General features: G+C 71.7%; 54 protein-coding genes and 1 other RNA gene (2 of these 55 cut by a window edge). 17 read left to right on the top strand and 38 right to left on the bottom strand.

Annotated elements, in window-relative coordinates:
- Window positions 1–929: the 3' portion of an alpha-L-fucosidase gene (locus AB0I28_RS27815; protein ID WP_357498157.1), read on the top strand. 322 nt of this gene lie to the left of the window's left edge; 929 of the gene's 1,251 nt are visible here — the last part of the coding sequence; its start codon lies off the left edge, out of view; the stop codon is at window positions 927–929.
- Between the two features lie 8 nt (window positions 930–937).
- On the opposite strand, the gene AB0I28_RS27810 is transcribed toward AB0I28_RS27815, so the two are convergent.
- The 6 genes from AB0I28_RS27810 to AB0I28_RS27785 form a co-directional block, all read right to left on the bottom strand.
- Window positions 938–1,600, bottom strand: a complete 663-nt coding sequence (locus AB0I28_RS27810; protein WP_357498155.1) for a hypothetical protein — start codon at window positions 1,598–1,600, stop codon at window positions 938–940.
- A 16-nt stretch (window positions 1,601–1,616) separates the two neighbouring features.
- Window positions 1,617–2,129, bottom strand: a complete 513-nt coding sequence (locus AB0I28_RS27805; RefSeq protein WP_357498153.1) for a DUF6286 domain-containing protein — start codon at window positions 2,127–2,129, stop codon at window positions 1,617–1,619.
- A gap of 4 nt (window positions 2,130–2,133) precedes the next feature.
- Window positions 2,134–2,457 (bottom strand): hypothetical protein, encoded by a 324-nt coding sequence (locus tag AB0I28_RS27800; RefSeq protein ID WP_357498151.1) that lies wholly within the window; start codon window positions 2,455–2,457, stop codon window positions 2,134–2,136.
- Window positions 2,454–2,960: an Asp23/Gls24 family envelope stress response protein gene (locus tag AB0I28_RS27795; protein ID WP_357498149.1), complete on the bottom strand. Its 507-nt coding sequence runs from the start codon at window positions 2,958–2,960 to the stop codon at window positions 2,454–2,456. Before AB0I28_RS27795 ends, AB0I28_RS27800 begins: the two co-directional genes overlap by 4 nt.
- A 26-nt stretch (window positions 2,961–2,986) precedes the next feature.
- Window positions 2,987–3,181, bottom strand: a complete 195-nt coding sequence (locus AB0I28_RS27790; RefSeq protein WP_357498148.1) for a hypothetical protein — start codon at window positions 3,179–3,181, stop codon at window positions 2,987–2,989.
- Between the two features lie 87 nt (window positions 3,182–3,268).
- Window positions 3,269–4,726, bottom strand: a complete 1,458-nt coding sequence (locus tag AB0I28_RS27785; RefSeq protein WP_357498146.1) for an SDR family oxidoreductase — start codon at window positions 4,724–4,726, stop codon at window positions 3,269–3,271.
- A gap of 103 nt (window positions 4,727–4,829) precedes the next feature.
- Here AB0I28_RS27785 and AB0I28_RS27780 point away from each other — a divergent pair, with 103 nt between their 5' ends.
- On the top strand, window positions 4,830–6,791 hold the full coding sequence (locus AB0I28_RS27780) for a prolyl oligopeptidase family serine peptidase (protein ID WP_357498144.1): 1,962 nt from the start codon (window positions 4,830–4,832) through the stop codon (window positions 6,789–6,791).
- Window positions 6,792–6,834: 43 nt separating this feature from the next.
- On the opposite strand, the gene AB0I28_RS27775 is transcribed toward AB0I28_RS27780, so the two are convergent.
- Window positions 6,835–9,969 (bottom strand): PDZ domain-containing protein, encoded by a 3,135-nt coding sequence (locus tag AB0I28_RS27775; RefSeq protein ID WP_357498142.1) that lies wholly within the window; start codon window positions 9,967–9,969, stop codon window positions 6,835–6,837.
- Between the two features lie 128 nt (window positions 9,970–10,097).
- On the opposite strand from AB0I28_RS27775, the gene AB0I28_RS27770 reads away from it, so the two are divergent.
- Complete coding sequence (locus AB0I28_RS27770) at window positions 10,098–10,907, top strand: DNA-formamidopyrimidine glycosylase family protein (protein WP_357498140.1); 810 nt, start codon at window positions 10,098–10,100, stop codon at window positions 10,905–10,907.
- Between the two features lies 1 nt (window position 10,908).
- On the opposite strand, the gene AB0I28_RS27765 is transcribed toward AB0I28_RS27770, so the two are convergent.
- Entirely contained in the window at window positions 10,909–11,559 is a 651-nt protein-coding gene (locus tag AB0I28_RS27765; RefSeq protein WP_357498139.1) for a ThuA domain-containing protein, read from the bottom strand.
- Between the two features lie 77 nt (window positions 11,560–11,636).
- On the opposite strand from AB0I28_RS27765, the gene AB0I28_RS27760 reads away from it, so the two are divergent.
- Window positions 11,637–12,632, top strand: coding sequence for a hypothetical protein (locus AB0I28_RS27760; RefSeq protein ID WP_357498137.1), 996 nt, complete (start codon window positions 11,637–11,639; stop codon window positions 12,630–12,632).
- Between the two features lie 42 nt (window positions 12,633–12,674).
- On the opposite strand, the gene AB0I28_RS27755 is transcribed toward AB0I28_RS27760, so the two are convergent.
- From AB0I28_RS27755 to AB0I28_RS27725, 7 genes are all read right to left on the bottom strand, one after another.
- On the bottom strand, window positions 12,675–12,896 hold the full coding sequence (locus tag AB0I28_RS27755; protein ID WP_357498135.1) for a hypothetical protein: 222 nt from the start codon (window positions 12,894–12,896) through the stop codon (window positions 12,675–12,677).
- A 364-nt stretch (window positions 12,897–13,260) separates the two neighbouring features.
- Window positions 13,261–14,115: a sugar phosphate isomerase/epimerase family protein gene (locus AB0I28_RS27750; RefSeq protein ID WP_357498133.1), complete on the bottom strand. Its 855-nt coding sequence runs from the start codon at window positions 14,113–14,115 to the stop codon at window positions 13,261–13,263.
- 1 nt (window position 14,116) lies between these two features.
- Window positions 14,117–15,316, bottom strand: coding sequence for a substrate-binding domain-containing protein (locus AB0I28_RS27745; RefSeq protein WP_357498131.1), 1,200 nt, complete (start codon window positions 15,314–15,316; stop codon window positions 14,117–14,119).
- A 10-nt stretch (window positions 15,317–15,326) separates the two neighbouring features.
- Window positions 15,327–16,364, bottom strand: coding sequence for an ABC transporter permease (locus AB0I28_RS27740; RefSeq protein WP_357498129.1), 1,038 nt, complete (start codon window positions 16,362–16,364; stop codon window positions 15,327–15,329).
- Window positions 16,361–17,407, bottom strand: coding sequence for an ABC transporter permease (locus AB0I28_RS27735; RefSeq protein WP_357498127.1), 1,047 nt, complete (start codon window positions 17,405–17,407; stop codon window positions 16,361–16,363). The genes AB0I28_RS27740 and AB0I28_RS27735 overlap by 4 nt, the downstream gene beginning before the upstream one ends.
- Window positions 17,404–18,936, bottom strand: coding sequence for a sugar ABC transporter ATP-binding protein (locus AB0I28_RS27730; RefSeq protein ID WP_357498125.1), 1,533 nt, complete (start codon window positions 18,934–18,936; stop codon window positions 17,404–17,406). The genes AB0I28_RS27735 and AB0I28_RS27730 overlap by 4 nt, the downstream gene beginning before the upstream one ends.
- Window positions 18,929–20,056: a Gfo/Idh/MocA family oxidoreductase gene (locus tag AB0I28_RS27725; RefSeq protein WP_357498123.1), complete on the bottom strand. Its 1,128-nt coding sequence runs from the start codon at window positions 20,054–20,056 to the stop codon at window positions 18,929–18,931. The genes AB0I28_RS27730 and AB0I28_RS27725 overlap by 8 nt, the downstream gene beginning before the upstream one ends.
- Window positions 20,057–20,163: 107 nt before the next feature.
- On the opposite strand from AB0I28_RS27725, the gene AB0I28_RS27720 reads away from it, so the two are divergent.
- Together AB0I28_RS27720 and mgrA are read left to right on the top strand one after the other, a co-directional pair.
- On the top strand, window positions 20,164–21,345 hold the full coding sequence (locus tag AB0I28_RS27720; RefSeq protein WP_357498121.1) for an ROK family transcriptional regulator: 1,182 nt from the start codon (window positions 20,164–20,166) through the stop codon (window positions 21,343–21,345).
- 322 nt (window positions 21,346–21,667) lie between these two features.
- Entirely contained in the window at window positions 21,668–22,666 is a 999-nt protein-coding gene (gene mgrA, locus AB0I28_RS27715; RefSeq protein ID WP_357498119.1) for an L-glyceraldehyde 3-phosphate reductase, read from the top strand.
- A 210-nt stretch (window positions 22,667–22,876) separates the two neighbouring features.
- On the opposite strand, the gene AB0I28_RS27710 is transcribed toward mgrA, so the two are convergent.
- Together AB0I28_RS27710 and AB0I28_RS27705 are read right to left on the bottom strand one after the other, a co-directional pair.
- Window positions 22,877–23,086 (bottom strand): hypothetical protein, encoded by a 210-nt coding sequence (locus AB0I28_RS27710; RefSeq protein WP_357498117.1) that lies wholly within the window; start codon window positions 23,084–23,086, stop codon window positions 22,877–22,879.
- Window positions 23,087–23,091: 5 nt separating this feature from the next.
- Window positions 23,092–24,162: a LacI family DNA-binding transcriptional regulator gene (locus tag AB0I28_RS27705; protein ID WP_357498115.1), complete on the bottom strand. Its 1,071-nt coding sequence runs from the start codon at window positions 24,160–24,162 to the stop codon at window positions 23,092–23,094.
- Between the two features lie 305 nt (window positions 24,163–24,467).
- Between AB0I28_RS27705 and AB0I28_RS27700 the strand changes: the two genes are divergently transcribed.
- Entirely contained in the window at window positions 24,468–24,956 is a 489-nt protein-coding gene (locus AB0I28_RS27700; protein ID WP_357498113.1) for a DUF4395 domain-containing protein, read from the top strand.
- Window positions 24,957–25,015: 59 nt separating this feature from the next.
- On the opposite strand, the gene AB0I28_RS27695 is transcribed toward AB0I28_RS27700, so the two are convergent.
- Window positions 25,016–25,879, bottom strand: a complete 864-nt coding sequence (locus tag AB0I28_RS27695; protein ID WP_357498111.1) for an SGNH/GDSL hydrolase family protein — start codon at window positions 25,877–25,879, stop codon at window positions 25,016–25,018.
- Between the two features lie 205 nt (window positions 25,880–26,084).
- On the opposite strand from AB0I28_RS27695, the gene AB0I28_RS27690 reads away from it, so the two are divergent.
- On the top strand, window positions 26,085–26,393 hold the full coding sequence (locus tag AB0I28_RS27690) for a hypothetical protein (protein ID WP_357498109.1): 309 nt from the start codon (window positions 26,085–26,087) through the stop codon (window positions 26,391–26,393).
- Here the strand turns inward: AB0I28_RS27690 and AB0I28_RS27685 are convergent.
- Complete coding sequence (locus AB0I28_RS27685; protein ID WP_357498107.1) at window positions 26,390–26,797, bottom strand: helix-turn-helix domain-containing protein; 408 nt, start codon at window positions 26,795–26,797, stop codon at window positions 26,390–26,392. The two genes, AB0I28_RS27690 and AB0I28_RS27685, sit on opposite strands and share 4 nt — an antisense overlap.
- 93 nt (window positions 26,798–26,890) lie before the next feature.
- On the opposite strand from AB0I28_RS27685, the gene AB0I28_RS27680 reads away from it, so the two are divergent.
- Complete coding sequence (locus AB0I28_RS27680; RefSeq protein WP_357498105.1) at window positions 26,891–27,739, top strand: SDR family oxidoreductase; 849 nt, start codon at window positions 26,891–26,893, stop codon at window positions 27,737–27,739.
- Between the two features lie 47 nt (window positions 27,740–27,786).
- Here AB0I28_RS27680 and AB0I28_RS27675 read toward each other — a convergent pair whose 3' ends face one another.
- The gene (locus AB0I28_RS27675; protein ID WP_357498103.1) at window positions 27,787–30,126 is read right to left on the bottom strand and encodes an HAD-IC family P-type ATPase; all 2,340 of its coding nucleotides are present in this window, start codon (window positions 30,124–30,126) and stop codon (window positions 27,787–27,789) included.
- 162 nt (window positions 30,127–30,288) lie between these two features.
- Here AB0I28_RS27675 and AB0I28_RS27670 point away from each other — a divergent pair, with 162 nt between their 5' ends.
- Window positions 30,289–30,873: a sigma-70 family RNA polymerase sigma factor gene (locus AB0I28_RS27670; protein ID WP_357498102.1), complete on the top strand. Its 585-nt coding sequence runs from the start codon at window positions 30,289–30,291 to the stop codon at window positions 30,871–30,873.
- 1,049 nt (window positions 30,874–31,922) lie between these two features.
- Here the strand turns inward: AB0I28_RS27670 and AB0I28_RS27665 are convergent.
- The 4 genes from AB0I28_RS27665 to AB0I28_RS27650 all read right to left on the bottom strand — a co-directional run bounded on the left by AB0I28_RS27665 (window position 31,923) and on the right by AB0I28_RS27650 (window position 36,173).
- A complete protein-coding gene (locus tag AB0I28_RS27665) occupies window positions 31,923–32,891 on the bottom strand; it encodes a penicillin-insensitive murein endopeptidase (RefSeq protein ID WP_357498100.1) in 969 nt (322 codons plus the stop codon).
- A complete protein-coding gene (locus AB0I28_RS27660; RefSeq protein ID WP_357498099.1) occupies window positions 32,891–34,000 on the bottom strand; it encodes a phosphodiester glycosidase family protein in 1,110 nt (369 codons plus the stop codon). The genes AB0I28_RS27665 and AB0I28_RS27660 overlap by 1 nt, the downstream gene beginning before the upstream one ends.
- Before the next feature lie 103 nt (window positions 34,001–34,103).
- On the bottom strand, window positions 34,104–35,564 hold the full coding sequence (locus AB0I28_RS27655; RefSeq protein ID WP_357498097.1) for a methyltransferase: 1,461 nt from the start codon (window positions 35,562–35,564) through the stop codon (window positions 34,104–34,106).
- Between the two features lie 9 nt (window positions 35,565–35,573).
- On the bottom strand, window positions 35,574–36,173 hold the full coding sequence (locus tag AB0I28_RS27650; protein WP_357498095.1) for a VTT domain-containing protein: 600 nt from the start codon (window positions 36,171–36,173) through the stop codon (window positions 35,574–35,576).
- A 196-nt stretch (window positions 36,174–36,369) separates the two neighbouring features.
- Between AB0I28_RS27650 and AB0I28_RS27645 the strand changes: the two genes are divergently transcribed.
- The 3 genes from AB0I28_RS27645 (at window position 36,370) to AB0I28_RS27635 (ending at window position 39,194) form a co-directional block, all read left to right on the top strand.
- The gene (locus tag AB0I28_RS27645) at window positions 36,370–37,044 is read left to right on the top strand and encodes a (2Fe-2S)-binding protein (RefSeq protein WP_357498094.1); all 675 of its coding nucleotides are present in this window, start codon (window positions 36,370–36,372) and stop codon (window positions 37,042–37,044) included.
- A 9-nt stretch (window positions 37,045–37,053) separates the two neighbouring features.
- Window positions 37,054–37,500 (top strand): NUDIX domain-containing protein, encoded by a 447-nt coding sequence (locus AB0I28_RS27640; protein ID WP_357498093.1) that lies wholly within the window; start codon window positions 37,054–37,056, stop codon window positions 37,498–37,500.
- Window positions 37,501–37,727: 227 nt separating this feature from the next.
- Entirely contained in the window at window positions 37,728–39,194 is a 1,467-nt protein-coding gene (locus AB0I28_RS27635) for an MFS transporter (RefSeq protein ID WP_357498092.1), read from the top strand.
- On the opposite strand, the gene AB0I28_RS27630 is transcribed toward AB0I28_RS27635, so the two are convergent.
- Together AB0I28_RS27630 and AB0I28_RS27625 are read right to left on the bottom strand one after the other, a co-directional pair.
- Complete coding sequence (locus AB0I28_RS27630) at window positions 39,167–39,781, bottom strand: TetR/AcrR family transcriptional regulator (RefSeq protein WP_357498090.1); 615 nt, start codon at window positions 39,779–39,781, stop codon at window positions 39,167–39,169. The genes AB0I28_RS27635 and AB0I28_RS27630 overlap by 28 nt on opposite strands.
- Window positions 39,782–39,831: 50 nt before the next feature.
- Window positions 39,832–40,812 (bottom strand): helix-turn-helix domain-containing protein, encoded by a 981-nt coding sequence (locus tag AB0I28_RS27625; protein ID WP_357498088.1) that lies wholly within the window; start codon window positions 40,810–40,812, stop codon window positions 39,832–39,834.
- A 71-nt stretch (window positions 40,813–40,883) separates the two neighbouring features.
- On the opposite strand from AB0I28_RS27625, the gene AB0I28_RS27620 reads away from it, so the two are divergent.
- Window positions 40,884–41,327 carry a rhodanese-like domain-containing protein gene (locus AB0I28_RS27620; RefSeq protein WP_357498086.1) on the top strand — a complete coding sequence of 148 codons (444 nt, stop codon included), beginning with the start codon at window positions 40,884–40,886 and terminating at the stop codon, window positions 41,325–41,327.
- A gap of 59 nt (window positions 41,328–41,386) precedes the next feature.
- On the opposite strand, the gene AB0I28_RS27615 is transcribed toward AB0I28_RS27620, so the two are convergent.
- The 7 genes from AB0I28_RS27615 to AB0I28_RS27585 form a co-directional block, all read right to left on the bottom strand.
- Window positions 41,387–42,175: a trypsin-like serine protease gene (locus AB0I28_RS27615; protein ID WP_357498084.1), complete on the bottom strand. Its 789-nt coding sequence runs from the start codon at window positions 42,173–42,175 to the stop codon at window positions 41,387–41,389.
- A gap of 144 nt (window positions 42,176–42,319) precedes the next feature.
- Window positions 42,320–43,096, bottom strand: coding sequence for a serine protease (locus AB0I28_RS27610; RefSeq protein ID WP_357498083.1), 777 nt, complete (start codon window positions 43,094–43,096; stop codon window positions 42,320–42,322).
- 104 nt (window positions 43,097–43,200) lie between these two features.
- A complete protein-coding gene (locus AB0I28_RS27605; protein WP_357498081.1) occupies window positions 43,201–44,976 on the bottom strand; it encodes a heparinase II/III family protein in 1,776 nt (591 codons plus the stop codon).
- 79 nt (window positions 44,977–45,055) lie between these two features.
- Window positions 45,056–45,628: a YqgE/AlgH family protein gene (locus tag AB0I28_RS27600; protein WP_357498079.1), complete on the bottom strand. Its 573-nt coding sequence runs from the start codon at window positions 45,626–45,628 to the stop codon at window positions 45,056–45,058.
- A gap of 118 nt (window positions 45,629–45,746) precedes the next feature.
- The gene (locus tag AB0I28_RS27595) at window positions 45,747–46,760 is read right to left on the bottom strand and encodes a HAMP domain-containing sensor histidine kinase (protein ID WP_357498078.1); all 1,014 of its coding nucleotides are present in this window, start codon (window positions 46,758–46,760) and stop codon (window positions 45,747–45,749) included.
- On the bottom strand, window positions 46,753–47,463 hold the full coding sequence (locus AB0I28_RS27590) for a response regulator transcription factor (protein ID WP_357498076.1): 711 nt from the start codon (window positions 47,461–47,463) through the stop codon (window positions 46,753–46,755). The genes AB0I28_RS27595 and AB0I28_RS27590 overlap by 8 nt, the downstream gene beginning before the upstream one ends.
- A gap of 169 nt (window positions 47,464–47,632) precedes the next feature.
- Window positions 47,633–48,067, bottom strand: a complete 435-nt coding sequence (locus AB0I28_RS27585; protein WP_357498074.1) for a hypothetical protein — start codon at window positions 48,065–48,067, stop codon at window positions 47,633–47,635.
- A 375-nt stretch (window positions 48,068–48,442) separates the two neighbouring features.
- Here AB0I28_RS27585 and ssrA point away from each other — a divergent pair.
- Window positions 48,443–48,816, top strand: a transfer-messenger RNA (tmRNA) gene (gene ssrA / locus AB0I28_RS27580).
- A 147-nt stretch (window positions 48,817–48,963) separates the two neighbouring features.
- Here ssrA and AB0I28_RS27575 read toward each other — a convergent pair.
- The gene (locus AB0I28_RS27575) at window positions 48,964–49,815 is read right to left on the bottom strand and encodes an NmrA/HSCARG family protein (RefSeq protein ID WP_357498072.1); all 852 of its coding nucleotides are present in this window, start codon (window positions 49,813–49,815) and stop codon (window positions 48,964–48,966) included.
- 92 nt (window positions 49,816–49,907) lie between these two features.
- Here AB0I28_RS27575 and AB0I28_RS27570 point away from each other — a divergent pair, with 92 nt between their 5' ends.
- Window positions 49,908–50,462 carry a helix-turn-helix domain-containing protein gene (locus AB0I28_RS27570; protein WP_357498070.1) on the top strand — a complete coding sequence of 185 codons (555 nt, stop codon included), beginning with the start codon at window positions 49,908–49,910 and terminating at the stop codon, window positions 50,460–50,462.
- Between the two features lie 15 nt (window positions 50,463–50,477).
- Window positions 50,478–50,948: an NUDIX domain-containing protein gene (locus tag AB0I28_RS27565; protein ID WP_357498068.1), complete on the top strand. Its 471-nt coding sequence runs from the start codon at window positions 50,478–50,480 to the stop codon at window positions 50,946–50,948.
- A 9-nt stretch (window positions 50,949–50,957) separates the two neighbouring features.
- On the opposite strand, the gene AB0I28_RS27560 is transcribed toward AB0I28_RS27565, so the two are convergent.
- The 4 genes from AB0I28_RS27560 to AB0I28_RS27545 all read right to left on the bottom strand — a co-directional run.
- Window positions 50,958–52,268 (bottom strand): glycosyltransferase, encoded by a 1,311-nt coding sequence (locus tag AB0I28_RS27560; RefSeq protein WP_357498066.1) that lies wholly within the window; start codon window positions 52,266–52,268, stop codon window positions 50,958–50,960.
- Between the two features lie 113 nt (window positions 52,269–52,381).
- A complete protein-coding gene (locus AB0I28_RS27555; protein ID WP_357498065.1) occupies window positions 52,382–53,185 on the bottom strand; it encodes an HAD family hydrolase in 804 nt (267 codons plus the stop codon).
- Complete coding sequence (locus AB0I28_RS27550) at window positions 53,175–54,500, bottom strand: glycosyltransferase 87 family protein (protein ID WP_357498063.1); 1,326 nt, start codon at window positions 54,498–54,500, stop codon at window positions 53,175–53,177. Before AB0I28_RS27550 ends, AB0I28_RS27555 begins: the two co-directional genes overlap by 11 nt.
- Window positions 54,497–55,016: the 3' portion of a methyltransferase domain-containing protein gene (locus AB0I28_RS27545; RefSeq protein ID WP_357498061.1), read on the bottom strand. It continues 137 nt past the right edge of the window; 520 of the gene's 657 nt are visible here — the last part of the coding sequence; the start codon falls outside the window, past its right edge — the gene reads right to left on this strand; it ends in the stop codon at window positions 54,497–54,499. The genes AB0I28_RS27550 and AB0I28_RS27545 overlap by 4 nt, the downstream gene beginning before the upstream one ends.

Raw genomic sequence — 55,016 nt, 5'->3', positions numbered from 1 at the left:
GCGCGGCCGGCATCGGCTTCGGCGTCTACCTGTCCCCCTGGGACCGCAACGCCGACTGCTACGCCGACCCCGCCGCCTACGACGACTTCTACGTCCGGCAGCTCACCGAGCTGTGCACCGGCTACGGCGAGCTCTTCGAGATCTGGTTCGACGGCGCCGGCTCGGAGGGCCGCACCTACGACTGGGACCGGTTCATGGACGTCGTGGCGACCCATCAGCCGGGCGCGATGGTGTTCAACATGGGCCGGCCGACGATCCGCTGGGTCGGCAACGAGGACGGGCTGGCCGCCGACCCGTGCGTGTACGCCGTGGCGCACACCGAGAAGTCGATGTTCACCGGCGAGGTGGACACCCTCGGCGCGACGGCCTACCTGCCGCCGGAGTGCGACGTCCCGATCCGGCAGAACTGGTTCTGGCAGCCCGACGACGCCCACACCCTCAAGAGCCTGCGGCACCTGATGGCGATCCACTACCGCTCGGTCGGGCTCGGCGCGGGGCTGCTGCTGAACGTGGCGCCGGACCGGCGAGGGCTGTTCGACGACGCCGACGCCGCTCGTCTCGCCGAGTTCGGGGCCGAACTCGGCCGCCGTTTCGGGGCGCCGGCCGAGGCCGTGCTCGACGTCGCCGACGGCGAGGTCGTCGCCCGCTTCGGCCGTGAGCTCGTCTTCGACCACGTCGAGCTGCGCGAAGACCTGGCCGAGGGGCAGGCGATCACCTCGCACGCGGTCCTCGCCGACGGAACCGAGCTCGCGGCCGGCGGGACGGTCGGTGTGCGCCGGATGCACGCGGTCGGACCGGCCCGTGCGAGCGAGCTGCGGATCCGCCTCGGCGGCGGGCGGCTGGAGTCGGTCGCGGTGCACCTGACCGGTGTCGAGCGGGCCGAGGAGCCGGAGGAGCAGCCGGAGAGGCTGGACGGAAAGCTGATGTGAGCGCCGGGTCAGTGGACCCGGCGGTCGGGTCCGCCGGCGGGCCGCACGGTCACGTCGAGGCGGGCGGGCCGAAAGCCGGTGGTCTCGCCGAAGCGGTCGAGAACCTCGCCGACCTGCTCGCGCGCGTCGGCGACGGTGGCCTGGGGCTTGAGGTCGAGCCTGATCCAGGCGACGGGGTCCGGCGCGTCGCCGGTGAGCGCGACGGCCGCCTTGGTCACGGCGGCACCGGTGGCGAGGTCGCGTTGCAGCGCGTGCGTCATGCCGCCCGAGCGGACCCGTGTGCGGCCGACGCGCGGGGAGGCCACGGCGGTGGCGGTGCCGCCGCCTTTGACGTCGAGGGCGACGTAGTCGGTGGGTTCGATCGGCACGATCGCGGTCTCGGGGGTCCGCTCGAACTCCAGGTCGCCCATGCCCGACTCGCCGCGCTTGCGCAGCTGGCCGCGCAGGAGCAGCAGGCCGATCAGGGCGACGATCACGCCGGCGGCGATGACGACCGGCAGGCTCCAGGAGCCGCCGCGCCGCCACAGGTCGAGGACCTCGGGGCCCAGGACCGGCGTGTCGGCCGAGAAGTTCGGGAACACGCCGAAGTGGACGAGCACGCCGCCCACTCCCACGGCGGTCAGAACGACTCCCACGATCGTCCACAGGACCCTGTTCCCGGTGTCGGTCACCGCTGCCCCTCCTTGTTCACGAGACCCGCCTCGGGCGTGTCATGCGGACCTTCACCCGGCCGGCGGGCGCCGACATCCGCTCCAGTTCGGCGCGGACGGTCTCCTCGACGTCGCCGCGCGTTGCGGGGTCGCCCGAGGCGCGCAGGTCGACGCGCCAGCCCTTGCCGAGCCTGGCGCGCGCTCCGCTGACGCCCGGCAGGCCGTCGACGGCTCCGGCGACGCCGAGTTCGGCCGAGCGCCGGCGCACGAACCAGCCCTCGGCGCCTTCGACCGGCAGCCGCTCGGGCCGCCACGGGCGCAGCTGGGAGACGAGTACCAGCAGGCCGAGAACGCCGACCGCGATCGCGATGGCGAGCACCATGCGGTCGGCGAAGGTGATCGAGGTGAGCGTGTCGTACCAGCTGTTCAACGGGACCAGCAGCGGTTCGCGCCCGGCGGCCACCATGATTCCCTCGACGGTGACGAGCAGTCCGCCGGCCATGAGCGCCAGAGCGAGCAGGATGGCCACCAGCCGGTTCGTCACGCGCATCGGGTCACCTCCTCTTGGGCAGCGGCAGGTTCGCCAGGTCCAGGTCGGCGACGGTGACCGTGACCGGCCGGTCGTCGTTCTCGGCCGCCAGGCGACCGGCGACGACCTCACGGACCTTCTCGGCGACAGGTTCGACCGGGACGCGGTCGACGGCGACGTGTACTTCGACGACGTCCCCGGCGAGGCGCAGTCCGGCGACGCGGCCGCCCGCGAAGTGCGTGGCGACCTCGACGGCCGAGGTGGACACCAGCCTGGTGACGCCCGGGACTTTCACGACTGCGTCGTGGAGTTCCTTGGCGAAGGCTCCACGGTCATGGGCGTGCGTCACTGGACCCGCGGCTCCTTGTCCTTGTCCTCGTCGTCGCCTTCGACGAACACGTCATCGACGTTGATGTTGACCTCGACGACCTTGAGGCCGGTCATCTCCTCGACGCGGTCGATGACGTTGCCGCGCACGGCGTCGGTGACGTCGACGATGCTCTGCCCGTACCAGGTGACGATGTCGAGGTCGACGGCCGCTTCGAGTTCACCCACCTCGACGGCGACGCCCTGGCCGAGCGACTCACCGGTGCTGCCGGGGACCATGGAGCGCAGCTGGCCCATGCGGCGCGACATGCCCGCGCCCATGGAGTGCACGCCGGGGATCTCGCGGGCGGCGAGCCCGGCGATCTTCTCGACGACTCCGTCGGCGATGCGGGTCTTGCCGTGCTCGGTCTCCATCTGGGTACGTGCCAGGCCGGTCGACGGCGGGCGCTTCGGGCCGGGTTTCGGCGGCGAGATATCGCGCTTGGCGTCTTCGCGGGTGGGCGTGTTCGTAGCGGTGTCCGCCATGGTCTGCCTCCTTGCGTAGTGGATCGTCAGCGCGACTTGGTGCCGCTGGGAGTGAACCTGCCGACCAGGTCGGCGACGTCGACGTTCCCGTCGAGGACCCGGCCGATGAAGAACCCGATGGCCCCGACGATGAGGGCGCCGATCGCGGGCCCGATGCCCGCCACGGCCCACAGGCCGACGAACAGGAAGCCCGCCAAGAAGCCGAACTGCTGCTGAGACATCGAAAGCCTCCCTTTGTCTTGCGTCGGAACCGGCGGGTCGATCCCGGACAGATTATCCATATCAACCCGACCTTTCACGCACAACGGTCATTTCGCCCGCTCGGCGGCCCGGCCGATGTTGCGGGCCATGCCGCCGAAGACGACCGCGTGGAAAGGAACCACCGAGGCCCAGTACGCGTGCCCGGCGAGGCCTTTGGGCAGGAACACCGCGCGCTGCTCGTAGAGGCTGCCGTCGCGATGCGGCCGCACGCGCATCTCCAGCCACGCGCGGCCGGGCAGGCGCATCTCGGCGCGCAGCCGGAGCAGTTCGCCGGGCACGATCTCCTCGACCCGCCAGAAGTCGAGCGCCTCCCCCAGGCGCAGGCGGCGGGGGTCCCTGCGGCCCCTGCGCAGCCCGACACCGCCGACGGCCCGGTCAAGCCAGCCCCGCACGGCCCAGGCCAGCGGGAAGGAGTACCAGCCGCGTTCGCCGCCGACGGACTCGATGACGTCCCACAGGGCCTCCGGCGAGGCGTTCACCGCACGCCTGCGGACATCGGTGTACACCGAGCGGCCCGACCAGGAGGGGTCGGTGGGCAGCGGCTCGGCGGGAGCACCGAGGACGGAGGCGTTGGCCCAGCTGGTCTCCACGGTCGACTCGGCGATCCGGCGCAATGCCAGGCGCACGGCGGTGTCGAAGCCGGTGAGACCGCCGGGAGGGTCGGGGACGTAATCGGCGATGTCGTGCTCGGAGGCGACCGCCTCGTGGACGAGACTGCCGACCAGTGGCCGGGCGATCGCGTTCGGGACCGGTGTCACCAGCCCCACCCAGTGCGAGGACAGCCAGGGTGACAGGGCGCGAACCGGGAGCAGGACGCGCGGCGGCAGGCCGGCGACACGCGCGTAGCGCTGCATCATCTGGGCGTAGGTGAGCACGTCGGGCCCGGCGATGTCGAAGCCCCGGTTCACCTCGGCCGGGAACGCCCCGGGCGCGGCGGCCAGATAGTGCAGGACGTCGCGGATGGCGATCGGCTGGACCCTGTTGCTGACCCATCGCGGTGTCACCATGACCGGCAGGCGCTCGGTGAGGTGCCGCAGCATCTCGAAGGAGGCCGAGCCCGAGCCGATGATCACCGCCGCCCGCAGGACGGTGGCGGGCACCTCCGCGTTCAGGAAGATCTCGGCGACCTCGCCGCGCGAACGCAGGTGCGCCGAGACGTCCGGGCCGTGCACGACGGGACCGCCGAGGTAGACCACGCGGGTCACGCCGGCCTTTTCGGCCGCCTCGGCGAGGTTGCGCGCCGAGCGGCGGTCGACCCGGGCGAAGTCGCGCCTGCCGAGGGCGTGGACGAGGTAGTAGACCACCTCGATCCCGTCCAGGGCCTCGGCGATGCCCTTACCGGTGGCGACGTCGCCGACGGCGACCTCGACCCGCGGCGACCACGGGATGTCGCGCAGGCGGTCGGGTGAACGAGTGAGGCACCGGACGTCGTGGCCCTGGTCGAGCAGGAGCGGCACGAGCCGTCCGCCCACGTAGCCGGTGGCGCCCGTGACGAGGATCCGCATGACCCATGATCACTCGCGGGGGCGACCTTCGCGGCCACTTCGCCTTGTCCGGGGCAGGCTCGACGTGCGCCGCGGCTCCCCGTTGCTCGCTAGAGTCTGGATGATGCGCTACCCCGATGCACGCCGCGGCGACGCGGTGGAGGAACGCCACGGCCAGGTCGTGCCCGACCCGTACCGCTGGCTGGAGGACGAGTCCCCCGAGACCGCCGCCTGGACGAAGGCGCAGGACACGCTGGCCGGTGAGTTCTTCGGCGCCCTCGCGCAGCGGCACGAGACGTGGCGGCACCGCCTGGCCGCGCTGGAACGACCGTCGATCGGCGTGCCGAAGGCGGCCGGCGAGCGAACCTTCCTGACCGTGGCGGTTCCGGGCGCCGAACATCCCGTGCTCGTCCTCGTCGAAGCCGACGGCACCGAACGGGTGATCCTCGACCCCGCGCAGCTCTCGGCGAGGGCAACGGTCACCCTCGACGCCTACGACCCCTCCCCCGACGGACTGTTGCTGGCCTACCAGGTCTCCGACGAGGGCGACGACCGCTCCTCGCTGCACGTCCTCGACATCGAGAGCGGCACGACCTTCGGTCCGCCGATGGAGACCGGCTGGGCCGGCGACGTGGCGTGGCTGCCCGACTCGGCCTCCTTCATCTATCAGCGGCCCACCTCGGGCCCCCGCCTCTACGACCTGTGGCACCACGACGTCGGCACCGACTGGGAGGCCGACACCCTGGTGCTGGCCAGTTCGGGAGCCGACGCGGCCGAGTACGAGCTGTCGGTCGACCCGTCGGGGCGGCGCCTGGCGGTGACCGCCGAGCACAGCTCCTACCTGCGCACCGACGTGCACGTCATCGACCTGGAATCCGGTGCGGCCGAGACGGTCCAGACCGGCCGCGACGTGCTCACCTACGCGCGCTTCGGCCCCGACGGCCGCCTGTACCTGCTCACCGCCGAAGACGCGCCACGCTGGCGCCTGGTCGTCGTCGAGGACGGGACGTGGCACGACGTCATCGCCGAGGACGCCGACATCCTCTACGCCTACACCTTCACCGACAACGGAATCCTGGCCGCCCACCGCCACGACGTCGTCAGCGAGCTCAGCCTCCACGACCCGGCCGGCGAGGATGAGCCCCGGCCGGTTCCCCTGCCGGGCAGGGGAAAAGTCGAGATCGGCGGCGGGCTGGTCTACACCGACCACATCACCCCGCCGGCGCTGCTGCGGCTTCCGCCCGGGCCGGACACGCCCCTCGCGGTGGGCGAGTTCGACCCGGTCGAGGGCGTGCGGGTCGACCAGCTCTTCGCCACGTCGGCCGACGGGACGAGGGTTCCGCTGTTCCTGCTGTCCCCTTCGGACATGCCGCTCGACCGTCCACTCCCGACGATCGTGGAGGGTTACGGCGGCTGGAACGTGTCCTGGCCGCCGGAGTACCGGCCGCTTCGACTGGCGTGGGTGCTGGCCGGTGGGCGCTACGCGATGACGAACCTGCGCGGCGGCGGCGAGTACGGCGCCGAGTGGTTCGCCGGAGGGATGCGCGCCCACCAGCAGAACCCGGTCGACGACTTCATCGCCTGCGCCCGGCTGCTGGTGGAGTCGGGTGCGACCGACTCGTCGATGATGGGCGCCAGCGGCGGCAGCAAGGGCGGGATCACCGTCGGGGCCTCGATCACGCAGGAGCCGGAGCTGTTCGCCGCGGCGGTGATGTCGGCGCCGATGCTCGACATGGTCCGTTTCGAGCGGCACGGCGAAGGCTCTCAGTGGATCAACGGCTTCGGCAGCGCCGAGGACCCCGAGCAGTTCGGTTGGCTGCGCGACATCTCACCGCTGGCGCGGGTGCGCGAGGGCGTGGTCTACGCCGACTCGCTGTTCACGATCTTCGACAACGACAGCCGGGTCCATCCCGCTCACGCCCGCAAGATGTGCGCCGCACTCCAGTACCGGCGGCCGGAGTCGGCCGGCCCTGTCCTGCTGCGGCGCAAGGCGGAGGCCGGACACGGCGCCCGCTCGGCGAGCCGGACCCGCGACCTGCAGGCCGACCACCTGGTCTTCCTCGCCGACCGGCTCGGGCTGGAGTGAGGGCCCGGCGACCATCCCTCATGGACGGTCGCCGGGCATCGGGTCACGGTCGCGGCGGGAGCGCCGGCCGCGCCAGGTTCGGCTTCGGCGCCGCCCGGTGCTCGTGCGCCGGACGCTTGTCCAGCTCGGTCAGCGCCAGCTCGATCGCGGTGTCCAGCTGCGGATCACGCCCGGCGGCGTAGTCCTGCGGGGACCGCTCGACGTGGACGTCGGGGTCGACGCCGTAGTTCTCCACGCCCCACGAGACGTCGTCGAAGGAGATGGCCATCATCGGCTGGAAAGTGTTGGAGTTGTCGGCGAACAACTGTTTGCGAAGCCCGCCGATGACCCCTCCCCAGGTCCGCGTGCCGACGAGCGGCCCGAGCCCGAACATCCGAAACCCCTGGGCGAACATGTCGCCGTCGGAGCCGCAGTACTCGTTGACCAGACCGACCAGCGGCCCGCGCGGCGACTCCAGCGGGTAGGGCTGCGTCCGGCCGGGACGCCAGTGGACCTGACCGATGCGGCGGCGCACGAGCTTCTCCAGCACCAGCGGCGAGAGATGGCCGCCGGAGTTGTTGCGGGCGTCGACGATCAGCGCCTCCCGGCCGTACTCGGCCAGGTAGGAGCGCATGAACTCGCCGTACCCGGCGGTCATCATGCCCGGCGAGTGCACGTAGCCGACACGGCCTCCGGTGGCCTCGTGGACCTTCGCCCGGTTGAGCGCGACCCAGTCGCGGTAGCGGCCGGCGTACTCGTCGCCGATCGGGGTGACCGTCACCGTGCGGACCTGCCCGCCGGAGCCGCGGACGGTCAGCTCGACCGGGGATCCGGCCTGGTTGACCAGCTCCGGGCCCGGCCCGGTGCGCGGGTCGACCTCGCGCCCGTTGACGGCGAGGATCTCCTCGTCCTCGGCGATCCCGGCGAGGTGCAGCGGCGAGGTGGCCTCCGGGTTCCAGCGGTCGCCCTCGATCAGCGCCGTGACACGCCAGGTCCCGGTGCCCTCGTCGAGGACGAGGTCGGCACCGAGCAGGCCCGTCGATCGGCGGTCGGAGGGCACCGGCGGGACGAACTCGTGGTAGGTGTGGGAGGTGCCCAGTTCGCCCTGCAGGTCGAGGAGCAGGTCGGCGAGTTCACGTCGGCTGGCCACAGTGGACAGCAGCGGCTCGTATCGCGCCCAGGCGTCATCCCAGTCGATGCCGGACATGTCGGCGGTCCAGAAATGGTCGCGCTGCGCCCGCCAGGCCTCGCGCAGGATCTGGCGCCACTCCTCGGCCGGACGCACGCGGACCTTGACGCGGTCGAGGTCGAGGCGGCCCTCGTCGCCGTCGGGCGCCCGCCCGGCAGGAAGCACCCGCCAGCTGTCACCGCTGCGGTAGATCATGGTCGACAGGTCGGCCGACAGCCACACGTCGGCGACGTCGCCGGCGATCCGGGTCGTCTGCGCCGTGGAGAAGTCGAAGACCTCCAGGGTGTCGGTGACCTTCCCCAGCGGCTGCCGCCGGTCGAGCTGCCCGCTGGACACGCCCGACAGCAGCAATGCCCGGCGTCCGGGAAGCCCCACAACGCGCTTGTAGCGGCCGTCGGGGACATCGAAGCGATGGATGCGACGGGTGATCCCGTCGAGCACCACACCCTCGCCTTCGCGCTCACCGTCCTCGAAGGGGGAGCCGAGACCGGGCCGCAGCTCGACGGCGTAGGGCCGCGATCCCTTCAGGAAGGCCAGATCCAGGTGCGTCGCGTCGTAGACGCCGTCGAAGTCGCGGAAGCCGACGAAGTACAGGTAGTTGCCCTCGGGGTCGAAGGACGGCCGGAAGTCGTGCAGGACGCGCTCGGCGACCGCCGCGCACTCCCCGCTGTCCACATTGACCAGTCGCAGACTCGCCCGGCCCTCCCCTTCGGGATCGGTGCCCTCCTCCGGGAAGCGGTAGGCGATCCAGGAGCCGTCGGGCGAGTAGACGGCGTCGAGCAGGGCGCCGTCGTCGCCCCGGTCGAGGACACGCGAGGTGCCCTCGGCGAGGTCGACGTGGATCAGCTCGTAGCGCTGGTTGACCACGGCGACCGCGCCCCCGCCCGGGGCCACCGCGAACTCCAGGACCGCACCGAGATCGAGGTCGAAACGGCGCTCACCCTCGCCGTCCAGGACGACGAGCCGCTCCTCGGGGCCGTCGTCGGAGGCGAGGCCCACCAGGCGCTCGCCGTCGAGGTACTTCAGCAGGCGGTAGCGGGTCAGGCCGGGATCGCCGTGGCGGCGGACCGGACCCTTGCCGACGTCGAGGCTGAAAGCCTTGCCGCGGGCGGTGATCGCGACCCGGGAGCCGTCCGGCGACAGCGCCGCCGTCTGGGTGAACGGGGCGGCGGGCACGAAGGTCTCGGCCAGTGCGGCATGCGGGGTCTCGACGCTCACCTCGACGCGGCGGGGCCGCGAGTCGGCGTCGGCGGAGTCGAGCAGGTACAGCTCGGCGGCGGCGTGGTAGACGAGCCGTTCACCGTCGGAGGAGCCGAGGTTGCGGGCGTAGAAGACGTCGTGGTCGCTGTGGCGCCGCAGGTCGGTGGTGTCGAAGGCCACGCTGTAGACGTTGCCGACGCCCTCGTGGTCGGAGATGAAGAACAGCCTGCCGAGGGCGATGCGGGGAGCGGTCAGGTTCCCGTTGAGCTCGGTGAGGATCCGCCGGTACTCGCCCGTCCCGTGCTCGTCCCACCAGATCGCGCCCTGGGTGCCGCCCCGGTACCGCTTCCAGTGCGCCGGGTCGGCCCAGTTGCGAAAGACCAGGGACGGGCCACCCTCGGCCGAGGCGACCGTCGCGCCGGAGACCTCCGGCCGCCGCCGGGGCGAGCCCCCGTCGGCCGGTGCCTCCCACAGCAGCGGTTCGCGCACCGACCCGGCGGCCGAGGCGTAGCGGACGAAGCGGCCGTCGGGGGACCAAGCGGTCGTCAGGATCGGCGCGCCCTGCCAGGTGAGCTGCCGCGTCCGGCCCGAGGCGAGGTCGAGGACGTGCAGCTCCGGGGCGCCGTGGGCGGCGCTGATGTAGGCGAGCCTCGTCCCGTCGGGAGAGAAGGAGGGCAGGGCCGCGGCGGCGCCGTTGGTGAGCCGCGTCGCGCGGCCGCCCTCGACGGGGACGGTCCACAGGTCGTCCTGGGCGGTGAAGACGATCGTGTCGCCGTGAATCGTCGGAAAACGGGGATAAGGGCTCGACATGGAGGAACTCCAGGGGTGAGACGCCGTGTTCACAGACTCCGAAACCTAGTCGTTCCGGGCCACGGGCGCCGCCCTGTTCCGCTGCGGGCAGGATGGGGGTACCCCCAACCGCACGAACGGGAGCCGCCATGCCCGAGGGCCACATCATCCACCGCCTGGCCGGGACCTACACCGAGCGCTTCGCGGGACGCAAGGCCCGCGTGACCAGCCCGCAGGGCCGTTTCGCGGAGAGCGCCAAGCTCCTCGACCGCCGGGAGATGCAGGACGCCGAGGCCTACGGCAAGCACCTGTTCCTCGGGTTCGGGCCGCGCGGATGGGTGCGGGTGCACCTGGGGCTGTACGGGAAGGTCGCCTTCACGCCCGGACGCGGCGGCGAGGCGGTCGGGCAGGTGCGGCTGCGGGTGGCCAACGTCGACTGGTTCGCCGACCTGCGCGGGCCGGCGGCCTGCGAGCTGATCGGCGAGGGCGAGCGCGCGGCGGTCCTCGACCGGCTCGGCCCGGACCCGCTGCGGGCCGACGCCGACCCCGAGCGGGCGTGGCGGCGGATCTCGAAGTCGAGGACCAGCATCGCCGCGTTGCTGATGAACCAGGAGGTCGTGGCCGGTGCCGGCAACATCTACCGCGCCGAAGTGCTGTTCCGGCACGGGATCGACCCCTACCGGGAAGGCCGGGCCGTCACGCGCGCCGAGTGGGACGCGATCTGGGCCGACCTGGTCGCGCTGATGCGGCTCGGCGTGGAGGCCAAGCGGATCGACACCGTGCGCGAGGAGCATTCGCCGGAGGCGATGGAGCGCGCGCCGCGGGTCGACGACCACGGCGGTGAGGTGTACGTCTACCGGCGGGCGTCGATGCCGTGCCACGTGTGCGGGACGCCGGTGTCGCAGGCGGTCATGGCCGGGCGCAACCTGTTCTGGTGCTCGGTGTGCCAGGCGGACTGACCTAGGCGCCGGTGGCGTAGCGGATCCCACCGAGGACGTGGTCGAGGAAGGCCGGTTCGGCGAAGGACTCGTCGGTGTGGCCGAGGGCGGTGTAGAAGGCCCTGCCGCGACCGAGCTCGTGGTACCAGGCGAGGGGGTGGTCGGCGCCCATCTCGGCGCCCTCGTAGCTGCCCTCGTCGACGGTGAGCAGGACGTTGACGCGGCCGCGCGGGTTCTGGGAGAACTCGTACCACTCGTCGAAGCGCGCCCACGGCTCCGGCAGGTGCGCGGTGGAGGCGTGGCCGGTGTCCTCGACGTGGATCACGCCCTGCTGCGGTCGCGGGTGGCGGGTGAAGCGGGCGCCGACGAGTTCGCCGTACCAGGGCCAGTCGTACTCGGTGGTCGAGGCGGCGTGGATGCCGACGTAGCCGCCGCCGCCTTCGACGTAGTCCTTCAGGGCGGCGCGCTGGGCGTCGTCGAAGACCTGCCCGGAGGTGGACAGGAACACCACGGCGGCGTAACGCGCGAGGTTGTCGGCCGTGAAGGCGGCGGAGTCCTCGGTGGCGTCGGCGGTGTAGCCGCCTGCGGCGGCGAGCGACTCGACGGCGGCGACCCCGGTGGGGATGGAGTCGTGGCGGAAACCGGTCGTCTTGGAGAAGATCAGCAGGCGCATCCGGGCAGCCTACGCGTGGTGGAGGGCGTGTGGCACGCTTGTGGCGTGACCAACAGAATCGAGCACTTCGCCCGCTGATGGACTCGCCGAACGAGCGCGGTGCGCTCGGAGTCCGTACGCCGTCCGTCTACGAGAACGCGGTCCGGCGACTCGCCGAGCACCGCGAGGGGGCGTTGCGGCCCGCGCTTCCCGACCGCGCCGAGAACGACCGGCAGACCCGCGAACGGGTCCCCGCCGGGGAGCGCGAACCGCGCATCGTCGCCGAGATCGAGCGATACCTCACCCTGCCGGAACGCTCACCGCGTTTCCTGCACGCACGGCTGTCCAAACTGGACCTCATCCACGACCGAGGCCCGCTGCCGGCCGGGCGGAAGTTCGCCGCCGCCGACGAGCGGCTGGCCGAGGTCGGGCGCCGGCTGGCCCGTTACGCCTCCAACCGCGTCCCGCTCATGGTCGGGCTCGCACTGCTGGAAGGGCGCGCCGGGCCTCCGGACGCCGAGGTGCTGCGGCACCTGGCGCTGTACCCGGGGGCGGTGGGCGCCGCGGCGGTCCGAGTTCTGGCGGCGATGCCCGAGCCGGTCGGCGACCTGATGTGGATCGCCGGAAACCTCACCCAGCACCTGTCGAGGAACGCCGCCGTGGCCTGGCTGCTGCGGCACGGCCTCACCGGGCCTGACGACCGAAGCCGGGACAACGCCATGGCCGTGAGCGAGGCGGTGGACCTGCCCGCGGCCTTGCGTGATGGCGGCGACGACGTCGGCCTCGTCCGGCATGCCGCGTACCGGCTGCTGGCAATGCCGCGACAGGACCGCGGACGAGGCGCGCTGCTGCGCTACCCCGGCGCGATCGCGGCCTACACCGCCTTCGCCGAGGCCCGCGCCGTACTGCCAGTCGAGGATCACGGGCTCGTGTCACGGATCCTCGACGACCTGCACTTCCATGTCCCCGCGCTGCCGGCCTGGCCGGAAGACACCCGCAAGGCGGCGGCGGAGCGGCTCCTGGCGCTGCTGGGGCCGGGATCGGCTGCGGCCCAACGGGTTCACGACCACCGCAGCGCCGAACACCCCACCTGACCCTCGATTCCGGCGGGACACCCGTCCCGCCGGAAACGAACCTCAGCCCGTGGGGTCTCCCCCACTTCCGCTGACGCCGCCGGGATCGCCGTCGTCGGCGGCGATCCCCGTGGGGTCGCCCCCACCGCCGCTGTTGCCGCGCGGGTCACCGTCGTCGGCGGCCGCGACGGCCCCGGTCAGTGCGCCGACCGCCAAGGCGGCCGACAGGACCGCCGCCGCGAATGGCGCCGGCCGGCGTACCGCGGCCTTCGTGGACTTCGACATCCGTCCGCTCCCATCTCGCCCGGGCCCGCGCCCGGATCGCTCGTCCGAGCATCCGGGGCGCCGGCTCCCGGAGTTCGCACGGTGGGGAAACCTCGGGGGCATCGCGTACCGCCCGGACGCGCACGATCACCACGGCGGGCGGGCGAATCGGGGCCGCTGCCGCGCGTCGGGGGCGCGCCGGATCGGTGCGGCCGCATAGCCTCGCACTCCGGGACCGCCAGGATCTTCACTCGGGACACCGCCGCATTCACCGGCGAGGTCCCGTCGTGGCGCCGACGCCGGGGCGGTCGGAGGACGGCCCCAGCCGACCGCCCCGGCCCCAGTGCGTGTCCGGTGAGCCCCACAGTGGCCCACCGGACACGCCTTAGGAAGTCAGCCCGCGCAGGAACTCCAGCCCGTCGACGGCGAGGGCGTCCTGTGTCTCGGCGAGCGGCCGCCAGATCGACGCGGCGGTCGCGATCGTGGCGTTCTCGCCCGTGAAGGACTCGATCACCAACGGCCCGGTGTAGGCGATCTCGGCGAGCGCGCCGAGGATCGACTTCCAGTCGAGGTGGTCGGCGCCAGGCGCGCCCCGGTCGTTGGCGCAGACCTGGACGTGGGCGACGCGGTCCTCGGCGAAGCGGATCGCCTCGGCGATGTTCCGCTCCTCGATGTTCATGTGGTAGACGTCGAGGGCCAGGCCGCAGCCCTCTTCGGGGAGGCCGTCGAGGGCGTCGAGGCCCTGTTCGACGGTGTTGATCAGGGAGGTCTCGTAGCGGTTCAGCGGCTCGATCGCCACCGTCACGCCGGCCGCCAGCGCGTGCTCGACGACGGGCCCGAGGCCGTCGCGGAGTTCGGCGTAGGCGGCCTCGCGTTCGGCGTCCGACATGCGCCAGGTACGCCCCACCGAGGTGTACGCGGGACCGGCGATGACGGGACTGCCGACCTCGGCGGCGACGTCGACGACGTGCCGCAGATAGTCCTGTGTGGACGACACGACCTCGGCGGACGCCCCGACCAGCTCACGACCCGGGCCCATCACCAGCACCACGCTGGCGGACAGGCCCAGGTCGGCGAGCAGTCGGGCCGCGCGGCCGGGGTTCCAGTCACCGGGCGCCTCGACGGGCAGCTCGATGAGGTCGAAACCCCGGTCGCGCACCATCGGTGCGAGCTCGGCGAGACGGTCGTCGGTGAGGGGCGACGTCCAGACCCACGTGTTCACGCCGATGGCATGGCTCATGTCATCGATCTTTCCACGCGTCGGGGAATCCGGGCAGGTCCTCACCGCCGAACTTCGCGTAGTGCAGTGAGGGCATGTCGGCGTTGCGGGCCAGGTAGTCGTCGAGGTCGGCGTCGGTGATCGGGGCCTGCGGGAGCACCCACTCGGCGGGGACCTTCTCGCCCTTGAGGATCATCGTCGCGGCCAGGATCGGCGTACGCCACTGGAAGTTGGAGTAGACCGGCGCGATCGCCTTGATGCCGGTCTCCTTCCACTTGCGCATGAAGGTCAGCTCGTCCTCACCGGAGAAGACCGGGTAGGGCTTGCCGGCGTCCTCGAAGGCTTCGAGGGCGGCGACCGCGCCGTCGCCGGCGTCCATCCAGATGCCGTCGACGTCGCCGCGCTGGAGGTACTGCGAGACGATGTCCTTGATCTTGGCGCCGTCACCGCCGGTGAACTCGTTGCCGAGCACCTCGATGCCGCTGCCCTTGAAGATCTCCTGCGCGGCGGCCCAGCGGTTCTCCAGGACGTCGACGCCGGGGAGGATCCGCAGTGCGAGGACCTTCTTGCCGGGTTCGAGGTTCTTCACCAGGAACTCGGCGGCGTCGGCGCCGAACGCGTAGCCGCCGATGGGGTGGATGTAGGTCACGGCGCAGTCGGTCTGCACGCCGCGGTCGAACACCACGACCGGAACGCCGCTGTCGCAGGCGGCCTGGACCGCGGGCGTCAGCGTCGCCGTCGTCGACGGGGAGATGATGATCGAGTCGCAGTCGTCGGCCTCGACGAAGGCCTGGATGTCGGAGATCTGCTTGTTGTCGTCGTCCCCGGCGTCGGACACCCGGAACTCACCGATGTCGCCGCTCTGCTTGAGCACCTCCACCTGCTGCTGCATGGTGATCCAGCCGGTGACGCGCCACGGGTTGGAGATCGAGGCGTTGGAGAAGCAGAGGGTGGCGTCGCCGCCGTCCTTCTTGAACTTCGCGGTGTCGATCCACTCGGGCTCGATCGCCTGGAGCCAGGGCTTCGCGGCGTCGCCCTCGGGGGTCATGGAGCGCTGCGCGAGCTGCTGGTCGTAGTCGGCGCGTACGAACCATTCACCGTCGGCGGTCTGCGGCGGGGTGTCCCCCGGCGGGGCCGAATCGGTCGGCGTGTCGGAGGTACAGGCGCTGAGCAGTAAAGTGACGGCCGCCAACCCGACGAGGGCGAGGCGAGAGGCACGCATTGTTGTACTCCTAGGGGACGGCCACATCACTGTGGCGGTTGGGATCTGCGGGCTTCATGGACAGCTGTGGCGTGTGCCTGCGGGATCTCTCCCGGGAGGCGTAGGCGACGGCGGCGATGATGATCAGTCCCTGTGCGGTCGGCCTGATCGTCGACGGGATGCTCAGCTGCGTGAACAGGGTGAAGAGGGACTCGACGGCCAGCGCGCCGGCGATGGCGGCCAGGACCGAGCCCCGGCCTCCGCCGAGGACCACGCCGCCGAGGACGACGGCGGTGATGGCGACGAACTCCATCCCCTCACCGACCTGCGAGGTGACGCCGGCGTACCCGCCGACCAGGATTCCGGCGACGGTCGCCGAGAGTCCGGAGAGGACGAACGCGGCCGTGCGGACCCACCAGACGCGCGTTCCGGCGAACCCGGCCGCCTTGGCGTTGTCGCCGACGGCGACGAGGGTGCGGCCGAAGGGCGATCGCATCAGGTAGACCGCGGCGACCGCGACGACGATGACGATGAACAGCGCCCAGGGGAGCTGCCGGAACAGTGGGACGCCTTCGATGCCGTGCCGGCCGAAGATCCGAAACTCCGGCGACAGCGCGCCGGTCGGGGCGCCGCCGGTGAGCAGGCGGATCGCGCCGAACAGGACGAGCATCATGCCCAGCGTCGTGATGATGGAGGGGACTTTCAGCAGGGTCGTGATCAGGCCGTTGACGAGTCCGACGAGTGCGCCGCCGGCGAGCATCAGCGCGATGACCGGCCAGGTGCGGGGGCCTTCGCCGTCGATGAGGAGGGCGGCGAGGACGACCTGGGCGCCGACCAGCGAGCCGACCGAGAGGTCGAACTCGCCGGCGACGATGACGAAGTACTGCCCGATGGCCAAGATCAGCAGCGGTGCGGCCTTCTTGACGAATCCCATGAGGGTGAAGGGTTCGAAGAAGGAGGCGTTGTTGACCGCGATGACCGCGAAGATGGCGATGAGCAGCAGGTAGACCGCGCCGCTGCCGCTGATCAGGAAGCGGCCGGCGTCGGCGAGTTTGCGGCTGGCGCTCATGAGACCCCTCCGGCGAAGCGCACCCTGCTCGGTTTGGCCGACAGCTGGCGCCGCGCGTAGATGGCGACGGCGACGACGATGATGGCGCCGCGCAGCACGTCCTTGTAGAACGGGTTGACCTCGAGGATGTTGAAGACGGTGTCGAGGACGGCGAGGATCATGACCCCGGCGACGGTTCCGGCGATCCCGCCGCGCCCGCCCATGAGGTAGGTGCCGCCGAGCACCACCGCGGCGATGGACTCCAGGTCGAGGCCGTAGTCGTAGACGAGCGCGCTGCCGGTCCCGAAGCGGGCGGCGATGAGCAGTCCGGCCACTCCGGCGGCGATCGCGCAGAGGATGTGGGCGGTGATGATGGTGCGGTCGGTGCGGATCCCGGACAGGCGCGCGACGTCGACGTCGCCGCCGACGGCGTAGACGTGGTGTCCGGCGCGGGTCTTGCGCAGGTAGAGGATCCCGGCGACGGCCAGCGCCAGCATGACCACTGTGGACAGTGGAATCATGGCGATGCGGGTGTAGCCGAACTGCTGGAAGGAGGTCGCGACCTTGCCGGCGGGTCCGGCGAACTCGGTGTCCAGCCAGCCTTTGATGATCAGGCCGGTGCCGAGGGTGGCGATGAAGGCGTTGACCTTGAGCTTGGTGATGACCAGGCCGTTGACGAGTCCGACGACGGCGGCGGCGCCGAGCGCCGCGCCGATCCCGAGGGGGACGTTGGCCTCGGAGCCGTTCATGACGACCGCCGCGATCAGCGAGCAGGTGGCCATGACGTAGCCGACCGACAGGTCGAGCGAGCGCGACAGGATCACCAGGGTCTGCCCGATCGCGATGAATCCGAGCAGGCTGGACCGGGTGAGCATGTCGACGATGTTGCCGGTGCTGAACAGGTTCTTGCCCTGCGCGGCGACCAGGATCGCGCCGATGACGACGATCGCCAGCAGCGCCAGGTAGACGAGCCCGGTGGTCCCGATGGATCCGAGACCGAAGCGGCGCTGCCTCGTCGGGGGCCGGGCGGGCGTCTTGGCGGTCGGGGTGGCTTGTGCGGTCATGACTCCGCGCCTTTCGATGCCCCGTCGGGGGTCTGCGATGCGGCCTCGGCCGGCGTGTGTCCGGTGGCCAGGGCCATGACGGTCTCCTCGGGGCTGCCGCCGGGCAGTTCCCCGGCGATGCGGCCGTCGTGCAGGACGCAGATCCGGTCGGCCATGCCGATCAGTTCGGGAAGTTCGGAGGAGATCAGCACGATGGCCACGCCGTCGGCGGCGAGCCGGCGCATGAGGCCGTAGACGGCCTGCTTGGCGCCGACGTCGATGCCGCGCGTCGGCTCGTCGAGGACGATCACCTTCGGGTCGGTGGCCAGCCACTTGGCGAGCACAACCTTCTGCTGGTTTCCGCCGGAGAGGTAGCGGACCTCCTGGCCGGTGCCCTGCGAGCTCAGTTCGAGGGCGGTCAGGATGTCCGGGATCCGTTTGGCGCGGCGGGATGAGGAGCCCGGCAGGACCGAGTCGAGAACGAGCCGGGCGTTGGCCAGCACCGACTGGTTGAGGGCGAGGCCCTCGGTCTTGCGGTCCTCGGTGACCAGGGCCAGTCCGGCACCGACCGCCTTGCGTGGCGAGCGGATCCGTACGTCCCGGCCGTCGACGGCGATCCGGCCCCTGGTGAAGGGCGCGACACCGAAGAGGGCGTGCGCGAGCTCGGTGCGGCCACTGCCCTGAAGTCCGCCGAGGCCGAGGATCTCCCCGCCGCGGACGGTCAGGTCGATCCCGTCGAGCTGGGTGTTGCCGCCACCGCGGACTTCGAGGCGGACCTCGCCGCTTCCGGTGTTGGGCAAGGGATCGGGGAAGAAGGCCGAGATGGGACGGCCGACCATCTTCTTGACGAGCTCGTCGGGATCGGTGGCCGCGGTGTCAACGGTATCGACCAAGCGACCGTCCTTGAGGACGGTGATCCGGTCGGCGAGGTCGAAGATCTCCTTGAGGCGGTGGGAGACGTAGAGGATCGCCACCCCGCGCTCCTTGAGCCGGGCGACGAGGTCGTAGAGCAGGCCGACCTCGCGGTCGGCGAGCGCGGCGGTCGGCTCGTCCATGGCGATGATGCGGGCGTCGTGGGAGATGGCCTTGACGATCTCGACGACCTGCTGGCGGGCCACCGAGAGGTTGCGGATCCGGGTGTTGGGGCCGATGTCGGTGACGCCGAGGCCGCCGAGCAGGGCGGCGGTGTCGGCGGCCATCTTGCGGGAGTCGACGAAGCCTCGGCGGCGGGGTTCGCGGCCGAGCCAGACGTTCTCGGCGACGGTCCGCTCGGGCAGCAGGTTGAACTCCTGGAAGACCGTCGACACACCTGCCTTCTGGGCTTCGACGGGGTGTGCGAAGGAGACCGGGCGTCCGTCCAGTGCGACCTGTCCGGCGTCGGCGCGGTGCACGCCGGCGAGGATCTTCATGAGGGTGGACTTGCCCGCGCCGTTCTCGCCGACGAGGGCGTGCACCTCTCCCTTGTGGACGGTGAGGTCGACGTCGTGGAGCACGCCGACGCCGAGGAAGGACTTCCCGATCGACGTCATCTCCAGTAGCGGCTCAGTCATCGCCGACCCCCACCCATTCGCGCTTGCGCGCCGAGGTGAGCACGGCGTCGGCGAGGCGCGCGGCTCGCAGGCCGTCGTCGAAGGTCGGGAGTCCGTCGCGGTGGTCGCCGTCGATGGCGGCGCGAGTGTCGGCGACGAAGGCGTCGAAGCAGTCCTGGTAGCCCTGCGCGTGTCCGGCGGGGGTGCGGGCGTAGCGGGCGGCGGCGGGGCTGAGCGTGTCCGGGTCGCGGACGAGGAGTCCACTGTGGTCACGGCGGCCGTGCCAGAGCAGTTCGGGCTGCTCCTGGTCGAAGGCGAGACTGCCCTCGGTGCCCGAGATCTCCAGCAGCAGCCGGTTCTTGCGGCCGGCGGAGACCTGGCTGATGACCGTCGAGCCGACGATCCCGCCGGCGGTGGCGAACTGGAGGGTCGCGATGTCCTCGGTGGTGACCGGGGGGCCGCCGCGGCTGCCGTTGACGGTGACCGTCTGCGCCGAAAGCCCGGTGATGCGATCGCCGGTCACGAATTCGAGCAGGTCGCACCAGTGCGAACCGATGTCGCCGAACGCGCGTGTCGGGCCGCCGAGTGCGGCGTCGACGCGCCAGTTGTCGTCGTCGGGCCGCAGCAGCCAGTCCTGCAGGTAGCCGCCGTGCGCCAGGTGCAGGGTGCCGACCGAGCCGGAGCGCACGCGCTCGCGGGCCTCGCGGACCATCGGGTGGAAGCGGTAGACGAAGGGGACGGTGGCGACCCTTCCGGCTGCGGCGGCGACCATCTCGGCGGCCGTGCCGGCGTCGGTGGCCAGCGGCTTCTCGCACACCACGTGCTTGCCGGCGGCCAGGGCCGCGAGCGTGAACTCGGCGTGCAGATGGTTGGGCGTGCAGACGTGGACGACGTCGACCTCGTCGTCGTCGATGAGGGCCGCGACGTCCGGGAAGGACCGCGCGGTGCCGAATTCGGCGGCGGTCTCGGCGGCCCGGTCGGGGCTCGATCCGCTGACGCCGACGACCTGGCCGCCCGCGACGCGGATGGCCCGCGCGTGGACCCGGCCCATGAAGCCCGCGCCGATGATGGCGGCACGGTAGCCGGACGCCGGCGGGTCGTGGCGGGAGCCGGCCAGTCCCGTCGAGTCAGTTAAAGCCATGCCCGGACCGTACCGAGACTTATGACAGCCGTCAAGCAAAAGCTGCTCGGACGAGGCAACTTAGTTGGATTAACAAGATCGTAAGATGCTTATGATTCACTAGGGTCGTGACAAAAGAGACGGCTACCCCGGGTGGGGCAGGCACGCTGCTGCAACTACTGCGCGACGGCGTGCCGCGCACCAGATCCGAACTCGCCGCCGTCACCGGCCTGGCCAGGTCCACCGTCACCGCCCGCGTCGACGCCCTCCTCGCCAGCGGCCTCATCGGCCCATCCGGCGAGGCCGTCTCCACCGGAGGGCGCCCGCCGACGACCTTCGCGTTCAACCCCGCCGCCCGCGCCACCCTCGCCGCCGACCTCGGCGCCACCCACGCCCGCATCGCCGTCACCGACCTCGCCGGCGCCGTGCTCGCCGAGCACCGCGCCGACCTCGACATCGCCCTCGGCCCCGTACCGATCCTCGACTGGGTCGTCGAACACGGGCTGGAGCTGCTGGCCCGCACCGGCCGCGGCCCCGCCGACCTCCTCGGCGTCGGCATCGGCCTCCCCGGCCCCGTCGAACACTCCACCGGAAGAGCCGTCAACCCGCCGATCATGCCCGGCTGGGACGGCTTCGACGTTCCCGGTCACGTCGGCGACCGCCTCCCCGGACGGGTTCTCGTCGACAACGACGTGAACATCATGGCGCTCGGCGAGCACTACACACAGTGGAGGGACGCCGGCCACCTGCTGTTCGTGAAGGCCGCCACCGGAATCGGCTGCGGCATCATCGCCGACGGGCAGGTCTTCCGCGGCGCGCAAGGCGCCGCCGGCGACATGGGCCACATACAGGTCACCGCCAGCGGCGACACCCCCTGCCGCTGCGGGAACACCGGGTGCCTCGAAGCCGTCGCCAGCGGAGCCGCCATCGCCACCCGGCTCGCCACCGAAGGCTTCGACACCCACACCGCCCTCGACGTCGTGGAACTGGCCCGCGCCGGTTCCGTCGAGGCCCTCCGCCACATCCGCCAGGCGGGGCGCGACATCGGCGAGGTGCTGGCCGCCGCGGTGAACCTGTTCAACCCCTCGATCATCGTGATCGGGGGATCGCTGGCATTGGCGGGGGATCATCTGCTCGCGGGGGTGCGGGAGGTCATTTACCAGCGGTCCCTGCCACTGGCGACGCAGCACCTGCGGATCGCGCAGTCGAAGACGGGGGAACGGGCGGGTGCGATCGGCGCGGGGATCATGGTGATCAACGACGGGCTGAGCGCGGGGCGGGTGGACGCGTTGGTGAGTGGTGGAGGGTGAGGGTGGGGTGCTTGGGGGCTGGGTGGCTTCGCCCCAACGCGGGTTCCTCGCGTTAGATCCGGCTGAGGGCTCCGCCCCCAGCACCCCCGCTGGGAGGCTTCGCCCCCAGACCCCCACCAAGGACTCCGTCCCTGGACCCTGCCGGGGCTCCGCCCCAAACCCCGCCAGGAACTCCGTCCCTGGACCCGGTTGTCGGCCAGGGTTCGGCGGTGGGGTGGCTTGCGGTCTTTGCTGGGCCTCGGTCTGGTGGCTGCCGGGGTTGCTCTCGTTGATCCGCCGGCGGGGCTCTCGTGGGCTCAAGATCCCCGATAGGCTCACCAGCGTGACCTACCTCGCCGAATCCTCCCGTTACGACGCCATGCCGTACCGCCGCACCGGCCGCAGCGGTCTCAAGCTTCCCGCCATCTCTCTTGGCCTGTGGCACAACTTCGGCCACGAGCGGCCCATCGCCACGCAGCGCGACATCCTCCTGCGCGCCTTCGACCTCGGTGTGACGCACATCGACCTGGCCAACAACTACGGCCCGCCCCCGGGGGCCGCCGAGGAGAACTTCGGCCGCGTTCTCGCCTCCGACCTCGGCGTCTACCGCGACGAGCTGGTCATCTCCAGCAAAGCGGGCTATGGCATGTGGCCCGGACCGTACGGGGAGTGGGGTTCGCGCAAGTACCTGGTGTCCTCGCTCGACCAGTCGCTCAAGCGGATGGGCCTCGACTACGTCGACATCTTCTACCACCACCGTCCGGACCCGGACACGCCGCTGGAGGAGACGATGGGCGCCCTCGACGCCGTCGTCCGCCAGGGCAAGGCCCTCTACGTCGGCATCTCCAACTACAACAGCGAGCAGACGGCGAAGGCCGCGGCGATCCTGTCCGACCTGGGCACGCCGCTGCTGATCAACCAGCCGTCGTACTCGATGGTCAACCGCTGGATCGAGCGCGACGGCCTGCTCGACACCCTCGAAACCGCCGGCGCCGGCTGCATCGCCTACAGCCCGCTCGCGCAGGGACTGCTGACCGACCGCTACCTCAAGGGCGTCCCCGAAGACTCCCGCGTGCGCACCAGCATCTTCCTCAACGAGTCGGACCTGTCCGACGAGACGATGGGCAAGGTCCGCGCGCTCAACGACATCGCCGCCGCGCGCGGCCAGTCGCTGGCGCAGCTGGCCCTGGCGTGGGCGCTGCGCGACTCGCGGATGACGAGCCTGATCATCGGCGCCAGCAGCGTCAAGCAGCTGGAGACCAACGTCGCCGCCGTCGGCAACCTGGACTTCACCGACGCCGAGCTCGCCGAGATCGAAAAGCACGCCACCGACCGGTCCTGAACCGGCCGAGAAGCGCGGAAAGACCGGACGTTCGACGTAGCCCGGCATTACTGCCGGCGACCTGCACGGACTCCTCGACACCGGCGGCGGCATGACCCGGTGGAGGTCTCGATCGGCTTCGGCCTCTGAGCCCAAGGACGAAGAACCGGCCCGGGATCCACAGCGTCCCGAGCCGGTTCTTCTCTATTACAAAGGGAAAGGAATGCAGGTCTAGGAGGTCCGGGCGAGCGGACGACGGGAGTCGAGACGGTCGGCGAGCCGACGCAGGGTCCCGGCGGTGCCGCGACGCAGCGGCCCGGGGGCGACGGGTCCGCGCCGCTCGGCGCGCGAGAGCACGACGGGCGCGTTCGGCATCGCGGAGTTGGCGTGGCGGCGGGCCGCTTCGAGAGCGGACATCGCGCCGATCGGGTGCAGGTCCATGAGAGCTATCTCCTCGCGGTCGCGGGCCCTGTTGAGGCCCGGACGATCAGTTCGGTCGGCAGGAGGATCCGGCGTTCGGCCGGCTCCCGCGGTGGGTCGAGCAACAGCTCACCGGCGAGCGTGCCCTTGCTTACGGCGGGTTGCCGGACCGTGGTGAGCCCGGCCGTTGCGGCCTCCGGGATGTCGTCGAACCCGGTGACCGAGACATCGCGCCCGGGCGTGAGCCCTCGGGCGGCGAGGGCGTCGATCGCGCCCAGTGCGAGCAGGTCGGTGCAGGCGACGATCGCCGTGGGGCGGTCGGCGCGGTCGAGGGCGTGCGCGGCGGCCTGCGCGCCGGTGGCGCGCGAGTTGTCGGCGGCGTTGACGACCGTGAGGTCCTGCCAGGCGACGCCGGCCTCCGCGAAGGCCTCGGCGATGCCGGCGACCCTTTCGCGCTCGACGTAGTAGCGGAATTCGCCGGGGCCGGACAGGTCGAGGGGACCCGTCTCGCCCTTCGGCGCCATGTCGTTGGTGAGCAGCGTGACACGCCGGTGCCCGAGCCCGAGCAGGTGCCGGGCGGTGGCGCGCATCGCGGCCCGCTCGTCGACACCGACCTGGAGTTCGCTCTCGGGTACGTCGGTGCGGTACTCGGTGGTGACCACCGGGAGGCCGCGCGAGCGCAGCGCGTCGAGGGAACCGTGCCACTCGGGGACGCAGTAGACGCAGAATCCGTCGACCACGGCGTTCTGGACGGCGGCGACGCTGGCGGCCTCGTCCTCTGTGGACAGCGGGATCAGCAGCAGCCCGGTCCCGTGGCGTTCGACGGCCTCGGCGAGTCCGCGAAGGAAGAGCACGGCGAAGGGGTCGACGAACGCGTAGGAGAGCGTGGTGGTGAACAGCACGCCGACGGCTCCGGCGCGGCCCCGCCGCAGCGACCGGGCGGTGGCGTCGGGTCCGGCGTAGCCGAGTTCCTTCGCGGTGGCCAGGATCCGCGCGCGCAGCTCGGGTGAGAGCTGGTCGGGACGGCTGTAGGCGTTCGAGACCGTGCTGCGGGAGACGCCGACGGCGTCGGCGACGGTCTGGAGCGTGGGGCGCATGTTCACCTTCTCGATGCTTGCCGGGGACCTCCGGTGCGAATCTTTCTGCATCGGTTCAGTCCTTCTGTATTGATACAGTAATCCGGCCCCGGCGGACGGCGCCAGTCATTTGGCGGTTCGCTACGTCACACGGGAATGCTTGGGGCGCAAGGGATCCAATCCGACCAAGGTGGCGAAAGCCGCAGTGGAGATCAACGGGATCCCGATCGGAGCACACGCCCAGGTCATCCCATTTTCCTACTGGTCAGGTAGACATAGTGCTACGGTCGAGCGCGAGCACCGTCCCCCTGCCGAAGGCCCCCGTGATGTCCCGACTTCTCAGCTTTCCCAACCCGGTCAACGAGGTCTCCGCCCGGCTCGTCGCGGCCGGCGTCGTCGTCATGTCGGTCGCCGCCGTCGCCCTCGACCTGCCCTGGCTCACCGTGCCGATCGCCTACGGCTTCATCGCCCGCGTCTCGGCCGGCCCGCGATTCAGCCCGCTGGGCCAGTTCGTCACCCGAGTGCTGACCCCGCGCCTGCCCTTCGAGGCGAAGCTGGTTCCCGGCCCTCCCAAGCGTTTCGCGCAAGGCATGGGCGCGGTCATGTCGACCGCCGCGGCCGTCCTCGCCCTCGGTTTCGGCCTGACCACGGCCGCCTACGTCGTCCTCGGCGCGCTGGCCGCCGCGGCGACTCTCGAAGCGGCCCTCGGCTTCTGCCTCGGCTGCAAGATCTTCGCCCTCGGGATGCGACTCGGACTGGTGCCCGAGGAGGTCTGCGCCGACTGCAACGACATCTGGGCGCGCGCCCGCGCCTGATCCGACACACAGGAAACGGGCCGCCCGGGATCGGGCGGCCCGTTCTCGTGTACCGCTGGTCAGCCGAGCAGTTCGGCGAGCCGGTCGGCGACGGCCCGCATGCCGGTGGCGTTCGGGTGGACCGGAGCGGCCGGCCGGGTCGGCAGAACCGCCTCGACCCAGCGCTCGCCCCGGGAGGCGCAGATGCTGTGGCCGCGGTCGTAGACGTCGGCGAAGGTCGCGTCGTGGTCGCCGCCGACCCGGGCGAGCATTTCGTTCAGTTCGGCGTTGACGCCGTCGAGGTAGGGCACATCGCCCTTGGCGATGGTCGCCTTGAGCCAGCAGCCCTTCTCGGGCGGAAGCAGCGCCGGGTATCCGACGAGCACGACCTCGGCGCCGGGCGCGCGGTCGTGCACGGCTTCCACGACGGCCGCCACATCCGTTGCCACGTCGGAGATGCGCGCCCGCAACTCGTCGTAGCCTCCCGCGGTGAAGTGGTCCTCGCAGGGGTTGCCCAAGGGGTCGAGCAGACCCTTCGTCAGACATGTGACCAGGACGTCCATGAATCCGACGTCGTTGCCGCCGATCCCGATCGTGACGAGCGTGGTCTGCGCGGTGACGGCGTCGAGCTGGGGCGCGTTGGTCCCCCAGAAGGTCCCCTGGGGGGCGAACATGTCCGCCGTGGTCGCACCCGAGCAGCTCGCGTCGGTGAACGCGCCGACGTCGAGGGTCTGGGCGAGCAGGGCGGCGTAGTTGTGGTCGGAGCGAAGGCATCCGGGAACATCGAGCGTCTGGTCCGGGATGAGCGGGCCGGCGGTGAAGGAGTCACCGAGGGCCACGTAGACGGTGCTTTCGGAGGCGGCGGCCGGCTGGGCGAAAGCCGTTGCGGCCAGCGCGAACGCGGCGATCAAGGCCGCCGCGCGGCCGAACCTGGTTGTTGACACGAAACTCCCTACTAACCAGTAGGTGACAGCTGTCACAGCAGGTTAGGAAGGAAGCGACACGGTGTCAACCGCAACACGCGCGCCCATTGTGGACGGTTCGAAGGTGTTGCGGCGCACAGGACTGGGTATGCACGGTTCACGAAGGCGGCACCCCCGCAGCGGAACCAGCCGAAGCGACGCCGCCACCCCCCGGAAGGATCCGCCCATGGCCCTCTACCGTTACCGTTACCGCGACGGATCGGTCGCCGCCCGAGTCATCTCGGGGATCTTCGGCCTCATCGCCTTCATCCTGGCGCTGCACATCGCGTTCGTGATGCTGGAGGCCAACACCGGCAACCCTCTGGTCAACCTGGTCAAGCAGATGGCCGACTTCCTGGCCTATCTGTTCAAGGACATCTTCACCCTTGAGGACTACAAGCTCCAGGCGCTGCTGAACTACGGCCTGGCCGCGCTCGTCTACCTCGCCATCGGGGGGATCATCGGCGGTGCCATCGACCGTCGCGGCACTCCCTAGCCCAAGGGATGCGACTCTTCGTAGCGGGCCCTAGCGGCTTGCACGTCGGAGAAACTGTCCTCGAGAACCTCGATGAGCGCGAAAAGACGGTCGGCGACCCGCGCTCCCAACGAAGTAAGGCTGTACTCGACGTGCGGCGGGATGGTCTTCTGCGCTTCGCGCAGGACCAGCCCGTCGCGCTCGAGCGCCTGAAGGGTCTGGGCGAGCATCTTCTCGCTGACCCCGTCGACCTTGCGTCGCAGTGCGTTGAAGCGGAAGGTGCCCTCGCGCAGCGCGACCAGCGCCAAGGTCCCCCACTTCCCCGCCACGACCTCCATGGTGTGGCGCGACGGGCAGTTGCGGTCGAAGACGTCGGCAATGAATTCCTGGGTGGGCTCACCGCTCATGCCCTTGATCGTACTCATGGCGCTCACTCTCGCGTTGCACTAACTATTCCACAGTACTATCCTCATGCCTGTACCGGCGAAAGGTCGGGCACTAACTGAGGGAGCACATCCATGATCGTCGTCACCGGCGCCACCGGCCACCTGGGCCGACTCACCGTGACCGCCCTGCTCGACCGCGGGGTCCCCGCCGGAGAGATCGTCGCCGCGGTGCGCGATCCCGCCAAGGCCGCCGACTTGGGCGTCGAGGTCCGCGAGGCCGACTACGGCCGGCCCGAGAAACTCGTCGCCGCGTTCGCCGGCGCCGACCGGGTGCTGCTGATCTCCTCCTCCGAGGTCGGGCAGCGCTTCGCGCAGCACCGCAACGCCGTCGACGCCGCCAAGGCCGCCGGCGTGGGCTTCCTCGCCTACACCAGCGTCCTGCGCGCCGACGTGAGCACGCTCGGCCTCGCCGGGGAGCACAAGGAGACCGAGCAGTACATCGCCGAGTCCGGGCTGCCGCACACCTTCCTGCGCAACGGCTGGTACCTGGAGAACTACACCGAGCACCTCGCGTCCGCCCTTGAGCACGGCACCATCCTGGGCAGCGCGCGCGACGGGCTCATCTCCGGCGCCGCCCGCGCCGACTACGCGGCGGCCGCGGCAGTCGTCCTCACCGACGACCGCCACCGCGAGGAGGTCTACGAACTGGCCGGCGACACGGCCTTCACCATGGCGACCCTGGCCGCCGAGGTCTCCCGCCAAAGCGGCGAGGAGGTCGTCTACCACGACCTGCCCGAGGCCGACTACGTCGCCGCGCTGGCCGGGACCGGGATGCCCCGTCAGTACGCCGAGCTGCTCGCCGACTCCGACGTCGGCGTCTCCAAGGGCCAGCTCGTCTCCGAGGACACGGCACTGACCGACCTCATCGGGCGTCCGACCACGAGCCTCGCCGACGCGGTCGCGGTGGCGCTGAAGAACTGAGACACACCGCGCTGACGACGGCCGCCATCGCAGTGGCGGCCGTCGCTTCACGATCTCCGCGCCCCGGCCGACCTCTTGTCCCACCAGGCCGCCGCCACCAGCACGGCGATCGCCACGGCGGCCAGACCCAGCCCGACGAGCGTGTTGTAGGCGTCGCCGTAGCCGAGCTCGAAGAAGTCGCGCGCGAACGGCACCGCGAGGACCAGCACGAACAGGCCCCCCATCGCCAGCACCAGACCGCCCCGCCACCACGTGAACGGCCGCGCGGCCAGCGCCAGCACGGCCAGCGCGACGCAGAACAGCGTGATCGTCGCCGTCGCCTTGTCCTCACGCAGCGCCGAGTCTTCGTTGTCGCGGGCCAGCCAGTACGCGCCGAAGGTCGCCAGCGCGACCAGGATGCCCGCCGGGACGGCGAAGCGCAGGACCCGCGGGACGAAACCGGGCCGGAACCGCTCACTGTTGGGTGCCAGGGCCAGGAAGAAGGACGGGACGCCGATGGTCAGCGCGCCGATCAGGGTGATGTGGATCGGCGAGAAGGGATAGGGCAGCCCGATGACACCGACGGCGAGGGCCAGCGCGATCGAGTAGATCGTCTTGGTGAGGAACAGGTCGGCGACGCGCTCGATGTTGCCCAGGACACGCCTGCCCTCGGCGACCACGTGCGGCATGGCTCCGAAGTCGTCGTCGAGCAGCACGACCTTGGCGACCCCGCGCGCCGCCGCCGAACCCGAGCCCATGGCGACGCCGAGGTCGGCCTCCTTGAGGGCGAGGACGTCGTTGACACCGTCGCCGGTCATCGCGACGGTGTGCCCGCGCTCGTGGAGGGCCGTGACGAAACCGCGCTTCTGCTGCGGGGTGACCCGCCCGAAGACCGTGTACTCCTCCAGCGCGGCGGCCAGGGCCCCGACGTCGTCGGACAGGTCCCGCGCGTCGACGACGCGATCGGCGTTCGGAACGCCCGCGGCCTGGGCGACGGCGCCGACCGAGACGGCGTTGTCGCCGGAAATGATCTTCAAGGTGACGTCCTGCTCGGCGAAGTAGCCGAGGGTCTTCTCCACGCCCTGCCGCAGCCGCTGTTCGAGGACCACCAGCGCGATCGGCCGCACGCCTTCGAGGCGCGGCCCGTCCTCACCGGTGATCCGGTCGGCCCCGACGAGCGCGAGCACCCGGTTGCCGCCCGCGCCGAGCTCCTGCGCGCGGGACAGCGGCCCGGGCAGGTCGGCGAGGAGGACGTCGGGGGCACCGAAGGCGTAGGCGCCGTGCTCGCCGAAGTCGGCGCCGCTCCACTTGCGGGCCGAGGAGAAGGGCACCTGGCCGGCGAGCTTCCAGCCCGGGTCGTCGGGGACCTCGTCGGCGACCGCGAGCATCGTGGGGTTGGGGTTCTCGTCGGCGCCGACGAGCGCGGCGAGGGGACGCCGGGCGTCGGTGGAGTCGTCGAGGCCGACGATCTCGCCGAAGGACATACCCGGTTCGGTGAGCGTGCCGGTCTTGTCGAGACAGAGCACGTCGACGCGCGCGAGACCTTCGATGGCGGGGAGTTCCTGGACCAGGCACCTGCGCCGGGCCAGTCGCAGGACCCCGACCACGAAGGCGATGCTGGTCAGCAGGACCAGGCCCTCCGGGATCATCGGGACGATGCCCGCGACGGTGCCGACGACGATCTCGCGGAGCGACTGGCCACTGCGGAACTGGCTCACCACCAGCAGGATCGCCACCGGCACGATGAGCACGGTGATGATCTTCAGGAAGCGGTTGATGCCCGCCATGAGCTTGGAGTCGGCCAGCGAGAAGCGGCTCGCCTCGGCGAGCAGGCGCGCGGCGTAGGCGTCGGCGCCGATCCGGCCGACCGTGAACGCCCCCGAGCCGGCCGCCACGAAGCTCCCCGACAGGACCTCGTCGCCCTCGTGCTTGACGACCGGGTCGGACTCGCCGGTCAGCAGGGACTCGTCGACCTCCAGGCCCTTGGCGAGGGTGATCGTGCCGTCGACGGGGATCTGCTCCCCCGGGCCGATCAGGACGAGGTCGTCGACGACCAGGTCCGCCGGCGCGACCGGTGTCTCAGTGCCGTCCCGGCGGACCCGGCTGGGCGCCTGACCGACGATCGCGAGGCGGTCGAGGGCGGCCTTGGCGCGCAGCTCCTGGATCGTGCCGATCGCCGAGTTGAACACGATGACGAGGCCGAAGAGGGCCTGCTTCGGGCCGCCGAAGATGAGCGCGAGGACGGTCAGGACGCCGATGAGGGCGTTGAAGAAGGTGAAGAGGTTCCCGGCGAGGATCTGCCACCCGTTGCGGGTCTGGCGCTGGGGGGCGGTGTTGACGCGGCCGTCGGCGACGCGTTCGGCGACCTCGGCGGCGGACAGGCCGGGCGGGACGGTTTCGGCGGTCACGGCTCCCCCAAGATCGGACTGGGGGCATCGTAAGCACGCAGGTGAGGGGGCCGGGAGAGGTTTCGCGGACGCGGCGGGGAGGGGTAGCGTCTCTTGTGGACGGCTATCGCCCGGAAAGCCCGGAAGAAGGCGATGACAGCCGGGGGACGTGGTGGACGAGTCGTGGTGGACGAGTATGGCTCCGGCGTGGGGCCGGGTGGGCGTGGCGAGTTGCTGAAGCGCGCTCAGGGGGGTGATCGGGATGCCTTCGACACGCTGGTCGTGCAGTTGACGGGGTTGCTGTGGAGGGTGGCTCGCTCGCAGGGCGTGGACCGGCATACCGCGGAGGACGTCGTGCAGGACACTTGGCTGCGTTTTTGCGGGCGGCTGCACACGATTCACACGCCGGAGGCCGTCGTGGGGTGGCTGGTGACGGTGGCGAAGCGGGAGGCGGCGAGTCGACGGGAAGCAGGGCGGCGGGAGGTCGCGGCGGAGGGGTTCGACGTGGGGCTCGCCGCCGAGCCGGGTGCCGACGAGGTCGCCGACCCGGACCGCGCGGCACGGGCGCGGGTGCTGCGGGAGGCGCTGGGGAGGTTGTCGGCGAGGTGCCGGGTGCTGCTGCAGATCATCGCGCAGGTCGAGCGGCCGGACTACGGCGTGGTCGCGGAGGCGACGGGAATGCCGCGGGGGTCGATCGGGCCGACGCGGGGGCGGTGTCTGGCGAGGTTGCGGGGGCTGTTGGAGGGGTGGGGTGAGGGGGTGGGGTGAGGGGGTGGGGTGAGGGCTGTGTGGGCTTTGGTTTTGTTTTCCTTCGCCTCGCTGCGTTCTCCTTTGCCTTGCGGGTTCGCATCGCTCTCGGCTTTCGGTCTTTCGGTCCTTCAGCCGTTCAGCCCTCGCCCTCGCCCTCGCCCTCGCCCGTCGACTCTCGCCTCGGTCCGCCCTCTCCTCTCGGTCCCCCTCGCCCTCTCCGCGCTCGTCCCTCGGTGCTCAGTTCTCGGTTCTCGGTTCTCGGCCTTTCACACTTGACTTTCACCTTTGTTCTCGGGCTGCCCCGGTGTGGGACGTTTGCTCCGCACAGCGGGGCGCCACTGTCGACACTGGTGGACTCTGCGTTAGATCCGGCTGGGTGGCTCCGCCCCCAGCACCCCCGCCGGGACTCCGTCCCGGACCCTGCCAAGGACTCCGTCCCTGGACCCTGCTGGGGCTCCGCCCCAAACCCCGCCAGGAACTCCGTCCCTGGACCCGGACCTACGCCGAAGGCTGCGGGCCATTGTCGCGATCGGCTGCGGCGGGCTTTGGGCCGCCCCGGCTGGGGCGGTTTGGGTCGCCCCGGCCTTCCTCGTTGCCGTCGGTGTCGGTGTGGTCGGTCTTGAAACGGCCTGCCGCCGCCCGCCTGCCGCCCTGGCCGCGCCTTCGGCGCCGCCGGGCTGGCGGGCTGGCGTGGCGGTGCAGCCAAATGTCAGGCCCGTCTCGCTACCGCAGCCGCCTTCTGGTCTTGGCTTCTGGCGGCGTCGCGCGGGCGCCGATGGCGCTCGCGCTACCCGCCGCCGGCCCTGGGGTGGGCCGCCACCCTCCTCCCGCGCCGCCCTCCTCCCGCGCCGCCCTCCGGCCCTGCGGGCCGCCACCCTCCTCCCGCGCCGCCCTCCTCCCGCGCCGCCCTCCGGCCCTGCGGGCCGCCGCCCTCCTCCCGTGGCGCCCTCCTGCGCTGGGGTGGGCCGCCTCCTCCTGCCGCGCCGCTCTCCGGCGCTGCGGGCCGCCTCGGCCGCCGCCGCTGTTGGCGGCGGCGGCGTTGGCGGGGCCGTTGGGCCGTTGGGCCGTTAGCAGTCGTACAGCGAGTTCGGCTCCACCTTTTCGCAGTACCGCACGTGCAAGTGGTTGTCGTGGTTGGCGTATTGGCTGGTCAGGCCCTCTGAGATCAGCGTCGGATCGTTGAAGAAGATCAAGGCCACGTGCCCCGGGGCCGCCGCGCGGATGGCTTGGACCAGCTGGCGGGTGGCGGCGCGGTCGTAGGTGGCGGACTGCCAGGTGATGCGGCCGGCGCTGCATTGGGCGTTGTCGGTGCGGATGGGCCACAGGTCGGCGTCGAGGCCGACGCGGTGGCTGGAGTGGCCGTTGATGGCCCCACCGTGTTCCCAGCCGATGTCGCCGACGGGGATCTGTCCCTGCCCTGTACCCGCGAAGGTGCGGGCGGCGGCCTCCAGTTGACCGATGGCGGCGGCGGTTCCCCAGTCCGCAGAGGTGTTGCCGTCGGGGTTCTGGTTGCACAGCCCGGCGGCGAAGTCGGGATAGTCGTAGTGCCAGGCGAGGTTGCGCCAGGTGGTGGGGCCGACCACGCCGTCCACCCCGATCCCCGCGTGGCTCTGGAAGTCGCGGACGGCGGTGGTGACGGCGGCGCCGAACACACCGTCGACGGCGAGGGACAGCCGCCGCTTGGCGTTGAGCTGCACCTGGAGCGCCCGCACGGCCGGGCCGTTGGCGCCCTGCTGGATCTGCGGCGCCAGCGCCGCCCAGGTCTGCGGCCCGACGATCCCGTCGACGCCCAGGCCCTTGGCCGTCTGGAAGGCGCGGACGGCCGCGGTCGTGCCCGACCCGAAGACGCCGTCGGCGCTCGCCGACTGGCCGTGGTGCTGAAGCAGGTACTGGATCGCCTGCACGTCGGCGCCGCGGTTGCCGGCGCTCTGGGTGTGGAAGTAGGCGTTGGGGTAGGCGACGGCGGGGGTGGCCGTGACCACGAGCGCGATCGCGCAGGTGATCGCGATCAGCAATGCGCGTAAGTGCCGGGACATCATCTCTCCTGGTTGTCGGTGGTGCGGAAGCCGATGCCGTTGGGAATCTCGCGTTCGTATCCCATCGACGGGTGGTTGCGGACGCTGAAACCGTCGGCGCCGGGGAGTCGGGCGACCATCGTCGACGAACCACCGCCGTCGAGGCTGAGCGCGTCGTCGGCGCCGAGACCGGCGAGGAAGCCGGCGAGGTCGATGTAGGTCAGGCCGACGCTGGCGTCGCTGCGGCCGTCGACGGTGGCCAGCCACATGCGGGCCCCGTCGGCGGAGAAGCCGACCGCGGTGCGCGGGTCGGGCGAGTATCCGTCCGGCGCGACGGTCTCGCCGTCGCGGAGGATCACGGCGTTGCCGCTGATGGCGGTGGTCCCGGCGGGTGGAGCGACGGCCACGGTGACCGGGTCCCCGACGGCGAGCGCGGCGAGCGTCGTCGCCCCTGCCTCGCGTCCGATGAGGACGGTGTCGGTTCCGGGGCGGGTGCCCTTGGCGTCGGCGGCGGTCTCGACGACGGCGCCGTCGCGCAGCCGGACGGCGCGGACTCCCTCGGCGCCGGTGACGGTCTCGCCGAGGTCGGCCTCACCCCACTCGGGCGTGTAGACGCCGATGCCGCCGGGTGCGACGTTGCCGGAGTTGAGGTTGCTCGCGGGGAAGGTGCCGGCGGGGAGGGTGATGGTGGCGTCGAGGCGGACGCGTTCGATGCGGCCGCGGTGGTCGGTGCCGATGACGGCGGTGTCGTTCCAGCCTTTCGCGCGGGCGTGGAGGAGGACGCCGTCGCGGATGCCGGTGCCGTGGGGCGCGTCGGTGTGGCCGAGGTCGAAGAAGTCCCCGTTGACGGCGGCGACGGCCCCGGCCCGCGTGGCCTGCTCGCTCAGGCGCGCGGTACTGCTGATGGTGCCGGGGTTGAGGTAGACCGCTTCGAGGCCGGGGGTGGCGAGGTCCGCGGTGAGGACCTGGACGTGCGCCGGGCCGTCGAGGCGGTGCTCGGTGAGCGTGAGCCCTTCGGCGAGCGCGACGGGCGCGGCCGTGGCCGGTGCCGCCGGCAGGAGCGCGGTGAAGGCCGCGACCACGGCGATCGCCGCTACCGGGATGGCGATCGCGGCGTGTCGCACTCGCACGGCGGCTCCCCTGAGCTGGCGGACGGTCGCGTCGAATGTATTGGCCGGGCGGGGTCGCGTCAACGACCTACGGTTTCCGGGCGTGTTCGGTAGCCCGGCTACGTCATCCTTCGTGGACGGTGAGGAATCCCCGCTGTACGAAGTGGCCGATGACGGGCGCGAGCGAGGCGGCCAGCAGGCCGTCGGGTGCCTCGTGGGCGGCGGCGAGCAGCGCGATCTGAGTGCGGACGGGGACCTGTCCGGTGCAGCCGCCGAGGAAGGCGACCAGCAGGGGGTCGACCTCTTCGGCGAAGCGCATGCCGGCGGTCTGGGCGAGCAGTTGGCGGCCGACCTCCCAGCCGTCCTCGCCGAGGCTCGCCTCCTGGCGCAGTTCGACGCCCTCGGTCAGCCGCAGGCGGCCGGCGAGGAGGCGTTCGGGGGTGAGCTCGGCGATCAGGTCGTGGCGGTCGAACCATTCGGCGATCCGGTCGGCGTAGGGCGCCTGGACCTGGTGCCGGATGTCGTCGCAGTTCACGATGGGTTCGTCGCGGCCGGAGAGGCGGGCGGTGACCATGCCGAAGCCGACGCCTTCGACGTCGTTGGCGTCGAACCAGTCGAGCCACGCGGCCATCGCGTGCGGGTCGTGGGATTCGGCGGCGTCGCGCTGCCAGACGCGGACGTAGTCGAGGGGGTCGGTGACGTCGCGCTGGACGGCCCACACGTCGCAGCCGGTGCCGTCGAACCAGCCGCCGACGCGCGTCCGCCAGTCCTGGCCTTTCACGTGCACCCAGTTGGCGAGGAACTGGAGGGTCCCGCCGGGGTTGAGCAGGGTGGGCGCGGCGGCGGCGAGTTCGGCGCAGACGCCGTCGGCCGCGCGGCCGGAGTCGCGGTAGGTGAAGGTGGCGTCGCCGGCGCCGATCACGAAGGGCGGGTTGGACACGACGAGGTCGAAGCGGCGGCCCGCGACGGGGGCGAGCATGTCGCCGCGCAGGAGTTCCCAGTCGAGTCCGTTGAGGCGGGCGTTGGCGGCGGCGAAGGCCAGGGCGCGTTCGGAAAGGTCGGTGGCGGTGACGCGTTCGGCGTGCCCGGACAGGTGCAGTGCCTGGACGCCGCAGCCGGTGCCGACGTCGAGGGCGCTGCCGACGGGGCGGCGCAGGGTCGCCGCCGTCAGGGTCGTCGAGGCGCCGCCGACGCCGAGGACGTGCTCGGTGTCGAGGCCCCGGCCGGGGGCGGCGGGCGCGTCGGACAGGACGTGGAAGTCGCCGTAGGGGGTGAGGGCGAGGCCGGCGCTGTGGTCGTCGCCGTCGCGGGTGAGCAGGCCCCAGGCGTGAGCGGCTTCGAGGTCGAGCGGTTTGAGGGCCTCGGCGACCGGCGCGGCGGCGACGGGGACGCGGCACACGAACAGCCGGATGAGCACGTCGAGGGCGTCGAGTCGCGAGGTCGCGGCCAGCGCCGCGCGGTGGTCGCCGCGGTCGGCGGCAGCGCGCGCGGGCGCCCCGAGCCGTGCGGTGATGCCGTCGGGCGTGAAGGAGGCGGCCGCAAGGGCCTCGCGAAGTCGGTCGATGTCGCCGGTGGGAATCCGCACCCGGAGATCCTATGGGGAGGTCAGGGCGACGGCGCGGCGGCTGCGGGCCAGGACCGTGCCGACGGCGAAGGCGGCGGCGACGCCGACGGCCACGCTCACCCAGCCGGTCTCGAAGAGCAGGGCGTTGAGGTAGCCGATGGCGACGGTGTAGGCCGCCCACACGACGGCGGCGACGGCCGAGGCTGTCTGGAAGTCCTTGCGCGGCATCTCCGGGTCGGTGGCCGCGACGGCGGTGGCCAGTGTCCGTCCGGTCGGGATGAGCCGGGCGAAGGTCATGGTGCTCTTCGGGCGGGCGCGGAGCGTCTCGCGCATGGTCTCGTTGACCTTGGCGACTCTCGGCATGCGCGCCAGGAGGCGGTGGGCGGGACCAGCTCCCGGCCGGATGGCCCGGTAGGCGAGGTTGTCGCCGATGGTGGAGGCGACCGCGCCGGCGATGAACAGCATCAGCATCTGGGCGAGAGTCCCGTCGTGCTTGCCCGCGTAGACGACCGCCACGATCAGCAGTGAGCCGCTGGGCAGCACGGGCACGAACACATCGAGGATGATCGAGACCATCACCAGGGCGAGCATCCATGGTGAGCTGAGCAGTTCGGCGATCTGGGTGACCATCGCGGTGGTGGGACTGTCCCTTCTCGGGGTCCGGCGAGCCTGTCCAGCTTGCCGTACCGTCGGCGCGGCGTCGACGGAGACGAGCTGTGATGTGCACCGTCGGCTCTGCCCGAAGGACATGAACGCCCTTCGTCGGGAGGGTACCTGTCGGCCACTGAGGCGGACCTGAGAGTGCGGAACGCAGGGGATGAACGGGATGAACGCTGACGTACGGACACTCCTGGACCGGGTCGCCGGGCTCGGCGGCTTCTTCGGCCTCCCCGACGCCGGAGCCGAGGCGTGGCCGGAGTCTCACCAGTACACCGCCGCCGAACTGTACGAAGGCGACGGTTGGCCGGTGATCGCCGACCGGACCGGCACCCGCCTCGGCGGTGACCGGAGGGTACTGCTGTCGGTGGCGCAACTGGGGTACCTGGCGCGGCTGCTCTCGCCGATCCTCGGCGCGGCCGTCGTCGCGGGGAAGGCTCTGGTCATCCCACCCGGGGCGCTGGTGGTGCGGCAGACCGCGGCGGGCGGACTGCGCCTCGCGCTGGGCGAAGGCGCGCGGCTGGACGGCCTCGAAAAGCTCTCGCACGCGATCACCGACCTGCACCTCACTCCGCTGACCGCCCGACTGCGCCATGCGCTGGCCCCGACCCTCCAGGCGGGAAACGCCGCGTCCGCGCTCGCCGGCGCGGTGAAGGTCCTGCCGCCGGGGCTTCGCCCGGAAGGCGCGCGCCTGCTCGCGGAACTGCTGGCGCGCCCGCCGCTCGCGGGGGCGTTCACCGCTCCGGGGCTGCGCCGGACGTGCTGCCTGTTCCTGAAACTCCCCGGTGGCGGGGCCTGCGGCGACTGCCCGGTGCCCGCCCGTTCTGTCGTACCGGGGCTCTAACCTGCGAACATGGGAACCCACTACACGAGCCCCGTGGACGTCTTCTTGATCCTCACCCGCGGGGAAGAGGTCCTGCTCGCGCTGCGGGAGAACACCGGCTACGGCGACGGCCAGTGGAACTTCCCCTCGGGAAAGCTCGACGACGGTGAGCCGGTCGACGCCGCCGTGTGCCGCGAGGCCTGGGAGGAGATCGGGCTGAAGCTGACGCCGGAGGACCTCCCCGCACCGAGAGTCCTGCACATCCGCTCACCCGAGGGGCAGGGCCGGATCGGGCTGTTCTACCCGGTGGAGCTCGACGCGGCCCGCTTCGGCGAACCGGTGAACGCCGAGCCGCACAAGTGCGGCGGGCTGCGCTGGTTCCCGGCGGAGCGGGCGCCCGAGGAGACGGTGCCCTACACCGAGCAGGGCTGGGAGCTGTGGAGATCGGGGAAGGCCTTCGGCGCCGCCGGGTGGTGACGGCCGCGGGAGCGGTGCAACGGGTCCCTTGATGGCGGTGGTGTGCACCAGGCAGGTCGGCGACCGCGAGAACGGAAGAGGACGTAGCGGGTAGCGACCGGTGAGGCGCGCCGTGAGCCCGATCACCCCTCCTCCGCACGTCTTGTCATGGCTCGCGGTGCCACCTAGGGTCCATTTGGTGTACGAAACCGTTTCGTACACAACACCTCCCGCCCCAAGGAACCTCCATGGCCTCTCCGCACGCCCCGGCAGCCGAGCGCGACCCGCGCCGCTGGTGGGCTCTCGCCGTCATCGCCGGCGCCCAGCTCGTCTTGATGCTCGACGCCGTCATCGTCAACATCGCCCTCCCCTCCGCCCAGGCCGAACTCGGGCTCTCCGACGGCGACCGCCAGTGGGTGGTCACCTCCTACACGCTCACCTTCGGCGGACTGCTCCTGCTCGGCGGGCGCCTGGGCGACCTCCTCGGCCGCAAGCGCACCTTCGTCGCCGGACTGCTCGGCTTCGCGGCGGCCTCGGCCCTCGCGGGCGCCGCGACCAACGCCGCCATGCTTCTCACCGGCCGGGTTCTCCAGGGCGTGTTCGCCTCGGTGCTCGCCCCGACGATCATGTCCCTGATCGTCGTCACCTTCACCGACCCGCGCGAGCGCGGCAGGGCCTTCGGGCTGTACGGGGTGGTCGGCGCGGCCGGCGGAGCCTTCGGACTGCTCATAGGCGGCGTGATCACCGAGTTCCTCGACTGGCGCTGGACCATGTACGTCAACGTCCCCGTCGCCATCGCCGCCGCCGTCGCGGGCGGGCGCCTCCTCGTCAACGTGCCGGCCGCGCGCCGCGCCCGGCTCGACGTCCCCGGCACCGTCCTGGGCACCCTCGGCATCACCGCCCTCGTCTTCGCCTTCGGGCGCGCCGAGGCCGAGGGCTGGGGGTCCCCCGAGATCATCGGCCTGCTCGTCACCTCCGTCGTCTCGCTGCTCGCCTTCGTCGGCTGGCAGACCAGGGCGAAGGCGCCCCTGGTCCCCCTGCGGATCCTGGCCGACCGCACGCGCGCGGGTGCGTTGCTGACAATCCTGCTGATGGTCTGCGGGAACTACGGCATGTTCCTCATGACCACCTACTTCATGCAGGGCGTCAAGGACTACAGCCCGCTGGAGACCGGCTTCGGCTACCTCCCGATGACCGGCATGATGGTGCTGGTGTCCACGGTGGTGGTCGGCCGCCTCGGCGGGCGCTTCTCCGCCGCCCGGGTCATCGCCGCCGGTCTGACCTCGACGACGATCGGCATGCTCCTGCTGACCCGCATCGACGTCGACGGGTCCTTCGCCACCGAGCTCTTGGGGCCGATGCTGCTGTTCGGCCTCGGCATGGGGATGGCGTTCGGGAAGGTCATCGGCCTGGCGACCCTGGGCGCCCGGCCGGAGGACACCGGTGCCGCCTCGGCGCTGACCAACGTCGGCCAGCAGATCGGCGGCTCGATCGGCGCGGCGCTGCTGAACACGATCGCGATCTCGGCGGCGGCGGCCTACACCGGCTCCGGCGGCCCGGACGCCGCCGCGACGCACGGATTCGGCGTCGCCTTCGGCTGGTCGGCGGGCTTCCTGTTCCTCGCCCTGCTGACGGTCCTGCTGCTCATCCGCACACCGCGCGCCCCGAAACCGGACGTGCCCGAGCCTCAGCGCGAGGTCACCGTGGCGGCCTGATCGAGTCCGCGCACGAGCGGGATCAGGATGGTGTCGACCAGTTCGGCGGCGAACTCGTCGTCGGACTGGACGACCTCGAACCACTTGCGGCGCATGCACATCGCGGGCAGGACTTCCGGCAGGAGGCGGTTGTCCAGCAGTCCCTCCGACAGCTCCCCGCGCTCGCACGCCCACCGCAGCGCGCGCAGGGCGGCCGCCCGGAAAGGCACGACGAACTGCTCGCGCACCATGCCGCGCAACTCGTCGTCGCGCTGGAGGGCCGCGGCGATGCCCGACATGAACGCCTGATCCTCATGGTGCGAACCGAGGTGGTCGCGCAGGACCACGAGCAGGTCGGCGCGCAGGTCGCCGGTCGACTCGCGCTCGGGAGGGAGGGTGTTCAGCCGATTCAGGACCGCCATGGCCAGGTCGGCCTTGCCCGACCAGCGGCGGTAGATGGTCGCCTTGCTGGCGTGGGCGCGCGCGGCGACCTGGTCGATGCGCATCGCGTCGTAGCCGACCTCGGCGATCAGCTCGCGGACCGCGGAGAGGATCGCCGCCTCGCGCTCGGGGTTGAGCCGCAGACGGGGGCCCGCAGACTCCGCCATGGGTGATCATCTCCTTCGCCGGCGACCACGCCAGCCTAGCGGGGGCCAGGTCAGACCGTACTGAACGTGCGCCGGTAGGCCGAGGGGCTGGTGCGCATCGCCCGGGTGAAGTGGTGCCGGAAGGTGACCGGGCTGTCGAAGCCGACGAGGGCGCCGACCCTGGTCACGGGCGCGTCGCCGTCCTCAAGGAGCGGCAGACTCGCCGCGACCCGCTGGGCGATGACCCACCGCATCGGCGAGGTCCCCGTGCGGCGGGTGAAGTGGCGGATGAAGGTGCGCGGCGACATGTGCGCGCGCCCGGCCAGGTCGGCGACGGTGATCGTCGCGGTGAGGTTCGCCAGCGCCCAGCCCATCGCCTCGGCGACGCCGTCGGACTCTTCGCGGTCGAGGACGGAGGCCTCGATGAACTGCGCCTGCCCGCCCTCGCGGTGCGGGGGGACGACGAGCCGGCGGGCGACGGTGTTGGCGACGCGGGCGCCGTGGTCGCCGCGCACCAGGTGGAGGCACAGGTCGAGTCCGGCGGCACTTCCGGCGCTGGTGAGCACGTCGCCGTGGTCGACGTAGAGGACGCCGGGGTTGACGCGCACCTTGGGGAAGCGCTCGGCGAGCAGGCCGGCGTAGCGCCAGTGCGTGGTCGCCTCCCGTCCGTCGAGGAGGCCCGCGGCGGCGAGCGCGAAGGCGCCCGAGCAGATCGACACGACGCGGGCTCCGCGCTCGTGCGCGGCGCGGATCGCCTCGACCACGGCCGCCGACGGGCTCCGGCGGGTCTCGGGTACGGCCGGGACGATGAGCGTGTCGGCGGCGGTGAAGACGTCCAGACCGCTCTCGGCGACGAGGCTGAACCCGCCGACCATTCGCATCGGCGCGCCGGGCCGCTCGGCGCACACGTCGAGGCTGTACCAGGGCCCGTCGATCTCGGGCCGGGGCAGCCCGAAGACCTCGACGACCGAACCGAACTCGAAGGGCGCCATCCCCTCGGTGACCAGGACGGCGACCCGGTGCGGACGGGTGGGCGCGGCGAGAGTCGGCATGGCGTGATCTTAGCGGTGATGGGCGTTCACGCCACTTCCGGCCGCGCCCGGCGGCGGGAAGGATCAAGCGCATGACGCAGACAGCACCCGCTCCCAACGCCGCGGCCGCCGCCCACTTCAGCGCCCGGCTCGCCTTCGAGACCGACGTCAGCGACGTGCACGAGATCGTGGAGAAGAAGCTCAAGGTCACCGTCGTCGACACGCGGTCGATCGAGTCGTGGAACGCCGGCCACATCCCCGGCGCGCTGCACCTGCCGACCGGCAAGGTCCGCCACCGGGCCGGAGGGCTCGTCGACCAGGACAGGCCGGTCGTCGTCTACTGCTGGGGTCCCGGGTGCAACGGCGCCACCAAGGCCGCCCTCGCCTTCGCCGAACTCGGCTACCGGGTCAAGGAGATGCTCGGCGGTTTCGAGTACTGGGTCCGCGAGGGCTTCGGGTACGACACCGCCGACGGCCCCGCCCGCCGTCCGGCCGACCCGCTCACCGCTCCCCCGGGCATCGCCTGCTCCTGCTGACTTCCGGTGGGTCCCCGGCGTCCCGAGACGCCGGGGACCCACCTCCCGCCCCAGGTCGGTCAGACACCCGTGTGCTGGGTGATCCAGTCACGGTGCAGGGGAATGGACGTGTACCCGGCCTGGCCGTTGCCGGCCGGCTGCCAGCCGAGCGCGCACACGCCCGCCTGGACGAAGCCGCCCGTCGCCGGGCTCTGCACGAACACCGGGCCGCCGGAGTCGCCGCCGGCGACCGAGCCGTCGGTCTGCGTGCACAGCAGCGGCGCGGCATCGCTGTGGCAGCCGGTGCCCGAGAGGTATCCGTCGGCGTACTTGAGGTTCTCCGGGAGCGGACCCGACCAGTCGGGGTTCTCCGAACCCCAGCCGTAGAGGGTCAGCGCCTGGTTGAGCTGGATGTCGCCGGACTGGCCGGCGATGGAGACGTAGGTGTTCTGGAAGGGCGTCGCCAGGTGCAGCAGCGCGATGTCGTGGGTGGGCCAGTCGAAGCCCTCATGGCGGATGACCTGGTCGACGGCGACGACCGTGCCGCCTGAGGAACGCGTCAGCGAGCCGATCCGCACCGAGTAGCCGGTGTCGTTGGGGACGCAGTGCGCGGCGGTGATGATCCAGCTCGCCGAGATCTGCGTCGAGGTGCAGGTGAACCCGCCGTCGTGATGGAGGGCCGCGATCCAGGGCTTGACGTCGCCGACGACGCCGCCCCCCACGATGTCGGGGGTGATGACACCGCCGTCACCTCCACCGTTTCCGGTGGTCGAGGCGTATGCCGGGGACGCCGCGAGCGAGGTGAACAGGGCGAGCAGAACCGTCGCGGACAGTAAGCCGATTCGACGGAGAAGAGGTTTGACGGACATGTCTCTCCTTGGGGGTCGAGGGTTGGTTTATACGTGTCTGCCAGACTGCGACAAGGTTGTCAAGACTCATCCCAGTAGGCGGCTTCCGTTGGCGCGCAAGGGAAAGGGGCGGCGGCCGTGCCCGCCGCCGCCCCGGCTCGGGGTCTACAGACCGGTCACGCCGGCGATCCACGACCAGTGCCGGAAGATCGGCGTGTACGCCGCCCATCCCGAACCGGCGGGCTTGTGGCCGACCGCGCAGACTCCCGACAGCAGGTAGGTCCCGGTGACCGGGCTCAACACGATCGCCGGCCCGCCGGAGTCCCCGCCGGCCACCGATCCGTTGGTCTGCGTGCAGATCGCCGGCATCACCGAACTCGCGCAGGACGTGCTCGACACGTACCCGTTGGCGAACTTCAGGCGCTCGGGCAGCGGACCGCTCCAGTCGGCGTGCTCCGAACCCCAGCCGTAGACGGTGGCGGCCTGGTTGACGGCGAAGTCGGCCGAGGTCTTGGCCATGGGCGCGTAGCTGTTGGCGAACGGCTGCGACATGTGCAGCAGCGCGATGTCGTAGGCCGGCCAGTTGAAGCCGGGGTGGCGCGCGACCTGGTCGATCGTGCGGACCGTGCCGCCCGAGGAGCGGTTGAGCGAGCCGATCCGCACCGAGTAGCCGGAGTTGTTGGGCACGCAGTGCGCGGCGGTGAGGATCCAGCTCGCCGAGATCTGGCTCGACGTGCAGGTGAAGGAGCCGTTGTTGTGCAGGGCCGCGATCCACGGCCGGCCGGTGGTGGCGTATCCGCCGCCGACGATGTCGGGCGTGATGACGCCCCCGCCGTCTCCGGGGGGTGCGGCGTGTACCGGGTTCGCCGCGAGACCACCGAGGACAACGAGGGCGAGGGCGCCGAGGAGTAACGCGACCCGGCGCGGGAGGAGTCTTGACATGCCTTGGCCTCCAAGGGAACTATGACGGTCCACCATGGACTGTCGTTTCCACACAGGATCGGACGTCCTGTGCCCACATGTCTCCCATGTCGGGCGGCGGGCTGTCAAGACTCCTCAAGGATCTCCCCGTCGAACACCTCCAGCGTGATCGTCAAGGAGTGCTCGGCGGCGGTGGTCCCGGTGAGGTGGAGGCGGTGGACGACGTCGGGGTTCTCGTGGTGGTCGACGGTCTCGATCCGGTCGGCCGTCGCGGTGAAGTGCTCGGCCGCGTAGGTCAGGGTCGCCTGACCGTGTTCGCCGCGCCAGACGATGATCCCGTCGCCGAGGGCCGGTTCGACGCGACTGACGAAACGCTCGACGAGGGGCAGGCCCGCGGTGGTGAAGCGGTCCCTGATGGACAGTTCGCCGGTGCTCCACCAGTCGAGGACGCGAGTGAAGGATCCCTCGATGTCATAGGCCGCCGAAAGGTCGAGGGCGAAGTGGACGCCCTCGCCGGTGTCGCGGTGGGCGAGCACGACGGCTTCGCGGTCGCGGCCGGGTTGCTGGACGGCACCGTCGATGACCGGCACGGAGTGGCCCTCGGCGGAGGGGTAGATCGAGTCGTAGCGCTGCGGCGAGAAGTAGGACTTGTCGTAGAGGCCGGCGCCGAGGTCGGCCAGCAGCTGCTCCCCGCCGCAGTAGAGCAGGAAGTGGCCGAGGTCGTTGTGGTTGTGGGGTTCGGCGTTGTGCCCGCCCTTGGCGGCGAAGCCGATGCGCACGCCGTCCACAGTGGAGCGGTCGACGACCCAGGCGAGGTCCGGGAGGTAGTCGCGGCGGTCGGGACCGCGGCGGCCGATCAGCTCCGGGTCGGTCCACAGCAGGTTGCGCGACAGGTGAGCCCAGCGGTGGCAGTGGTCGGCGGCGAAGTCCGGGACGCCGGTGAGCTCGGGGACGGTCGTGCCGAGCCGGGCGTTGAGGTGCGAGGCGAGGCCGGTCGGGACCCAGGCGTCCTCGCCGCCGTCGGAGAAGCTGACGCAGCGACCCTCGCCGAAGTCGACGACCGCCGGGAAGGCGGCGATGGCGGCGGTCTCGGGGAGCATGTCGAGGCCGGTGCGGGCGCGCAGGGCATCGGCGAAGTAGACGAAGTAGCCGTATCCGTAGACCCAGTAGGACAGGCCCTCCGGGCAGCCGCCGTCGGCTTCGAAGCCGGAGCGGAAGACGGCCATGGCGCGCTGCGCCCGGTCGATGATCCCGGTGAGGCGGCGCGGCTCGCCCTCGTCGAGCCACAGCGCGGCCATCCCGGCGGCGCCGGCGCAGACGGCCGACCAGTTGTTGGTCATCGTCTCCCAGTGCTGCGGCCGGATGTCGTCGAGCCAGGGCGCCAGGACCCGGCGGCGGACCTCGTTCTCGACGCGCGCGACGGTCTCGGGGTCGAGCTCGCCGCGCAGCAGGCCGACGGTCTCGGCAAGGGTGTGCGCGGTCTCGGCGGCGAAGAGGTCGACGCCGAGGTCGGGGGTGCGGCCGAAGAGATCGGCGTGGTACTTGTGCGCCGGCAGGCACCAGCTGTACTCGTCGCAGATCTGCCACAGCACTTCGTCGAGCCGGGCGAGGTCTTCGGGCCGGCGGTCGACGAGGGCGGCTGCGGCACGGGCGGCGAGCCGGCCCCGGCGCGCGAAGTAGCGGCGCTCGTAGGCCATGCGGTCGCCGTCGCGGACGTAGCGGCCGTAGAGCTCGTGGGTGAGTTCCGGGAGCGGTGCGGTGTCGGCGGCCTCGGCACGGACTCCGGCCAGGAGTTCGGCGAGTTCGGGCCGTTCGGCGACGGCGCGGAAGGCGGCTTCGTCGAGGATGGGGGTCGGCGCGGCCTCGTCGATGGCGGCGCGGATCTGCGTCAGGGTGTACACGGCGGGGGTCTCCGTCCACAGTGCGGCGAATGCTCAGAATCGAACAGAACTGAGCACGTTCACAAGATCGCCGTGAACTCTAGTTCATCCCCGGGTCGGCCGGATAGAAGGCGACGGCCGCCAGTAGCCCGACCTGCCGGCGCCAGACCATCGGCCACAGCTCCTCCGGGGTCGGGGAGAACGCGTCGCCGGGCAGGACGTCGAAGACCAGCCAGGCGCCCTCGTCGATCTCGTTCTCCAGCTGCCCGGGCCCCCAGCCGGCGTACCCGGCGAATATCCGCAGGCCGTCCAGCGAGTCCGCCAGCGGTTCGGGGTCGGCGGCCAGGTCGAGGGTGCCCAGACGGCCCGCGAAGGTGCGGAAGCAGTCGGGCTGGCTGACGTCGGTGCGCAGACGCGCGACGGCGATGGCCGACTCGGGCTGCACCGGCCCGCCCTCGAAGACGACCGCCGGTTCGGGGATGAGCCCGTCCCAGCCTTCGAGAACATCGGTCACCGGCATCTCGGTGGCGCGGTTGAGGACGACACCGAGGGCGCCGTCGGGTTCGTGGCCGAGCAGGAGCACGACGGTCCGGTCGAAGTTCGGATCCTTGAGCACCGGGCTCGCCACGAGCAGGCGCCCGGAGAGGGACGCGACGGTCCGGTAGTCGATCATTCCGGTCTCCTCAGACACCGTTTCCCTCCCTTCGCGCGGTACGCCGTACCTACCCCACGCACGTTAGCGGGTGAACCGGGCACTGCACAGTACCTCTACCGACACCGGACGGTGACGATCACACCGTAGCGGCCGGGATCCTGACTGTGAAGCGGCATCCGTGAGTCACGTTCGCGACTGATACCTCGCCGCGGTGCGCTTCGACGAGCCCGCGGACGATGGCCAGACCCAGTCCGCCGCCGGGTGTTCCGGCCGGTGTCCGGGCGCTTTCGCCGCGAAAGGCGACGTCGAAGAGGCGAGGCAGGTCATCGTCGGCGATGCCGCCGCAGGTGTCGGTCACCGCGAACCATCCGGCGTCGCCGTCACCCCCACCGGTGACGGTGACGGTCCCGTCGGCGGGAGTGCTGCTGATGGCGTTGCGGAGAAGGTTGGCGACCACGCGCGAGAGTTCCTTCTCGCTGCCGCGCACCACCGGCCAGGCGCCGTCGACGGCCACGAGCCGCACGCGTTTGGCGTCGGCGACGGGCGCGACGGCGGCGACGACGTCGGAGACCACGTCGCGCAGGGACAGCGACTCGATCGTCAGCCGCAGCGCCCCGGCGTTGATGCGGGAGAGTTCGAAGAGGTCCTCGACGAGGGCGGCCATCCGGTCGCACTCGACGCGGATGCGCCGGTGGAAGTCGGCGACGGTGCCGGCGTCGGCGACCATGCCGTCCTCCAGCGCCTCGGCCATCGCGCGCATGCCCGCGAGGGGCGTGCGCAGGTCGTGGCTGACCCAGGCGACCAGGTCGCGCCGGCCCGCTTCGAGGGCGCGCTCGCGCTCGCGGGCCTCGGCGGCCCACATCGCCTCGGCGGTCAGCCGCCGGCCCAGCCACAGGCCGACCGACAGACTCACCACGCCCGCGACGGCCAGCACGACGAGCAGGACGGTCAGGTCGTGCTCGTTGATGAACATCGCCAGGGACGTGCTGACCACGCCGGCGGTGACGGCCAGGACGGTCACGGCGAGGACGCCGCCGACGTGCGCGGTGACGCTGCGGCCGCGCAACCGCCGCAGGACGAGCGCGCCGGGGATCGCCACGGCCAGGGAGCCGGCGAGCGCGAGGAGGCCGACGAGGATCAGGTCACGCATCGGCGGGCTCCGCGGGTTCGAAACGGTAGCCGACGCCCCAGACGGTGCGGATGCGCCGGGGGTCGGCGGGGTCGGCCTCGACCTTCTCCCGCAGGCGGCGGACGTGGACGGTGACGGTCGACTGGTCGCCGAAGTTCCAGCCCCAGACCTCTTCGAGGAGTTCGGCGCGCCGGAAGGCGCGGCCGGGGTGGCGCAGCAGATGCGCCAGCAGGTCGAACTCCCGGACGGTCAGGGCGAGCGCGGCACCGTCCAATGTGGCCGTTCGCGCGCCGGCGTCGACGACGAGGCCGCCGTCGGCGAGGACCTCGGATGCCGCCGCCCGGCCCGCCGGTGCGACCCGGCGCAGCACCGACTGCACCCGCAGGACCAGTTCGCGGGGGGAGAAGGGTTTGGTGACGTAGTCGTCGGCGCCGACGCGCAGCCCGAGGATCCGGTCGGCCTCCTCGCCGAGCGCGGTGAGCATCACGACCGGAACGTCCGATGTGGACCGCAGCACTCGGCACACCTCGATGCCGTCGACACCGGGCAGCATCAGGTCGAGGACGACGAGGTCCGGCGCGCCCTCACGGAACGCGCGCAGACCCGCCACGCCGTCGGCGGCGAGCGTGACGCGAAAGCCCGCGTGCTCCAGGTAGCGGCGGACGACGTCGCTCACCGTCGGGTCGTCGTCGACGACCAGGACGTGCGGTGCTTCGGCTGCCATGGGGCAACGGTAAGCGCCCGTGGGGCGGAGAGGCGGGGACGGGCCGGGATGTCACGGAGACGTAAGGATCTTGAGGGCCGGGCGAACTCCCGCTCAGGTCTCCCCACTCCACCACTACGGCGGTCCGCCTTCGCGGCACGCGAACGGCCACCGTAGGGCGAACTCCCGCTCAGGTCTCCCCGCCGAGGTCTTGGACGTAAGCCTCGTACAGCAACTCCGCCCCCATCTCCCGATGCCGGTCCATCTCGGCGACCAGTTCCCGCGACCATCGCCGCACCCACTCCGGCCGCGCGTGCTCGCTGCGCATCAGCAGCAGGTCGATCGCCGACGCCAGGTGTGAACTGTCCCGGCGCAGGGCCGCGACCCGTCGTTCCAGGCGCGGGGCCGCGTCGCACAACTCGCGGTAGAGGCCGCCGGGGCCCTCGGTCGCCGCGACGTGCGCGTAGAAGGCGTCGCGCAGTGCGTAGACGCTCTGCCTGAGCCGTGACCGCCAGATCTCCTCCCCCGCCACGAGTCTCCACTCGCGAATGTCGGAGGCCGCGTACTGCTTCAGCTGGTCGATGTTGTCGAGATAGTCGACTCCGTACTGGGGTGTCGCCGCCATGGCGCACCTCCTTCGGTGCCTACCGACCGACCGGCAAGCGGTCATACCGAGGCGGTGTCACCGAGGCGATGCCACCCAGCCAGTATCGGTCATCCGTCAGCGGGCTTCCCTAGATGATCGGCCATGGAGCCGGACGATGTCCAGAGCTACCGAGCGGTCACCTGATGTCGTCACGCCTGCGCACGGGATTCGCCGGTGGCACGGTGGGGCCCGAGTGGCGGATGCGGCCGCTGGTTCGCGCCGGGCCGGTGCGCGCTCGGCCCGGCGCGCCCCTCCCCGCGCCTGCCGACGTCGAATCCCCAGGTCAGACGCGCCGGGCGTAACCGGAATGCGCGGGCGCGGTCCAGGCGTTACTCTTAGCGGACAACAACACAGGGGGCTGACTGGTTTCGACTTTGTGCGTCGATTCAGGGGAAGCGTGCCGAGGATGCCGACAGTGTCTCGTTAATCAGTGTCGGAAACCAACAAGTGCCAACTCTAAGCGCACTTCCTTCGCTCTCGCTGCCTAAGCGACAGTGAAGGTGCCGGCCCGGGAGCCGCGTTCGTCCCGGTTTGCCGGCATCATTTAGAACGCTAGGGCGCCAGGACTGGCCACAGGGCCTGGACCCGAAAAGTACCGTGGCTGGAGCCCGTCACACCGACTTGCTCGCGTGATCGGTGGGGCTTGAGGAAAGACACAGCGAGCTGCGCACGGAGAAGCCCTGTTGAAGCGATGAAGGACCCGGGTTCAATTCCCGGCAGCTCCACCAGTACGGACCTTGTAGGCGAGGTCCGCACAGCCCTTGTGCCGAAGGCCGTCCCGTCAGGGGCGGCCTTCGTTGTGTTGTGGCGGCGACTGTTCCCGCTCGCGCCGACCCGCCCCGCAGACCGTTCGACCTACCGCGAGGCCGCGCCCCTCACTCCCGGCGCAGCTTCGCGCCGGCGTCGGTCTTCAGCCAGTCGGCGAAGGTGAGCAGCCCCGGGTGGATCTCGCGCAGGGCCGGGATGTCGGCGTGCCAGTCGCCGTAGGACTGCTCGCCGCGCAGCACGCCGTCGCCGATGCCCATCGCCCGCATGGTCTCCACGCTGTGCGGTGAGATGTCGATCGGTCCGGTGACCGCGCTGATCGCCGCGACGAGCTCCTCGCGGGGAAGTTCGTCACCGGCGAGTTCGTAGCCCTTCCCGGCGTGGCGGTCGGGGTCGGCGAAGGCGAGGGCGGTGAAGGCGCCGATGTCCTCGACGGCGATGAGCTGCACCCGCGAGGTCGGCGGGACCAGGCGCAGGACCGCGTACTCGCCGCGCACGCCGATGACCGGGTGGGCGTGGTTCTCCATGAACATGACCGGCCGCAGCACGGTGGTGGGGACACCGAGTCCCTCGATGTGCTTCTCGATGGCGGCCTTAGTGGCCCACGCGCTGTGGCCGTCGGCGCGGTCGGCGGCGCCGACGGAGGTGTACACGAGGTGCTCGACGCCGGCGGCGGCCGCGGCGTCGGCGACGTTGACGCCCAGGGCGACCTCGTCGACGACGACGCCGCCGAAGTTGGCCGGCTGCACGCTGAAGACGCCGTGGGCACCGGCGGCGACGGCGTCGAGGGAGGCGCGGTCGGCCATGTCGCCGACGACGAGTTCGGCTCCGGCGGCGGCGAGACCGGCGGCCTTGGCGGGGTCGCGGACGAGCGCGCGGACGTGCCAGCCGTCCTTGAGGAGGTGACGGGCGGCGGCGCCGCCCTGCTGGCCGGTGGCGCCGGTGACGAGGATGGTTCGCATGGTGGTCCCCTTGCTACTCTCGAGCGAAATGGAGCGGTGCTCCGAACCGTAACGGAGCAGCGCTCCGGATAGCAAGGTGAGTGAGGTCACACATGCCCGCGCGCTCCGACGCCCGCCGCAACCATCAGGTGCTCCTCGACGCCGCCCGGGAGGCCTTCGCCGAGCACGGCACCGACGCCTCCCTGCGCGACGTCGCCCGCCGCGCCGGAGTCGGCATCGGCACCCTCTACCGGCACTTCCCCGCCCGCGAGGCCCTGCTGGAAGCCCTGCTGCGCGACGACTTCGACCGCCTCGCCGAGCGCGCCGGCGAACTCGCCGGGACCGACCCGCTCGACGCCCTCCTGACCTGGCTGCGCGAGGTCGCCGTCGAGCAGCGCACCATCCGGGGGCTCCCGGAGTCGGTGATGGAGGCCCTGCGCGACGGGGCATCCCAGCTGCACGCCTCCTGCCAAGCCATGCGCGACGCCGGGGGCGTGCTCCTCGCCCGCGCTCAGGAGGCCGGCGCCGTCCGCGCCGACCTCACGGCGAACGAACTGCTCGCGCTGGTCGCCGGTCTGGTGTGGGCCAGCGAGTACGCGCCCGACTCCGGCGCCAGACTCGACCGGCTCCTGCGCGTGGCGATGGAGGGCGTGGCCACCGATGGCTGACTAGAGTCGGAAGACGTGCCGAAGCTGAGTGCGGGAATCCTGCTGTACCGCCGGAGCGGCGACGGGCTCGAAGTCCTCATCGCCCACATGGGCGGGCCCTTCTGGGCGCGCAAGGACGCACGAGCCTGGTCGATCCCGAAAGGCGAGCACACCGAACTCGAGACGCCGCTGGCCGCCGCCGAGCGGGAGTTCGCCGAGGAGCTGGGCTCACCGGTCCCGCCGGGCGGGGAGTACCTGGAGCTGGGCGAGCTGCGCGTGTCGAGCGGTAAGCGGCTGACCGTGTTCGCGCGCGAGGCCGAGTTCGACGCCGAGGCGATCACGCCGGGGACCTTCGAGCTGGAGTGGCCACCGAGGTCGGGGAGGTTCGAGGCGTTCCCGGAGGTCGACCGCGCGGAGTGGATGGACGTGGACACGGCGGCTGAGAAGCTGGTGAAGGGGCAGGTGGGGTTCTTGGGGAGGCTGGTGGAAGGGCTCGAAGGGTCCTGACCACCCACGTCACCGCACCGACAGGCTCCCTCCCGACACCTCCGCCTGCCGGTAGATCTCCAGCACCCGCGCCGCGAAGCGCTCCGAGGTGTACCCGACGGTGGCCTCCCGCGCCCGCGCCCCCAGCCGGTCGCGCAGTTCGGGCGCGAGCACGAGTGCGGCGATCAGCGACCCGAAGTCCGCGACGCCGTCGGCGACGTAGCCGGTGACACCGTGCTCGACGAGCCCGTCGAGAGCCCGGTCGAGCACCACGGCGGGCACACCGGCCGAGGCCGCCTCCGCGAGGACGAGGCCCTGCGTCTCGGTGAGGGACGGCTGCGCGAGCAGCGTGCAGCGCGGCAGGATCTGGCGCACCGCCGCGTTGGGGACGGCGCCGGTGAACATCACCGAGTCGGCGACGCCCAGGTCGGCGGCGAGGGCCTCGAAGCGCTGTCGCAGCGGCCCGTCGCCGATCGCGAGGAGCAGCGCGTCGGGACACCGGCGCAGCACGTCGCGGGCCGTCGACCGCAGCAGCGTCTCGAAGTTCTTCTCCCCCGACAGCCTCCCCACGAAGACGACGACCGGCCGCCTGCCGACGCGCGCCAGGACCTCGGCGGCCGCGGGCTCCGGCGGGGCCGGGGCGGAGATCTCGGCCGAGGGCACGAAGTGCACGCGCTGGTCGGCTCGCTCGCACGGAAGGGTCCCGGCGGCCTTGTGGGAAGGCGCGATGACGTGGTCGAAGTAGGCGAGCGCCTCGGCCAGCGTCGCGCGGTTGGCCTCGGTCTGTCCCCGGCGGCGCAGCGCGGCGGCCACCGACCGGCGCGTGGAGCGCCAGGCGCGGGGCAGCTCCCCCGGGAAGGACCACAGGATGTGCGACAGCGGGATCGCGAGGTTGATGGCCGGGTAGTCGCGGCAGTAGGCGAGCAGGTCGGTGTGCCAGGTCAGCACGCACGCCGTACCGCTTCGGCGGGAGCCCGCGGCGGCGGCGAGCCCGAGCGGGCCGAGCGTGTGGACGTGCACCAGGTCGGCGCCGAATTCCTCGGCCAGGGCGCGCACGGAGCGCGGTGTGGCCCAGCTCAGGTGGTAGTCGCCGACCGCGCGGATCGCCGGCGCCAGGAAGGTCCGGGTGCCCGGGGTGCCGTAGGTCCCCCGGGCTCGTGGTGCCAGGACGGCGACCTCCTGGCCGAGCGCGGTCAGACCCTGCGCGAGGCTCACCACGGAGGTGGTGACGCCGTCCCGGTTGGGCGTGTAGTTGTCGGTGACCAGCAGGATCCGCAGTGGGCGCCCGGCCGGCGGTGCGGTTAAGGCCTCGATCGCCGCGGTAGCCGTCAGATGTGGCATCGGCCGTCTCGTTCCCGGTGAAAGTGCACGTCAGGGGTGTGGCATCACCGTATCCAGCGTGGAGGATGGGGGCGTGACGGTGAAGTTCAGCGCCCGTGAACGTCCGGTGATGCTCACGCCGCGGGCGGGCCGAACAGCAGCCCTTCGACGGCCTTGGCGACGCCGTCCTCGTCGTTGGCGGGAGCGCGCCGGCTGACCGCGGCCAGCACCAGCGGGTGGGCGTTGGCGACCGCGTGCGGGTGGCCGGCCCAGGCGAGCATCTCCAGGTCGCTGGGCATGTCGCCGAAGGCGGCGACGTCGGCGGCGGCGATGCCGCGCGCGTCGCACAGGTCCCGCAGGGCGCTGGCCTTGGTGACGCCGGGCGCGCCGAACTCCAGCATCGACTCGCCGCCGGCGTGCATCCACACCGATCCGAGGCCCGCGACGCGCTCGAACATCGCGTCGGTGTCGAGCGAGCGGGAGTGCATGTAGAGGCGCACGATGTCCTGCGCGGCCCAGAGTTCGTCGGGTGCCACGACGGTCCGGATGTGGAACAGCATCGTGACGGCGCCGTAGGAGGCGTCGGCGAACATGCTCAGGCCGTTGGTGACGGCGAAGCCGGCGTCGGGGATGACCGACCGCGCCTCCTCGGCGGCGGCGCGGGCGGCGGCGGCGGAGATCACCGTCGACGACAGGAGCCGGCGCGCGTCGAGGTCGTAGAGCATCGAGCCGTTGCCGATGATGGCCGTGCCGATCAGGCCGGTGTCCTCGGCGACGGCCTCGATGCCGATCGGCGAGCGCGCGGTCACGGCGACGACGTCGACGCCCGACTCGCGGGCGCGGTCGAGGACGTCGAGGGTGTAGGCGGAGACGGTGCCGTCGCTGCGCAGCAACGTCCCGTCGAGGTCGGTGGCCACCAGGCGGGGTCTACGGTGCACGCGTCAAGTATCTCCCTCGGACGAGGGCGCCGGTGACGACGACGACGGCCGACAGCGTGTAGGCGGCGGTCTCGACGTGGGCGTACTCGCCGGGCGCGTAGGTCACCGCCGAGGCCACCGCGACGGCGAGCCACTCCCAGCGGCCGTCGAGGGCGACCAGTCCGATGAGCAGCAGCGCGTACCAGGCGTAGCCGGGCGTCAGGAGCAGGAAGGCCGTTGCGGTGAAGACCAGCGCGCCCCGCCACGGTCGCGCCGGATCACCGCGCAGTCCGACGGCGGCGGCCACGGCGAGCAGGGCGGCCGCGGTGAGGGCGAACAGGACGGCGGGTGCCTCCCAGGCGGCGGGGAGGAGCAGCCGGAGGAGCGCGAAGCGTCCGCCGCCGCCGTCCTCGTAGCCCTCCTCGTCGGCGTAGCCGCCCAGGTAGCCCAGGACCGAGCCGCGCGAGAGGAGCACATAGGGGAGGTAGGCGGCGACGAGGACGGCGAGCGCGACGCCGACCGGGAGCAGTGCGCGCCACCGGCGTTCGCGAAGCGCTCCCGACAGCAGGCCCGGGATGGTGACCGCCGGGAGGAGCTTGGCGCCGATGCCCGCGCCGAGCAGTGCTCCCCCGGCGACGGCCCGGCGCGCGACGATGGCGAAGGCGGCGACGGTGAGCAGCGTCGCCAGGGCGTCAACGTGGGCGTTGTTGACCGCTTCGAGGGCGACGGCCGGGCACCACGCCCACAGTGCCGCCCAGGCGGGCCGGCGGGTTCGCAGAAGGACCACGGACGTGCCCATCGCCAGCAGCCAGCCCGCCGCCTGGAACGCGGTGATGCCGTCGACGCCGGGAGACAGTGCGTGGACCAGCAGGAAGTAGCCCTCGGCGACGGGCGGGTAGACGGTGTGGACGAAGGGCCGGTTGATGCGCGTACAGGTGTCGCCGGCGTCCCACATGCCCGTGCAGTCGCCGCCCGGCGGGAAGAGCGCGTCGTCGCGCAGTCGGCTCAGGGCGGGGTCGGCGGGCGTGCGGTCGTAGGGCGACATCCCGGCGGCCTGGACGCGCCCGTCCCACACGTAGCGGTAGGCGTCGTCGCTGGTGCGCGGCTGGGCGAGCAGGCCGGACCCCGCGACGAGCGCGCCACCGGCCAGCACGAGCACGGCGGCGTGCCGGGCGGGGAGGCCGCGCACGGCCCACGCGGCCGCGGCGAACAGCGCCCAGGCGACGGCGTACCAGCGGAACAGCGGCCCCACCTGAGTGGTGCCGCCGATACCCGCCGCCGTCGCCGCCGCCACTGCCGCGACCAGTGCGCCTGTCAGGACGGTCCGTGCCTTCACATCCGCCTGCGCAGCGCGAGGAAGGCCCGCTCACCGCCGGTCCACGACTCGACGGGCGCCCAGCCGGTCCCCTCGGCGAGCAGGCGCAGTGCCCGCGCGCCGAGCCGCGCCCACGGAAAAGCGCGTCCACGGCCGCCGTTGCCGTTGTCGACGTGCACGCTGAGGCGTTCATCGACGTCGACCGGCGCGACCTCGGCGAGGAGCGTCCCGCCCGCGCTCGCCAGATGCCCGGCGCGGCGCAGGAGCGCGACCGGGTCACCGCCGATGCCGATGTTGCCGTCCATCAGCAGGACCGTGCCCCACGTGCCCTCCCCGGGCAGCGGGTCGAAGACCGAGCGGCACTCGGCGCTGCCGCCGCCGAGGACGGTCCGCGCGACCGCCGCCGGGCTGACGTCGATGCCGAGGGCGATGGCGCCGCGCGCGTTGAGGGCGGCGACGAAACGGCCCGGACCGCAGCCGACGTCGAGGACGGGACCGGCGCAGCGGCGCAGGACCGACAGGTCGGTGTCGTCGGCG

The sequence above is a fragment of the Phytomonospora sp. NPDC050363 genome (assembly GCF_040655735.1).
Taxonomy (GTDB): Bacteria; Actinomycetota; Actinomycetes; order Mycobacteriales; family Micromonosporaceae; genus Phytomonospora.
Note: the sequence above shows the minus strand (reverse complement) of the source record. Positions and strands in the feature narration are given on the sequence as shown.

What these genes read in the sequence shown, in the direction of transcription:
- AB0I28_RS27585 (WP_357498074.1), bottom strand. Translation starts at nt 48,067, where the DNA reads ATGGCGGCGACACCCCAGTACGGAGTCGACTATCTCGACAACATCGAC.
- AB0I28_RS27735 (WP_357498127.1), bottom strand. Translation starts at nt 17,407, where the DNA reads ATGACCGCACAAGCCACCCCGACCGCCAAGACGCCCGCCCGGCCCCCG.
- AB0I28_RS27780 (WP_357498144.1), top strand. Translation starts at nt 4,830, where the DNA reads ATGCGCTACCCCGATGCACGCCGCGGCGACGCGGTGGAGGAACGCCAC.
- AB0I28_RS27685 (WP_357498107.1), bottom strand. Translation starts at nt 26,797, where the DNA reads ATGAGTACGATCAAGGGCATGAGCGGTGAGCCCACCCAGGAATTCATT.
- AB0I28_RS27690 (WP_357498109.1), top strand. Translation starts at nt 26,085, where the DNA reads ATGGCCCTCTACCGTTACCGTTACCGCGACGGATCGGTCGCCGCCCGA.
- AB0I28_RS27765 (WP_357498139.1), bottom strand. Translation starts at nt 11,559, where the DNA reads ATGCGCCTGCTGATCTTCTCCAAGACGACCGGTTTCCGCCACGACTCC.
- AB0I28_RS27680 (WP_357498105.1), top strand. Translation starts at nt 26,891, where the DNA reads ATGATCGTCGTCACCGGCGCCACCGGCCACCTGGGCCGACTCACCGTG.
- AB0I28_RS27790 (WP_357498148.1), bottom strand. Translation starts at nt 3,181, where the DNA reads ATGTCTCAGCAGCAGTTCGGCTTCTTGGCGGGCTTCCTGTTCGTCGGC.
- AB0I28_RS27610 (WP_357498083.1), bottom strand. Translation starts at nt 43,096, where the DNA reads ATGTCAAGACTCCTCCCGCGCCGGGTCGCGTTACTCCTCGGCGCCCTC.
- AB0I28_RS27785 (WP_357498146.1), bottom strand. Translation starts at nt 4,726, where the DNA reads ATGCGGATCCTCGTCACGGGCGCCACCGGCTACGTGGGCGGACGGCTC.
- AB0I28_RS27750 (WP_357498133.1), bottom strand. Translation starts at nt 14,115, where the DNA reads ATGAGCCATGCCATCGGCGTGAACACGTGGGTCTGGACGTCGCCCCTC.
- AB0I28_RS27805 (WP_357498153.1), bottom strand. Translation starts at nt 2,129, where the DNA reads ATGCGCGTGACGAACCGGCTGGTGGCCATCCTGCTCGCTCTGGCGCTC.
- AB0I28_RS27770 (WP_357498140.1), top strand. Translation starts at nt 10,098, where the DNA reads ATGCCCGAGGGCCACATCATCCACCGCCTGGCCGGGACCTACACCGAG.
- AB0I28_RS27645 (WP_357498094.1), top strand. Translation starts at nt 36,370, where the DNA reads ATGAACGCTGACGTACGGACACTCCTGGACCGGGTCGCCGGGCTCGGC.
- AB0I28_RS27705 (WP_357498115.1), bottom strand. Translation starts at nt 24,162, where the DNA reads ATGCGCCCCACGCTCCAGACCGTCGCCGACGCCGTCGGCGTCTCCCGC.
- AB0I28_RS27700 (WP_357498113.1), top strand. Translation starts at nt 24,468, where the DNA reads ATGTCCCGACTTCTCAGCTTTCCCAACCCGGTCAACGAGGTCTCCGCC.
- AB0I28_RS27625 (WP_357498088.1), bottom strand. Translation starts at nt 40,812, where the DNA reads ATGCCGACTCTCGCCGCGCCCACCCGTCCGCACCGGGTCGCCGTCCTG.
- AB0I28_RS27575 (WP_357498072.1), bottom strand. Translation starts at nt 49,815, where the DNA reads ATGCGAACCATCCTCGTCACCGGCGCCACCGGCCAGCAGGGCGGCGCC.
- AB0I28_RS27595 (WP_357498078.1), bottom strand. Translation starts at nt 46,760, where the DNA reads ATGCGTGACCTGATCCTCGTCGGCCTCCTCGCGCTCGCCGGCTCCCTG.
- AB0I28_RS27730 (WP_357498125.1), bottom strand. Translation starts at nt 18,936, where the DNA reads ATGACTGAGCCGCTACTGGAGATGACGTCGATCGGGAAGTCCTTCCTC.
- AB0I28_RS27745 (WP_357498131.1), bottom strand. Translation starts at nt 15,316, where the DNA reads ATGCGTGCCTCTCGCCTCGCCCTCGTCGGGTTGGCGGCCGTCACTTTA.
- AB0I28_RS27635 (WP_357498092.1), top strand. Translation starts at nt 37,728, where the DNA reads ATGGCCTCTCCGCACGCCCCGGCAGCCGAGCGCGACCCGCGCCGCTGG.
- AB0I28_RS27760 (WP_357498137.1), top strand. Translation starts at nt 11,637, where the DNA reads ATGGACTCGCCGAACGAGCGCGGTGCGCTCGGAGTCCGTACGCCGTCC.
- AB0I28_RS27725 (WP_357498123.1), bottom strand. Translation starts at nt 20,056, where the DNA reads ATGGCTTTAACTGACTCGACGGGACTGGCCGGCTCCCGCCACGACCCG.
- AB0I28_RS27640 (WP_357498093.1), top strand. Translation starts at nt 37,054, where the DNA reads ATGGGAACCCACTACACGAGCCCCGTGGACGTCTTCTTGATCCTCACC.
- AB0I28_RS27665 (WP_357498100.1), bottom strand. Translation starts at nt 32,891, where the DNA reads ATGTCCCGGCACTTACGCGCATTGCTGATCGCGATCACCTGCGCGATC.
- AB0I28_RS27740 (WP_357498129.1), bottom strand. Translation starts at nt 16,364, where the DNA reads ATGAGCGCCAGCCGCAAACTCGCCGACGCCGGCCGCTTCCTGATCAGC.
- AB0I28_RS27630 (WP_357498090.1), bottom strand. Translation starts at nt 39,781, where the DNA reads ATGGCGGAGTCTGCGGGCCCCCGTCTGCGGCTCAACCCCGAGCGCGAG.
- AB0I28_RS27795 (WP_357498149.1), bottom strand. Translation starts at nt 2,960, where the DNA reads ATGGCGGACACCGCTACGAACACGCCCACCCGCGAAGACGCCAAGCGC.
- AB0I28_RS27775 (WP_357498142.1), bottom strand. Translation starts at nt 9,969, where the DNA reads ATGTCGAGCCCTTATCCCCGTTTTCCGACGATTCACGGCGACACGATC.
- AB0I28_RS27560 (WP_357498066.1), bottom strand. Translation starts at nt 52,268, where the DNA reads ATGCCACATCTGACGGCTACCGCGGCGATCGAGGCCTTAACCGCACCG.
- AB0I28_RS27650 (WP_357498095.1), bottom strand. Translation starts at nt 36,173, where the DNA reads ATGGTCACCCAGATCGCCGAACTGCTCAGCTCACCATGGATGCTCGCC.
- AB0I28_RS27570 (WP_357498070.1), top strand. Translation starts at nt 49,908, where the DNA reads ATGCCCGCGCGCTCCGACGCCCGCCGCAACCATCAGGTGCTCCTCGAC.
- AB0I28_RS27710 (WP_357498117.1), bottom strand. Translation starts at nt 23,086, where the DNA reads ATGGACCTGCACCCGATCGGCGCGATGTCCGCTCTCGAAGCGGCCCGC.
- AB0I28_RS27590 (WP_357498076.1), bottom strand. Translation starts at nt 47,463, where the DNA reads ATGGCAGCCGAAGCACCGCACGTCCTGGTCGTCGACGACGACCCGACG.
- AB0I28_RS27620 (WP_357498086.1), top strand. Translation starts at nt 40,884, where the DNA reads ATGACGCAGACAGCACCCGCTCCCAACGCCGCGGCCGCCGCCCACTTC.
- AB0I28_RS27755 (WP_357498135.1), bottom strand. Translation starts at nt 12,896, where the DNA reads ATGTCGAAGTCCACGAAGGCCGCGGTACGCCGGCCGGCGCCATTCGCG.
- AB0I28_RS27600 (WP_357498079.1), bottom strand. Translation starts at nt 45,628, where the DNA reads ATGATCGACTACCGGACCGTCGCGTCCCTCTCCGGGCGCCTGCTCGTG.
- AB0I28_RS27615 (WP_357498084.1), bottom strand. Translation starts at nt 42,175, where the DNA reads ATGTCCGTCAAACCTCTTCTCCGTCGAATCGGCTTACTGTCCGCGACG.